General features: G+C 33.5%; 48 protein-coding genes, 3 tRNA genes, 1 other RNA gene and 1 other annotated feature (2 of these 53 cut by a window edge). Of the genes, 27 read left to right on the top strand and 25 right to left on the bottom strand.

Going from position 1 to position 57671, the window contains the following annotated elements; genetic code table 11:
• A protein-coding gene (locus tag J3U66_RS01640) for an AEC family transporter (RefSeq protein WP_267332859.1) crosses the window boundary here: on the top strand, positions 1 to 778 show its 3' portion. It extends 206 nt beyond the left edge of the window; 778 of the gene's 984 nt are visible here — the last part of the coding sequence; the start codon falls outside the window, past its left edge; its stop codon occupies positions 776 to 778.
• 374 nt (positions 779 to 1152) lie between these two features.
• On the opposite strand, the gene J3U66_RS01645 is transcribed toward J3U66_RS01640, so the two are convergent.
• A complete protein-coding gene (locus tag J3U66_RS01645) occupies positions 1153 to 2331 on the bottom strand; it encodes an MFS transporter (RefSeq protein ID WP_267347701.1) in 1179 nt (392 codons plus the stop codon).
• A 334-nt stretch (positions 2332 to 2665) separates the two neighbouring features.
• On the opposite strand from J3U66_RS01645, the gene J3U66_RS01650 reads away from it, so the two are divergent.
• The 4 genes from J3U66_RS01650 (at position 2666) to J3U66_RS01665 (ending at position 7578) form a co-directional block, all read left to right on the top strand.
• Positions 2666 to 3589: a LysR family transcriptional regulator gene (locus tag J3U66_RS01650; protein WP_267347703.1), complete on the top strand. Its 924-nt coding sequence runs from the start codon at positions 2666 to 2668 to the stop codon at positions 3587 to 3589.
• A 240-nt stretch (positions 3590 to 3829) separates the two neighbouring features.
• Positions 3830 to 4762, top strand: a complete 933-nt coding sequence (locus J3U66_RS01655; RefSeq protein WP_267347705.1) for a DMT family transporter — start codon at positions 3830 to 3832, stop codon at positions 4760 to 4762.
• A 497-nt stretch (positions 4763 to 5259) separates the two neighbouring features.
• Positions 5260 to 6183, top strand: a complete 924-nt coding sequence (locus J3U66_RS01660; protein WP_267347707.1) for a LysR family transcriptional regulator — start codon at positions 5260 to 5262, stop codon at positions 6181 to 6183.
• A 540-nt stretch (positions 6184 to 6723) separates the two neighbouring features.
• Entirely contained in the window at positions 6724 to 7578 is an 855-nt protein-coding gene (locus J3U66_RS01665) for an aldo/keto reductase (RefSeq protein ID WP_267344105.1), read from the top strand.
• Positions 7579 to 7595: 17 nt separating this feature from the next.
• On the opposite strand, the gene J3U66_RS01670 is transcribed toward J3U66_RS01665, so the two are convergent.
• Positions 7596 to 8555, bottom strand: coding sequence for a helix-turn-helix transcriptional regulator (locus tag J3U66_RS01670; RefSeq protein WP_267347708.1), 960 nt, complete (start codon positions 8553 to 8555; stop codon positions 7596 to 7598).
• A 126-nt stretch (positions 8556 to 8681) separates the two neighbouring features.
• Here J3U66_RS01670 and J3U66_RS01675 point away from each other — a divergent pair, with 126 nt between their 5' ends.
• Positions 8682 to 9062 carry a VOC family protein gene (locus J3U66_RS01675; protein WP_267347709.1) on the top strand — a complete coding sequence of 127 codons (381 nt, stop codon included), beginning with the start codon at positions 8682 to 8684 and terminating at the stop codon, positions 9060 to 9062.
• 291 nt (positions 9063 to 9353) lie between these two features.
• Here J3U66_RS01675 and J3U66_RS01680 read toward each other — a convergent pair.
• From J3U66_RS01680 to J3U66_RS01750, 15 genes are all read right to left on the bottom strand, one after another.
• Positions 9354 to 9429 (bottom strand) — tRNA-Gly (locus tag J3U66_RS01680).
• 17 nt (positions 9430 to 9446) lie between these two features.
• Positions 9447 to 9534 (bottom strand) — tRNA-Leu (locus tag J3U66_RS01685).
• Between the two features lie 224 nt (positions 9535 to 9758).
• Positions 9759 to 10313 (bottom strand): CDP-diacylglycerol--glycerol-3-phosphate 3-phosphatidyltransferase, encoded by a 555-nt coding sequence (pgsA, locus tag J3U66_RS01690; protein ID WP_267347711.1) that lies wholly within the window; start codon positions 10311 to 10313, stop codon positions 9759 to 9761.
• A gap of 108 nt (positions 10314 to 10421) precedes the next feature.
• On the bottom strand, positions 10422 to 12257 hold the full coding sequence (gene uvrC / locus J3U66_RS01695) for an excinuclease ABC subunit UvrC (RefSeq protein ID WP_267347712.1): 1836 nt from the start codon (positions 12255 to 12257) through the stop codon (positions 10422 to 10424).
• Positions 12258 to 12262: 5 nt separating this feature from the next.
• A complete protein-coding gene (gene artM, locus J3U66_RS01700) occupies positions 12263 to 12940 on the bottom strand; it encodes an arginine ABC transporter permease ArtM (RefSeq protein WP_267332849.1) in 678 nt (225 codons plus the stop codon).
• Between the two features lie 9 nt (positions 12941 to 12949).
• Positions 12950 to 13726 carry an arginine ABC transporter permease ArtQ gene (gene artQ, locus J3U66_RS01705; protein ID WP_267344109.1) on the bottom strand — a complete coding sequence of 259 codons (777 nt, stop codon included), beginning with the start codon at positions 13724 to 13726 and terminating at the stop codon, positions 12950 to 12952.
• 86 nt (positions 13727 to 13812) lie between these two features.
• Positions 13813 to 14547: a transporter substrate-binding domain-containing protein gene (locus J3U66_RS01710; RefSeq protein ID WP_267332847.1), complete on the bottom strand. Its 735-nt coding sequence runs from the start codon at positions 14545 to 14547 to the stop codon at positions 13813 to 13815.
• 23 nt (positions 14548 to 14570) lie between these two features.
• A complete protein-coding gene (artP, locus tag J3U66_RS01715) occupies positions 14571 to 15299 on the bottom strand; it encodes an arginine ABC transporter ATP-binding protein ArtP (RefSeq protein WP_267347713.1) in 729 nt (242 codons plus the stop codon).
• Positions 15300 to 15435: 136 nt separating this feature from the next.
• Positions 15436 to 16083, bottom strand: coding sequence for an ElyC/SanA/YdcF family protein (locus tag J3U66_RS01720; RefSeq protein WP_267344110.1), 648 nt, complete (start codon positions 16081 to 16083; stop codon positions 15436 to 15438).
• Between the two features lies 1 nt (position 16084).
• Positions 16085 to 16774 carry a CidB/LrgB family autolysis modulator gene (locus J3U66_RS01725; protein ID WP_267332845.1) on the bottom strand — a complete coding sequence of 230 codons (690 nt, stop codon included), beginning with the start codon at positions 16772 to 16774 and terminating at the stop codon, positions 16085 to 16087.
• Entirely contained in the window at positions 16771 to 17232 is a 462-nt protein-coding gene (locus J3U66_RS01730; RefSeq protein WP_267332844.1) for a CidA/LrgA family protein, read from the bottom strand. Before J3U66_RS01730 ends, J3U66_RS01725 begins: the two co-directional genes overlap by 4 nt.
• A gap of 99 nt (positions 17233 to 17331) precedes the next feature.
• Positions 17332 to 18765: an exodeoxyribonuclease I gene (gene sbcB, locus J3U66_RS01735; RefSeq protein WP_267347715.1), complete on the bottom strand. Its 1434-nt coding sequence runs from the start codon at positions 18763 to 18765 to the stop codon at positions 17332 to 17334.
• A gap of 283 nt (positions 18766 to 19048) precedes the next feature.
• Positions 19049 to 20107, bottom strand: a complete 1059-nt coding sequence (locus J3U66_RS01740; protein WP_267332842.1) for an alpha/beta fold hydrolase — start codon at positions 20105 to 20107, stop codon at positions 19049 to 19051.
• A gap of 356 nt (positions 20108 to 20463) precedes the next feature.
• Positions 20464 to 20967 carry a ubiquinone anaerobic biosynthesis accessory factor UbiT gene (gene ubiT / locus J3U66_RS01745; RefSeq protein WP_267332841.1) on the bottom strand — a complete coding sequence of 168 codons (504 nt, stop codon included), beginning with the start codon at positions 20965 to 20967 and terminating at the stop codon, positions 20464 to 20466.
• Positions 20968 to 22596, bottom strand: a complete 1629-nt coding sequence (locus tag J3U66_RS01750) for a Na+/H+ antiporter (RefSeq protein ID WP_267332840.1) — start codon at positions 22594 to 22596, stop codon at positions 20968 to 20970.
• 158 nt (positions 22597 to 22754) lie between these two features.
• On the opposite strand from J3U66_RS01750, the gene recO reads away from it, so the two are divergent.
• Positions 22755 to 23447 carry a DNA repair protein RecO gene (recO, locus tag J3U66_RS01755; protein WP_267332839.1) on the top strand — a complete coding sequence of 231 codons (693 nt, stop codon included), beginning with the start codon at positions 22755 to 22757 and terminating at the stop codon, positions 23445 to 23447.
• A gap of 68 nt (positions 23448 to 23515) precedes the next feature.
• Here recO and J3U66_RS01760 read toward each other — a convergent pair whose 3' ends face one another.
• Positions 23516 to 23965, bottom strand: coding sequence for a YaiI/YqxD family protein (locus tag J3U66_RS01760; protein ID WP_267332838.1), 450 nt, complete (start codon positions 23963 to 23965; stop codon positions 23516 to 23518).
• 263 nt (positions 23966 to 24228) lie between these two features.
• Here J3U66_RS01760 and thrS point away from each other — a divergent pair, with 263 nt between their 5' ends.
• From thrS to J3U66_RS01825, 13 genes are all read left to right on the top strand, one after another.
• Complete coding sequence (thrS, locus tag J3U66_RS01765) at positions 24229 to 26154, top strand: threonine--tRNA ligase (protein WP_267332837.1); 1926 nt, start codon at positions 24229 to 24231, stop codon at positions 26152 to 26154.
• A gap of 27 nt (positions 26155 to 26181) precedes the next feature.
• Positions 26182 to 26721 carry a translation initiation factor IF-3 gene (gene infC / locus J3U66_RS01770; RefSeq protein ID WP_065633609.1) on the top strand — a complete coding sequence of 180 codons (540 nt, stop codon included), beginning with the start codon at positions 26182 to 26184 and terminating at the stop codon, positions 26719 to 26721.
• A gap of 84 nt (positions 26722 to 26805) precedes the next feature.
• A complete protein-coding gene (rpmI, locus tag J3U66_RS01775) occupies positions 26806 to 27003 on the top strand; it encodes a 50S ribosomal protein L35 (protein ID WP_065557738.1) in 198 nt (65 codons plus the stop codon).
• A 30-nt stretch (positions 27004 to 27033) separates the two neighbouring features.
• On the top strand, positions 27034 to 27387 hold the full coding sequence (gene rplT / locus J3U66_RS01780) for a 50S ribosomal protein L20 (RefSeq protein ID WP_024496189.1): 354 nt from the start codon (positions 27034 to 27036) through the stop codon (positions 27385 to 27387).
• A 74-nt stretch (positions 27388 to 27461) separates the two neighbouring features.
• Positions 27462 to 27575: a sequence feature (Phe leader region), on the top strand.
• Positions 27576 to 27602: 27 nt separating this feature from the next.
• A complete protein-coding gene (gene pheS / locus J3U66_RS01785) occupies positions 27603 to 28586 on the top strand; it encodes a phenylalanine--tRNA ligase subunit alpha (RefSeq protein ID WP_065633608.1) in 984 nt (327 codons plus the stop codon).
• Positions 28587 to 28602: 16 nt separating this feature from the next.
• Entirely contained in the window at positions 28603 to 30990 is a 2388-nt protein-coding gene (gene pheT / locus J3U66_RS01790; RefSeq protein ID WP_267347717.1) for a phenylalanine--tRNA ligase subunit beta, read from the top strand.
• A 5-nt stretch (positions 30991 to 30995) separates the two neighbouring features.
• The gene (locus J3U66_RS01795; protein WP_267332835.1) at positions 30996 to 31295 is read left to right on the top strand and encodes an integration host factor subunit alpha; all 300 of its coding nucleotides are present in this window, start codon (positions 30996 to 30998) and stop codon (positions 31293 to 31295) included.
• Between the two features lie 132 nt (positions 31296 to 31427).
• Positions 31428 to 31523: signal recognition particle sRNA small type (ffs, locus tag J3U66_RS01800), an RNA gene on the top strand.
• Between the two features lie 223 nt (positions 31524 to 31746).
• A complete protein-coding gene (gene htpX / locus J3U66_RS01805) occupies positions 31747 to 32616 on the top strand; it encodes a protease HtpX (RefSeq protein ID WP_267347719.1) in 870 nt (289 codons plus the stop codon).
• 107 nt (positions 32617 to 32723) lie between these two features.
• Positions 32724 to 34667, top strand: a complete 1944-nt coding sequence (locus J3U66_RS01810) for a peptidase U32 family protein (RefSeq protein WP_267347721.1) — start codon at positions 32724 to 32726, stop codon at positions 34665 to 34667.
• Between the two features lie 1081 nt (positions 34668 to 35748).
• Positions 35749 to 35931, top strand: coding sequence for a hypothetical protein (locus tag J3U66_RS01815; RefSeq protein WP_267347722.1), 183 nt, complete (start codon positions 35749 to 35751; stop codon positions 35929 to 35931).
• A gap of 527 nt (positions 35932 to 36458) precedes the next feature.
• On the top strand, positions 36459 to 37172 hold the full coding sequence (locus J3U66_RS01820) for a helix-turn-helix domain-containing protein (RefSeq protein ID WP_267344126.1): 714 nt from the start codon (positions 36459 to 36461) through the stop codon (positions 37170 to 37172).
• Positions 37173 to 37223: 51 nt separating this feature from the next.
• Complete coding sequence (locus J3U66_RS01825) at positions 37224 to 38267, top strand: YdgH/BhsA/McbA-like domain containing protein (RefSeq protein WP_267332831.1); 1044 nt, start codon at positions 37224 to 37226, stop codon at positions 38265 to 38267.
• Between the two features lie 101 nt (positions 38268 to 38368).
• Here J3U66_RS01825 and hrpA read toward each other — a convergent pair whose 3' ends face one another.
• Positions 38369 to 42247: an ATP-dependent RNA helicase HrpA gene (hrpA, locus tag J3U66_RS01830; protein ID WP_267347723.1), complete on the bottom strand. Its 3879-nt coding sequence runs from the start codon at positions 42245 to 42247 to the stop codon at positions 38369 to 38371.
• Positions 42248 to 42321: 74 nt separating this feature from the next.
• Here hrpA and J3U66_RS01835 point away from each other — a divergent pair, with 74 nt between their 5' ends.
• From J3U66_RS01835 to J3U66_RS01850, 4 genes are all read left to right on the top strand, one after another.
• Positions 42322 to 42741, top strand: a complete 420-nt coding sequence (locus J3U66_RS01835; protein ID WP_267347725.1) for an META domain-containing protein — start codon at positions 42322 to 42324, stop codon at positions 42739 to 42741.
• 335 nt (positions 42742 to 43076) lie between these two features.
• The gene (gene pykF, locus J3U66_RS01840; RefSeq protein ID WP_267332828.1) at positions 43077 to 44489 is read left to right on the top strand and encodes a pyruvate kinase PykF; all 1413 of its coding nucleotides are present in this window, start codon (positions 43077 to 43079) and stop codon (positions 44487 to 44489) included.
• Positions 44490 to 44600: 111 nt separating this feature from the next.
• Positions 44601 to 46658: a polyphosphate kinase 1 gene (gene ppk1, locus J3U66_RS01845; protein WP_267344129.1), complete on the top strand. Its 2058-nt coding sequence runs from the start codon at positions 44601 to 44603 to the stop codon at positions 46656 to 46658.
• Between the two features lie 66 nt (positions 46659 to 46724).
• Positions 46725 to 48194 carry an exopolyphosphatase gene (locus J3U66_RS01850; RefSeq protein WP_416379550.1) on the top strand — a complete coding sequence of 490 codons (1470 nt, stop codon included), beginning with the start codon at positions 46725 to 46727 and terminating at the stop codon, positions 48192 to 48194.
• Between the two features lie 56 nt (positions 48195 to 48250).
• Here the strand turns inward: J3U66_RS01850 and J3U66_RS01855 are convergent, their stop codons facing one another.
• The 3 genes from J3U66_RS01855 to J3U66_RS01865 all read right to left on the bottom strand — a co-directional run bounded on the left by J3U66_RS01855 (position 48251) and on the right by J3U66_RS01865 (position 53569).
• On the bottom strand, positions 48251 to 49711 hold the full coding sequence (locus J3U66_RS01855; RefSeq protein ID WP_267347726.1) for a DASS family sodium-coupled anion symporter: 1461 nt from the start codon (positions 49709 to 49711) through the stop codon (positions 48251 to 48253).
• 90 nt (positions 49712 to 49801) lie between these two features.
• Entirely contained in the window at positions 49802 to 50770 is a 969-nt protein-coding gene (locus J3U66_RS01860; protein WP_267347727.1) for an FAD:protein FMN transferase, read from the bottom strand.
• Between the two features lie 27 nt (positions 50771 to 50797).
• Positions 50798 to 53569: a flavocytochrome c gene (locus tag J3U66_RS01865; RefSeq protein WP_267347728.1), complete on the bottom strand. Its 2772-nt coding sequence runs from the start codon at positions 53567 to 53569 to the stop codon at positions 50798 to 50800.
• Between the two features lie 522 nt (positions 53570 to 54091).
• Between J3U66_RS01865 and J3U66_RS01870 the strand changes: the two genes are divergently transcribed.
• Positions 54092 to 55147, top strand: a complete 1056-nt coding sequence (locus J3U66_RS01870) for a hypothetical protein (protein ID WP_267347730.1) — start codon at positions 54092 to 54094, stop codon at positions 55145 to 55147.
• A 75-nt stretch (positions 55148 to 55222) separates the two neighbouring features.
• Here J3U66_RS01870 and J3U66_RS01875 read toward each other — a convergent pair whose 3' ends face one another.
• The 3 genes from J3U66_RS01875 to dnaQ all read right to left on the bottom strand — a co-directional run bounded on the left by J3U66_RS01875 (position 55223) and on the right by dnaQ (position 56562).
• Entirely contained in the window at positions 55223 to 55585 is a 363-nt protein-coding gene (locus tag J3U66_RS01875) for a YbaN family protein (RefSeq protein ID WP_267332821.1), read from the bottom strand.
• A gap of 101 nt (positions 55586 to 55686) precedes the next feature.
• Positions 55687 to 55763, bottom strand: a tRNA-Asp gene (locus J3U66_RS01880).
• A 118-nt stretch (positions 55764 to 55881) separates the two neighbouring features.
• Positions 55882 to 56562, bottom strand: a complete 681-nt coding sequence (dnaQ, locus tag J3U66_RS01885) for a DNA polymerase III subunit epsilon (RefSeq protein WP_416379709.1) — start codon at positions 56560 to 56562, stop codon at positions 55882 to 55884.
• Positions 56563 to 56800: 238 nt separating this feature from the next.
• Here dnaQ and rnhA point away from each other — a divergent pair, with 238 nt between their 5' ends.
• Both rnhA and gloB read left to right on the top strand, forming a co-directional pair.
• On the top strand, positions 56801 to 57274 hold the full coding sequence (rnhA, locus tag J3U66_RS01890; RefSeq protein ID WP_267332819.1) for a ribonuclease HI: 474 nt from the start codon (positions 56801 to 56803) through the stop codon (positions 57272 to 57274).
• A gap of 64 nt (positions 57275 to 57338) precedes the next feature.
• Positions 57339 to 57671 carry the start of a hydroxyacylglutathione hydrolase gene (gene gloB, locus J3U66_RS01895; protein WP_267347733.1) on the top strand. Its footprint extends 396 nt past the window's final position, so only the first 333 of its 729 coding nucleotides appear in the window; its start codon is at positions 57339 to 57341; the stop codon falls past the right edge of the window.

The raw sequence follows: 57671 nt of genomic DNA on the forward strand, positions 1-57671 counted from the left end.
CGGCATTTGGATGATTGCTTTTTTCTGCACAATGTCATTTTTGTGGATAATCTGTTTTTTAACTAATAAATACTTATTGGGTAAAGATTTAAAATCAACCACCATGAATTCAATGTTATGCTGTTTCCCTAATATGGGCGGGATGGGCGTACCATTTTTGACATTAATGTTAGGTGCATCGTCAACCATTTCTGTCGCCATTGCGAATTTTGTTGTGGCTTTATCATTAATTCCAATGACAATTTTCTTATTAGAATTATGTCATACTAAAGTATCTGGCGGTAAAGTAACAGGCAATATGATTTTTAGCGCAGTGAAAAACTCGCTTATGAAACCAATGTTTTTGGCTGTTATTTTAGGGTTAATTGTTAGTGTCACTAATGGTTTAACTTGGATGCCGCATTTTGTGTTTAATACTTTTGATATTATGTCCAATGCATGTAACTTTATTTCACTTATTGCTGTTGGCGTAGGGATATATGGTGTTCAATTAAATTTATCTAAACTATTAGTGGTTAATGTGCTTTTAAAGAGTTTTGTAACTCCCGTTGTTGCATTAATTGCTGTGCATCTTTTTGGACTTAAAGGTATCGAAGCCGAAGAGTTAGTCTTTTTATTAGCGATGCCAACTGCATCAACCGCAGTTATTTTGGCTTACGATTGGGAAGTCGAACAAGAGCACGCATCGAGTATTTTCTTTGCTTCAACAATCTTATCTATCTTTATTTTACCAACGTTATTACTTATTATGGAATTCACTATTCCTGGCGTTCATTAATCATTTAAATAATCTCATCCTCATTTAGCCAAGTGCTAGATGAGGATAGTTTGATTTTTTAACAAAAAAATTCAGATAATTAAAGTTATGCAATACTTTGCTAACAATAAAATTATCAATAATAACAACTGACATCATCGATACTCTTCCTGGCAACAATATGATTGTGAACTAAGGTAATAGGGTATAACAAGTTATAATTCCCGCCAATTATTTGTAATCTATAAGCATCCTCCCAAGTTGAATGCTTTTTACTTGTGAACAGAGTTTATCTTATACTCGTAGCTTCAAACGGATTAAAATTATTAATGAACCTAATAAATTAAAGTGGCACTTATAGCTATTGGCGTACCAACTTGGTTTAGTTATTTAGCTTAGTTTTGATTTTTTTCAATTTGTTTATATGAAAGTATTGAAGGAAATATAGCGAATAAACTACATATAAATGCAAATATAAACGTTGCATTATAACCAAAACTCGACACAATAATTCCGCCTGTAAAGCCAGATAAAAGAATTCCAATATCAAAACACGATTCATAGGTACTTAGAGCAAGACCAATATCTTTATGTGACATACTTTTAATTGCAGGTAAGGCAAGAAGTGGATAAACCATTGATAAGCCAAATCCAGTAAGAAACGATCCTATCATTGCTTGATATGGAGATGATGGAATAGCTATCAGTATTAATCCGAACGATTCAAGAATTAATGAAAAAATCACCATTTTTAGTCCAGAACAATCAGCTTTCCATCCTAAAGTTAGTCTAGAAAAGACATAGCCTATACCAAATAAAGATAATGCAAGAGGGCTTTGTTTTTCCCATCCATTATCAATAAAATATAATACTAGAAATGTTGTAATACTTGCATAACCTATATTTGCTAATGCAAAACCAGTTCCCGCTTTCCAAATACGCTTTATTGCAAATAAAAGTGTTACATGACTAGAATTTTCAGTAATTTGTACAGGCTTAACAATTAAAATAATTATAAACCCTAATGCAGGTATCATTGTCATTATTAAGGTTGATAAGGCTACCCCAGAGTAATAATAAGATAAAGTGCCAAAATAATTACCTATTGCCAGTCCTATAAACATAGCAATTCCAACCCATGACATAATTTTTCCTGCGTGTTCGGGACCAACTAAACCAATTGGCCATGTTCCACTACAAGTAAATATTAGGCTTTCACCTACGCCCATAAATATTCTTGATAAAAGAATAATTAGATAGCCGTAAAGATTGTTACTAATAAACAAAATGACAAATAGAAATAGCACTCCGGAACAAATAGTTAAGCTTAATCCTAAAGTCATTCCTTTACGGGGTCCATATTTATCTGAATATCTTCCGGCATAAACTCTTGAAAAGAGTGTTGAAAGTGATTCAGCAACTACAACTAAACCCACATAAAAAGCAGAATAACCAATAATTTTATTTATATATAATGGTAGTATTGATAAAGATAATCCAAGACTGATAATAGAAAGAAATAGAATACTAGCAATAAGACTAGCACTGATCACAGGGTTCTTTATTTTAATCATTTTTGTAACCCTCATAGATAACTTTATCTTCAAAAAGTTTTAGTCTGTTCTCTAAAAATGCGATTATTGCTTTATATATCATTTTTTTCTCTGCAGAAATTATTGATTCGCGTAAATTATCCAAAGTCATATTATTAATTCTAACTGGCTCCTGATCTATAATAGGACCAGCGTCAACTTCTCCCTTATTTTTAATTAAAATCGATATTCAATACTCAATAAAAAACAACATGTAATAATAAATTTTTTTTACTTTATTTTAATTAATCAAAGTTGTAAATGTGGGAGCAGGTCTTTATAATAATGAAAAAAATTCCTTAATAATGAGTTTAATATGTACAGTCTTAAAGGAATGAGAATATTTATTCATGTAGCTGAGGTGGGTAGTTATGCTGAAGTCGGTCGAATTTTAGGTTTATCTGCATCTGCAGTTGCGAAATGTATAAATAAACTTGAAACAGATCTTGGTACTAGACTTTTTCATCGAACAACTAGAAGTATCGGGTTAACTCAAGAGGGACTTTTTTTTTATAGTCGCGGTAAACACATCTTAAGTTTAATTAATGACACTAATTCCATGATGATGGCTAAATTAGGCGATCCAAAAGGTACTTTACATTTAAATATTCCTCACATTTTTGGGCATGTAATTTTATTACCACTCTTACCAAAATTTAGAAATAATTTTCCTGACATAGATCTCATTATCGACTTTGATGACAATGTTGTAGATATTATTAAAGAAGGGGTCGATGTTGCCATCAGAATAGGAGAACTTAACGATTCTCGCTTAATATGTCATAGCATTGGCGATCAAAATTATGTTGTGTGTGGAAGTACACATTATTTTAAATGCCATGGTACACCTTTATTACCTTCAGATTTGGTTCGACATACATGCATTCATTTTAAACATCCTTCTAATGGACGTTTAGCTAATTGGTCTTTTAAGTCACCCTATGATGCTTTGGATTTACCCAATAATATTGTGTTTAATAATTCATTTGCCTGTTTAAGTGCAACAATCGATAGTTTAGGAATAGCGCATTTACCTGTTTACATAGCTAAAGAGGCTATTCAGTTAGGAAAACTCAAGCCTATTTTAACAGAATTTATGAAGCCACAAGGTAAGTTATCATTAATATGGCCTACAAATCGATATTTATCACCTAAAATTCGGGTCTTTATTGATTTTATAATTGAAGAGTTACAAGCCAATAAACAATTATTAACATTGGACTCACATAGTTTGAATTGAGATATCGAAAAGATTATTTATTAGGGATAAAAAGATTCACATTACAATTCAAAAAAGAATAATATCTTAAACAAAATCTAATCAGAGATTCTCAATCTTATAATAATGCTAACTCAATAACGTAGAATTTTTTATTACAAAAAGTAACAAATGATATTACCTCGACGATAATGATCTTTTCTAAAAAAAATATTATAAAAGTCAATAAAATAAATAATACGAAAAGTAGGTTATTTTTTTATGAAGGATATTCGAATAGAACATTATAAATACACATTATATTTATTGGTGACTGTCTTTGGCTGGGGGATTATGTATCCCGCTTCAAAACATGCGGTATCATCGGGTATAGATGGTTATTATCTTACTGTTATTCGCTACGTTCTTGGTGCTTTTCTTGTAAGCATTGTTCTGCTTGTTATCGAAGGTAAAAAAAGTTATCAAACGGAAGGAAAAGCTTTTCAATTGTGGCTTTTTGGCACAATCGGTTTTGCTGGATTAAACTTCCTAACGTTTATCGGCATTGGTTTTTCATCTGCTGAGCATGCAACAATTATATTAGCGTTAATGCCGATGCTCTCAATGATTTTATCATCTATCCTCAATCACAATATACCTAACATTAAAACAAGTTTATGCACGCTATTAGCTTTTGTAGGAATAGTTTTGGTTATAACGAATGGAGATTTTAATCATCTGATAGCTTCATCAAGCTTTTTAGGTGATGTACTATTGTTGGCCGCTACAATTTGTTGGGTTATTTATACCTATTTTGCAAATATGGTGATGACAAAACACAAATGGAGCGCGTTAAGAGTTACAGCGTTAAGTTCTTCTCTTAGCGTAATAAGTATTATGACGATTACTTTAATTGCATCTTTTTTAGGCTTAGCAAAACTTCCTAGTCTGAGTGTATTTATCACAAGTGGATTTGATATTTTTATACTTGTCATAACCACATTAGTGATCATTACTTGGAATGCAGGTATCAATGGTCTTGGTGCGATTAATGGTATTCTTTTTGTTAATTTAGTCCCTGTCATTTCTTTTATTATTGGTATCTATCAAGGTCATTCTATTTCATATATCGAAATTATAGGTGCGATAATCACTATAATTGCACTGATTTTTAATAATATTTTTATGAGAAAAAATGACAGTAAACAAAAATAAATAAATTCATAATATTAAAAATAAGAAAAACTGCGATGAGAAACAGATTATTTGTTATTATTTTTATTCATCATATTGCTAAACTCGGTTATAAAACTGGTTTTGTGATGATAAGTTCTCATTCTTTTTTAAAACGGTTGTAGATAATGGTTGGAATATAAATATTGGATCAATAAAAAGGGAGTGGATTCTAAAAAAAATAGAACGTCGCTTGCTAAATGTATTCGCACAAAAGTGTAAGCAGGTTTTTTAAGTGATTATTTCTATTTTAATAAATTGAAAAATAGTATTGCCATTGAAGATATTCCTAATAAGAATTAGGAGACGATACTTATCCATAATGGGCATGAAAAACAGATGTAATTTGTGGCAAAATTGATGTATTAATATTTCTTGTAATTCATTACATTGCTTATAAATAAGTTTTTTTGTCAGCAATTAGGCCAAAATATAAAATATTTTGATAGCAGTTAGTATTCATAAATAAAGACAATCCGATGAAAAAACAGTTTAAAACTATGCATATCGCTAGCCTTGAGTTATTTTTAGTGGCAGCAGAAAATGAGAATTTTTCAGTTACGGCTCAATACTTAAATATTACTCCTGCTGCTGTTAGTCGTTCTATTAAAAGACTTGAAGAAAGAATCGGATTTGACTTGTTTTCACGTAGTACACGCCAAGTCAAACTGACTCAGGAAGGGCGTATCTATTATAAGAAATGTTCTGAAATATTCGATATGCTAATTAATGCTGGCCATTCTATTAAAAATGAAAAAAATGCAATTGGTGGTAGATTAAAAATAAGCGTACCAGAGACCTTTTTTAACTATAAAATATCACCTTATCTGGCTAATTTTTCCGAAGAATATCCTAATTTAAAACTTGATTTTCATGTAACTAATAGAAATATTGATTTTATAGCAGAAGAGTATGATCTATCAGTTAGACTGGTACAAGAAAACACCAAGCTAGAGGCTTTTCTCATCAAAAAAAGATTGTTTATTGCTACTACTGGATTATATGCTAGTCCCAATTATCTTGCCAAAAATGGCATGATTGTTTGTCCTGATGAACTAATTAATCATAAATGTATCAATTTTAGCTCAAGCCAGAATAATAAACGATTTCAATGGACATCTTTAAATAAAAATATAGATAAAGACAATATTGAAAATAGCCAAATACAAATCTTTGATAGTATTCAAGCGACTAAATTTTTAGCCTTAAATGATGGCGGTATAGTTCAACTTTTTAGTTTCTCTGTACAAGATGAGTTAGAAAGAAAAGAATTAGTTGAAATTTTGTCTGAGTATAATAAAGAACATACTTGGGAATTTTGCTTTCTTTATCCTTCTACATATAAAAATTCAACTAAACTTAAGATTTTCATCGAGTATTTTACTGATAAAATTAGTAGATAATACTGGTTTTCTATAGCCGCATTTATTCTTTTATTAGTGGAAAAAGGTGAATTAAACTATTAACGTTTTTATTACCTGTTATGCTTATTACATTTGTATGCATGGTTTACTGGAATTTTTTATAAAAACTTTAGCGTTTTAATAAACGATGATGCCCTACAGTTATTAATAAAAAGTTTATTTAGACATGAGGTTAAAAATAGATGCACAACTATAAAGTTTGATGTTACAAAATGAATAATCACTTCCAACTTACTTATTGATATTGGTCTTTCAATTAATTCTGCTAATTTTGTGTCAGTAAATACCTCAATGGATCTCAATTTTAATGATTTTTTTAAAATTAATCTAACAATTAATGATATAACCTTTTGGTTATATTGAGTTTTTACGTTAAAAAAATTCCATCAATAGCAATCATTGACATATTAAAAAGTAGGATAAATGAAAAATTTTCATTAGTGCATGTTGTATTACCTACTTTATCATTGTAGTAAGCTGTTTAATAATAAGCTAACTATAATAACTGAGGTATGAGCTATGAAAAGAACAATAACATTAAATAATGGTATCGAGATGCCTATCTTAGGGTTTGGTGTTTTTCAAATGACCGATAAGAAAGAGTGTGAAACAGCCGTACATGATGCGATTGATTCTGGCTATCGGTTGATTGATACAGCTGCAAGTTACCAAAATGAAACTGAAGTTGGTAATGCTATTCGTGCACATGGGATTGATCGAGCAGAATTATTTATTACCACTAAATTATGGTTGCAAGATGCCAATTACAATGGTGCTAAGGCTCAATTTGAACGTTCATTAAATCGTTTGCAATTAGACTATGTTGACTTATATTTAATTCATCAACCTTATGGTGATGTTCATGGTGCCTGGCAAGCAATGCAAGAGCTTTATTCAGCAGGTAAAGCTCGTGCTATTGGCGTCAGTAATTTTCAACCTGATAGATTAGCTGATTTAACTGCATTTCATTCTATTATTCCTGCCGTAAATCAGATTGAAGTTAACCCATTCCAACAACAGCTTGAAGCCGTGCCTTATATGCAAAAAGAGAGCATAACGCCTCAAGCCTGGGCGCCTTTTGCTGAAGGGAAAAATGGTTTATTTTCGCATCCTGTGTTAGGTCAAATTGCCGTTAAATATGGTAAGACAATAGGGCAAGTGGTATTACGTTGGTTAGCACAACGAGGCATTGCAAGCTTGGCTAAATCTGTGCGTAAAGAGCGTATAGTTGAAAATCAAGATATCTGGGATTTTGAGCTTTCAGATAAAGATATGCAACAAATAGCAGCGCTTGATACAAATACAAGTCAATTTTTTGATCATCGAGACCCGGAAAAAGTAAAATGGTTAACCAGCCGGAGATTAGATGTTTAAATTTTTAGTTATTGAGGCTAATTTGACATAAATGGATTGACAGTTTCTTTGTAAGATTTAACTAATTTTTCCGCTCGTTCAACGAGTTTTTGACGTATATGCTCAGGCTCTAAACAAATACATTTATGACCTAAGCTTAGTAAAATGCCATAACTGTAGTCATCATCAATAAAGTTAAAATCTACAAGATACTGTTGTCCATTTAATTTCTTAATATCTTTTTCATCACAAAAATCTAAAATACGTTCCAAAAGCGATTCATCTATTAGCAATTTTATTTTAAAACTCTTTTTTTTCATATCCGCTTGGAATAAAGAGAATGCTTCAGGCGTTGTCTGCTTAATAAATTTTGTGTTTGTTTTTCTAATGTTTGACATTTTTGACAATTTAAATACACGAAAGTCATTTTTAGTTAGACAAAAAGCTTGTAAATACCATTCTTTTTCCTTAAAAATAAGTTTATATGGCTCAATTAAACGTGAGGCTTGTTTATTCCTAACACTTAAATAATCAAACGATAAAAGCATTTGCTCTTTCAGTGCCAGTCTTATAATAGATATTTTGTTATCAATATTTTGTTTAGAAAACCAAGGCGATAAATCAACAATAAGTTGATTTAAGTTATTTGTCACTTCATCAAGTTCTTGTTCTGATAAAAAACTCTTTATTTTCTCGAGTGTTTTTAAATTTTCACTTTCTTTTAAAACCGGTGAAGATAATAAGTTGAGGCCTTTTAATAAAACAATGACATCTTCTTTAGTGAATAGACCTTTACTAATTTTATAATTTTTTAAAATACTTATTCCACCGGCACTTCCTTGATAGGTAATAATGGGTATACCCGCTCCCTCGATAACTTGTATATCTCGGTAAATAGTACGCAATGATACATTTAATTTTTCTGCTAATTCTTTACCAGTTATTTTTTCTCTTTGTAGCAATACCATGATGGTAGTAATTATACGATTAATTTTCATGCTTTATGTTTGCAAAATAATTTAGATTGAATTTTAAATATGACATACAGTTGTCAGCAATGCTACATCAAAATAGAGATAACTAAAATTGATTGAACTAATTTTTATCACTAAAAGGAAAGAAAAATGTTTAAACCTAATAGCGTTATTGTTTATGTCAAAGATGTCGATGCTAGCACAGAGTTTTACACAAAAATACTAGGGAGTCCACCAGCTAAAACTTATCCTGGCTTTGCTGTATTTTTATTGAATGATGGTTTTATTTTGGGACTTCAAGAGGCCGATAAAATAACACCAAAGGCACCTAATCATTATGGGGGATTTGAGCTGTCATTTAGTGATGTAACAAAAAATGAAGTAGATGAGATTTATGCGACATGGAAAGAACTAAACGTCAAAATTGAACTCGAACCTCAAATGCTCGATTTCGGATACACATTTGTAGGAAATGATCCTGATGGTCATCGACTCCGTGTTTGTGCTACCGACACTTCAAAGTTTGAGTGAAATAATATCTTTAGAAATTAAAACCATGGGGACTTCATTTTGTAGCCATAGTTTATGAGGATTTCATTTCATAAAAAAATAGGGTTGAGCACGGGAGCATCTCGTGAATTGGATTTTGCTTAGGAAAAATATGTTTGGGATTGAGGTGATAATTTGAATTGCAAGATACATTAATAATGTCGATGTATTTAAATAAGCTATCGCTTAAACTTCATTTCAGTTCAGAATCAGTAGGCATCAATCAATATCTGAACTTTGCGGACTTTAATAGATTATACAGGATTGTGATATTGGAGCGGGAAACGAGGTTCGAACTCGCGACCTCAACCTTGGCAAGGTTGCGCTCTACCAACTGAGCTATTCCCGCATTAGACGTGTTTTAAATGGTGCCCGGGGCGAGACTTGAACTCGCACGGCCAAAAAGGCCGAGGGATTTTAAATCCCTTGTGTCTACCGATTTCACCACCCGGGCTCAAAACTGCTTACTAAAATGTAATTCGTTTTGAATGCTGTGCATTTTACCTATCTTATGATTTCAGTCAACAGATATTTTTGATTAATTGTTTAATTGTTCAATGTTTAACTTATTGTTGTTTTAATATTGTGTTTTTTGGGGAAAAGGGCGTGTAATTTTGTGAATATAATGGACTATCACAAAATTACACTAAAGCTGGTTTTTAGTGATTTTTAGATAAATTACTCTTCATCCAACAGATCGCTATGTGCTATCCATAAATATTGTAACATGGATATTAAAGTTAAAATTGTTGCTAGAAAAAGAGCTGCAAGACCTGCATAAATAACAATATCACAAGGCCGCCAGAGTAACCAAGTCAAGGCTGTCATTTGTGCGATAGTTTTTATTTTGCCGATTGAAGATACCGCAACATTACCGCGTTTGCCTATTTCAGCCATCCATTCACGTAATGCTGATATGATGATTTCCCTTGAAACAATAATGATTGCAGGAATAGAGATCCACCACGATTGGTAGTATTGAGTAATCAAAACTAAAGCAATAGTGACCATAATTTTATCGGCAACAGGATCTAAAAAAGCACCAAATTTTGTTGTTTGACCTAAACGACGCGCAAGGTAACCATCTAACACATCAGTGACTGCTGCGATTAAAAAAATTAAGGCAGAAAAAAAACCTGACCACTCATGCGGAAATAGATAAAAAGCCATCACAAAAAAAGGAATTAATATAACTCGGAATAAGGTTAAAACTGTAGGGAAATTAATTTTCATGTGACATAAGCTCTTTTTTGTTTGATTAATCAAATAATTAGTAACAATTAAAAAAACAGTGTTTTTATTATGATTATGTTGCCTGAAAAATTTTAATTTTTCAATGTGTTATTGTTGCAAATTGAGATAAATTTTTTCAGCTAAAGATTTAGATATCCCTTGCACTTGTGCAATTTCATCTATACTGGCGTTTTTTAATTCTCGTAAACCACCAAAATGTTTAAGTAATGCTTGTCGGCGCTTTCCGCCCACGCCCTCAATATGCTCTAAAGCACTGTCAGTGAGCTGTTTTACCCCTTTTTTGCGTTGACCAACAATGGCATGATCATGTGACGCATTACGTATTTGTTGAATTAATAATAGTGCAGGGGAATGGTCATCTAAATAGTGTCCTATTCCATGCGCTTCAAAAAAGAGTGTTTCTAATCCTTCTTTACGTTCAGCCCCTTTGGCTACACCAATCAAAATAGGGTGATGTTTATCCCAATTTACATCGAGTTGTTCAAAAACTTGTAGAGCTTGGTTAAGTTGACCTTTACCACCATCGATAAAAATAATATCGGGTATCTTTTCTTCAGGTAGATCTTTTTTGCTGTAACGACGTGTTAACACTTGTTGCATTGCTGCATAATCATCGCCCGGTGTGATGCCGGTGATATTATAACGGCGAAATTCTGATTTAACTGGACCTTTGTCATCAAAAACTACACAAGATGCAATAGTGTTTTTTCCCATAAAGTGACTGATATCAAAACATTCCATGCGATTAATTTTTTTAATCCCTAAAAACGTTTGTAAGGCATCATAACGTTGTTTAATTGTGGAATTTTCTAGCAGTTTATTTTTAACTTCTGTTTGTGCATTGATTGTTGCAATATTCAAAAGTTTTAAATTGTCTCCTTTGGGCTCATCGATCAGTTTAACTTGATGTTCAGCAATAAGTGACAGTGTCTCTTCCATTGGCTGTTTATCGGATAATGAAAAATTGAGTAAAATCTTTTTAGGTATATTACGATTTTGGTTTCCTTGTAAATAAAATTGACCTAAAAATGTTTCAATAACTTCTTCTAATTCCGTATTTGATGGAACTTTAGGGAAGTAGGAGCGATGTCCAAAGGTTTGTCCATTACGTATAAATAATACATAGATACATGCTAAACCGAGTTCATAATGGAATCCAATTACATCAAGATTATCATTATTATTGTAAATGGCCTGTTTTTCATTAATGTGTTTGATAGCTTGTAATTGGTCACGTAATACCGCTGCTTTTTCAAAATTTAATTCGCGGCTTGCTGTTTGCATATCTTCAGTTATTTTTTGTAAAATTTGTTCAGATTGTCCCGATAAAAATAATCTTACATAATTAACCTGTTCGTTATAATCTTCATCACTGACTAACCCTGGTACACAAGGCCCTAAGCATCTTTTTATTTGGTACTGTAAGCAAGGGCGAGTACGGTTACGATAAGTCGAGTTTAAACATTGTCTTATCGGAAACGTTTTTTGCAATAGTGCAAGAATTTGTTTAACTGCATAGCCACTTGGGTAAGGACCAAAAAATTCATCTTTTTTGCGATTAACTGTCCCTCGATAAAGTGATAATTGGGGATGACGTTCTTTACTTAATTTGATGAAGGGATAACTTTTATCATCTTTTAATAGTACATTATAACGAGGTTGATGCTTTTTAATATAAGTCTGTTCGAGTAATAAAGCTTCTGTTTCGGTATTAGTAATAGTAAATTCAACTCGATGAATGTGACTTACCAGTCTATCGGTCTTTAACGTTTTTTTACTATTATTAAAATAGCTTTTTAATCGATTATTGAGATCTTTGGCCTTTCCCACATAAATAATCGTGTCTTTATCATTGAACATCTGATAAATACCCGGTTTATGGGGAACAGTTTTTAAAAAAGATGTCGAATCAAATTGGCTCATATTTATTAGTTTTCGAATGTGAGGGCTTTTTTCTCTATAACTCTCATAATGGTGCTTAATAAACCATTTATCAAGAGATAAATTAAGCCTGCAACAATAAAAATTGAAAAGTCGTAGTAATCACCATTTAATTCATTACTGTATCCCATAATGTCCATTACCGGTATCATAGACGCTAGAGCAGTGCCTTTAACTACAAAAACCACTTCGTTGGAATAGGTTGATAATGATCGTTTTAATGCATAAGGCATAACAACTTTCAACGTCTGCCATTTGTTCATACCTAAAGCTTTACAAGCCTGCCACTGCCCTTGTGGCACTGCTTTTAGAGCCCCATAAAAAATCTGAGTAGTATAAGCTGCACTATTAAGTGTCAGAGCTAAGTAAGCACAAAACCAAGGCGAGGAGATAAGATCATAAAATGCTGGTACATGACTTAACGTTTGACCAAATTGTGATGGTCCATAATAAATTAAAAATAATTGGACTAGCAGTGGTGAACCCGTAAATATAATAATATAGGTTCGAATTGCCTTAGTTAATACTTTCGAATTCAATGATAATAAGCAAGAAAAGATTATTGCTAATAAACCAGCAGATAAGATCCCTAAAATACCCAAACTTAGTGTATTAGGTAACCCCTGTAAAATGATTTTAAGATAGTAAATAAAATTATCAAACATAAATTGACCTTACTGGTTATTAGCAGAATTAGATTGTTCAAAATAGGTTGAGCGTTTTTCGATTCGCCCGATAACTTTTTGGCTTAAAATCGAAATAACCAAGTAAATAATCATAGCAATAAAATACCAGAGAAAGGGTTGATTTGTTCGAGCTATAATTGTTTTCGTTTGCATCATTAAATCATCAATAGCAATGGCTGACACTAGTGCTGTATCTTTTAGTAAAATTAACCATTGATTACTTAATCCAGGTAGAGCATGGCGCCACATTTGAGGCAAAATAATACGGAAAAAAGTACGTGATTTACTTAATCCCAGCACCTGTGCTGCCTGTTTTTGTCCACTTGAAATCGCTTTGAATGCCCCTCGTAATGTTTGTGATGCATAAACAGCATAAAGTAATGATAAGGCAATCACACCACATAAAAAAGGATCGGGTTTTGTATTTTCGATATTCATTTGTAGTGTGAATGATGTAAAACCTAATGATATAGAAAAACCATCATCTAATGCCATTAATAGCAAAGGTAATCCTGTATAAATTGCTACCACTATCAAAAGTTCTGGTAGGGCACGTATGGTTAAGTTAAACAGTGACATTAACCATGCAACTGGTTTAAAAGGAACGGATTCTAAAATTGTAAAAATAAACGCAAAAAACATGCCTACAATTAGCGATATAAACGCTAATGACAAGGTAATAGATGTCGCTTTAGTAAGCGGCAAAATATAACCATCCATTGATGATAAGATCCAGTTCATCCCGTTTGCAAGAAAGTCTGACATAAAAAAACCGTTGTTAAATTAAAAAAATAAACTCGCCGCAAAATATGCGGCGAGGTCATCATAAAGTCTAAATTAAAGTTTAATGATTATTTATTAAACCATTTTTTGTAAATTTCGTCTAATTGACCATTTGCTTTCAGTTTATCAATAGCTTGGTTAAATTGATCACGTAATTTATCGTTACCTTTACGTAATGCTATACCTAAACCTTCACCAAAAAATTCATGATCAGTAATTTTATCACCTAATGCGACAATTTCACTATCTTTACCTAGCCAGTCACCAGCAACAAATGAACTTGCAACAATCGCATCAATGCGTTTGGCTTTTAAATCTAAAAAAGCAAATTGATAACTGTCATAACTTACGGCTTTAACATCAGGATATTTTTCATTCAAATATTTTGAATAAGTTGTCCCTTTTTGTATACCAATTCGTTTGCCTTTTAGTTGATCTAAACTGGTTAATGAATCTTTTAGCGTAATAAATTGAATAGAACTATCATCATAATATATTTTAGTAAAATCCACTTGTTTTTGGCGTTCTGGTGTCACATCAATACCTGCAATTGCAGCATCAATACGGCGAGTTTTTAAACTAGGAATTAATCCATCGAATGATTGATTAACAATATTACATGATGCTTTAATTTCATCACAAATTTTATTAATCACATCAATATCAAATCCAACAATTTCATTTTTTTCGTTGGTAAACTCAAAAGGCGCATAAGTCGCTTCTGTACCAATGGTTAAGGTTTCTGCAGCTTGAGCAGCAAAAGCTGATCCTGCAAGCAAAATGGCTAGTAACGTTTTTTTCATATATCCACCCAATTTTATATTAATTAATGTGATAAATAAGATTTAAATTCTTCGGTTTTTGGATGAGCAAAACATTCTAGTTGTCCTTGCTCAATAATTTTACCGTGTTCCATATAAATCACTTGTGAAGCCACTTTTCGAGCAAAATCAACTTCATGCGTGACAATAATTTGTGTGATCCCTGTTTGGGATAATTCATTAATAATCTCGGCTATTTGCGATGTAATTGCCGGATCTAAAGCCGCAGTTGGTTCATCAAATAATAAAATTTTTGGTTCCATCATCAATGCTCTAGCGATAGCAACACGTTGTTGTTGACCGCCAGATAGATGAAGTGGGTAGCGATGTGCCATTTCATCGATTTGTAACCGAGCTAAAATCGACATAGCTTTGTCACTGGCTTCTTGTTTAGAAAGCTTTAAAACTTGACAAGGCGCCTCAATTAAATTTTCTAGTACTGTTAAATGTGGCCACAAATTGTAGTTTTGAAAAACCATACCAACATTTTTACGTAATTGTCGTATTGTTGATTCACTAATTTTAGTTGAGAAATCAAAATGAGAATCAGCAATTGTCATTTTACCTGATGTTGGAATTTCAAGTAAATTAAATACTTTTAATAAAGAGCTTTTTCCTGCACCACTTTGTCCTAACAAAACAATGGTTTCGCCAAGGGGATAACATAAAGAAACATCATTTAAAGCTTGGTGGGTACCATAAAAACAGTTTATATGGTCTAATTCAATATTCATTATTCGTTTTCTTAAATTCAAATTGACTAAATATTACTTTTTTTTGCATAAAAATGCAATCACAAAAATGAGACAAAAAATTAATTATTGGTTTTGTTCGACATTTTTCATTTTTTTAAGATGCTGATCATCAAAGTTAACGATCAGGGGCAATAATAGGAATGACTGGCCCTAAATATTTTGGTTTTTGATTAAGAATATAAAGATCGACAAAAGCACTGACACGAGCAAACATTTCACGAATTCTTACTAATTTCATATTGTCAGGAGAGGGGACTGCAAAACATTGTGCTTGAATGCCTTGTGCTAATGCAATAAAGATTGCTCGCTCACAATGAAACTCTTGAGTAATAATCGTAAAATCATTGGCATCAAAGACTTTATTTGCTCGAACAACCGAATCAAATGTCCTAAAGCCTGCATAATCAAGAACAATAGATTCTTTTGGAATACCAGCTTTAATCAGATCTTTTTGCATTGTAATTGGTTCATTATAACTGAGTAATGCATTGTCACCACTAAGCAGAAGGTAATCCACTTTACCTTGCCAATAAAGGTTTATGGCACCATCTATGCGATTTCGATAAAATCCATTTATGCCGCCGCCTCGTACATATTTAGATGTACCTAGAACGACACCAATAGCTCGATGCGGTAGTTGATTTTCGTCTTGATAAATATAAGGCGCAGTTTTATAACTGATCCAGTAATCAAGACCAAGAATCAACGTTATTATAATAAAGCAAAATCCGATAAAATAAGCCAATAGCTTTTTTAAGTTCATGCTATAACCAATCAAAAATAAAAACCATTATTGGGAATAAAAAAGGTGCTGTCAATGATGTCATAATACCACATAGTACCAAAGATAAAGAACTGTATGCACCTTCGTTATAATCAACTTCGATACAACGAGCAGTACCAACAGCATGTGAAACCGCACCAATTGCAAGACCTCTTGCTGAAGCAGATTTAATTTTTACCATATTTAATAATTGATGACCAAAGATTCCGCCTAAGGTGCCAACTAGAATAACACAAAGTGCAGCAATTGAAGGGACGCCGCCTTGATTGGATGCGATAGTTACAGCAATAGCTGTGGTTACTGATTTCGGTAAAACTGATGCCGCAATTTCATGACTTCCCCCCAACCAAAATACGATGCATACCCCCGTTATCATTGAGGCGATTGATGCAGTGAAGGTGATTAGCATTATTGATTTCCAGCGTGCTTTGATTTGTGGTATCAATTCGTATAAAGGATAAGCCAATGCGACCACTGAATAAGGTAGTAAGTCATTAATTATTTGTACGTTATTTACATATTGAATATAGCTAGTTTTTGTAATGAGTAAAATAGGAATTAAAACAATGACAGAAACCACCAATGGATTAAATAATGGCGATTTAATTTTTATTGAAATTCTGCGAATAATAAGAAATACACAAAGCGTTAAAGGTAACATCCATATCATGATTGCTTATCCCCATTATTTTCTGATACTGTTTTGGCGGCTTTTATTGTTGATTTATTATGTAAATGTTCTGTCAAAAAGGCCGTTAATAATAAGACAATAATTGAGCCACCCACACTACCAAAAATGATTGGGAGCCAGTTGTCTAATAATAACGAGTAATTATCCATAATCCCCATTGCAGCAGGGATGAATAGCAGGGTCATGTAACGCATGAATAAATTACAACTGTTTTTAATCCAACAAGTTGGAATTAATTGAAAAGCTAATAAGAAAAACAGAATTAGTAGTCCAATAATACTGCCTGGAATCATAATTGGTAATATCAGTGAGATGATATTACCTACCCATAAACAAGCGGTTAATACGAGTAATCCTCGACCATAACTAAATAACGTGTAGTATAAAGAGTATATACGGTGTTTGATTGTGGCATGCTTTGCTAAAAAATGTTTCATAACGTTAATACTAATTAATTTTTCTTTGATAATGATGATCACTTCAAAGTTTAGAAATGATATGAATATTTCTTTATATGATACGCCGCTCAAATTTAATTATCCAACTAAATAATGGCAATAATGATAAAGTTGTTTAATTAAATTCAGTTTTTCAGGTTGTTGTATATAGGTTTGAGCAAGTTGTTCTAATGTTAACAGATAATCTTGGACTTTGGTTATATTCAGTTTATGTTGACAATAATCCTGCCAGATTATACGCTCTTGTTCGGTTAGTATTTGAGGATAATTTCTTGCTTTGTAACGAAAGAATAATGTCTTTAATCGTTCATCATCAAAATTCATTGATAAATTTTCAAGTGATTGAATTGGTGTCGTACGAATAGTTTCACACCGTAATTTATCTTGGTTGTTTAAAAATCCTGCATAAATTTGAGCATCAACATCGCTATTAGCGGAGTAATCATCAGTTGAGTTAAATAGCTCTCTCATCTTGTTTTGTAAAGCGTGTTGATGTTTAAATAACTGTTGCTGTTTGATTAAACATTGCGCTACATTAATATTTAACCTTTGTGCATTTTCAGGTAATAAGGTTTTTAATGGTGCAACGATAGGGCATTTGTTTATATGAATCAGTTTTAATGGGATCCGCGATTCATTTAATGCTAAATCTTCGTTTTTGGTGTACAGTTTTTGCCTTATTTGTTCAATTGGTAAATTAATGATTGAATCGATATCACCAGTAAGATCACAGACAATAACCGCATTATTTTGTGTTGGATGCCAAGCTATTGGACTCACGATGGTTATATTGCCTCGATAACTACCTAACATGCCCGATACATGTATTATTGGTGTCATGTTAATGATGTCTATAAGTTGCGCAACGTTATTTTTATGGCGAAGTTTAAAAAAATAATCAAATAATTTAGGCTGCTTTTGTTTAATTAATTTACCGATAGCGATAGTCGCATAAACATCTGACATCGCATCATGCGCGTGTTCATGTTCAATATTGTTGGCTTTTGTTAAGTGCTCTAAACGAAAACTTGGGAAACCCGCATCATTAATAGGCCAATTGATACCATCAGGTCTTAAGGCGTAACAAGCACGCACAACATCAAGAAGATCCCACCTAGAATTGCCATTTTGCCAACTATAGGCATAAGGGTCATAAAAATTTCGATATAAAATATTGCGAGTCACTTCATCATCAAAACGAAGATTGTTATAACCTAAGATGCAGGTATTGGCTTGGCTGAATGCTTGATGAATTAATTTGGTAAACTCTGCTTCACACAGACCTTTCGAATTTGCTTTTTGTGGTGTAATTCCTGTGATTAATACCGCTTCTGGATTTGGTAAATAGTCTTGAGCAATTTGACAATAGATGACTAAAGGTTCCTCAATGATATTAAAATCACTATCTGTTCTAATTCCAGCAAATTGCGCTGGCCTATCCAAAGCAGGATTGATACCAAAAGTTTCATAATCATGAAAGTAAAAAGTAGGGAATTCGGTGTTGTTTTTCATTTTTATCGTTTTTGCTGCCTTATAGCCGTCAACCAAGTTGCATGATTTTATAATTGATTATTGATATTCAAAATGACAGCTTAATGGCTAAAAAGTAATGTTACTAGTTAATTAGCTGATTATAACAGAATCTAAGTATTTTCTTGGGGATTATTTCATTGAGAATTATATTTTTTGTGACATTGTAACAAATGGTAAGTGTTTCGGGCTTAAATAAACCAATTATGACATAGCGAAAAAAGTAGGTAAAAATGCATTACCCACTTTTATTAAACTACGATTATTAATTGATTTTGTTTTCTTCAAGAAATGTGGATAATTGGTCTTTCCATAAATCCGCTTTCATGGTTGTACTATGTCCACTAGTTTTATCACTGGCAGGGATTAAAAAATATTTAACATTAGGAATTTTTTTTAATGCGTTTTCCATCACGCCAGTTTTTGCAGGGTTTCTTTCATCATCAGCTGAATTGATCACTAATAGATGGGCTTTAATTTTTGTTAAATCGTTCGATGGATCGAAATTTCTTGCTGCATCCCATTGGTATAGAAAATCATTAGTATCCATTGTCACATGTTCATTAAGTTTTTTTGTCAAAATCTGTTCAGTTATTTCGGTATTATATGCTTGGTTTTGCCAGGCGATATCCCCCCCATCGGTTGCAATATTGTAGTAATTATAAACAGTTTGGAACTTTGTCGGCTGTTTATCATAAAAGCCATTATGCCAATCAGGATCGTTTTTAATTGCATTAATGACCATTTTTCGCATTATCCAATTTCGACTAGACATTGCTGCTGGTGTGGATGCTAATGGTACTGCTGCAGTCATAAAATCAGGGTACAGGGTAACCCATTTCCAAGTTTCCATGCCACCCATTGAATTACCAATTATTAGTGTAAGATGTTTTATTCCTAAACCGTTTTTTACAAGTTGATACTGCGCATTTACCATATCGGTATAATCATAATGTGGAAAATCACTTTTTAGACCATCTGAAGGTTTCGATGATTTACCCGTACCAATAGCATCAGGAAGAATAATATAATATTTTTCAGCATCTAAGGGCATACCTTTGTCAAAAAGGGCATGACCAAAACTTTTATTTAACATTGCATTTCCACTTCCCGTTGTACCATGTAAGACTAGCACTGGTTTACCATTTGGGTTACCAAGAGTTGTATAATGTATTCGTAAATTTTCGACCGTGTTTCCATCATTAAATTTGAAATTAGGTATGTTGTAGTCAGCTTCAAGCTGATTATTAAATTCGAGACAAAAGCTAGAAAATGACGTTGTAACAATCGCAATACTTATCATTAATTTTTTCATCAAAGACATAAAGGTTCCTCCTGTAATATTTTTCCGTTTTGCTGATAAATTGTTTAACAAAGATTAAGGTTCATGGGGAGTGAACACTCGTCATATCTCTGATAATTATTTCATCACCCTTTAAATATAACGCTATATAGGAGATAATGCTATGTCTAATTTAAGCTTCTAACAGTCTAATAAATAGAGGAAAAATAAACAGAACCCCATTTTTAAGAAATTTATTATGGCTCAAAACATATAATTAGTTGTTTATTTAATGATAGCTAAATAACAGTAAATAATTTATTGTTAGTTTTTGAAAATAGAATGTCGTATTTGAAACGTTTATTTGCTCAATTTTGTTTAAAATTGAGCAAATTGACTTAATTCTGAGGTGCGGTTTGGATAATATCTGCAAGTTTTTCGAGTGTTATCCTTAAAAATTTAGGCATGGCTTCTATTTCAATCGAGTCCATAAGATTTTTGACATATAAACCTAGTTCAGTATCGCCTTCAACAATTAATCGACGTTGAAAGAATAATGTATCAGGATCTTGTCGTCGAGTTGCTATCATAATTAGATCGTTTGCATTACCTATAAAACTAACATCAGCAATCTCTTCACGACTAACAACTAATTTATTCTCAATCAGACTTACAAACCAGACTAGTTGTAAATCGGTCACTTCGATTTTGAGCCAACGATTTTCTAAAAAATCAAGATCTCCATCCTCAAGTGAATGCTTAAATTGTAATTGTAACAATTGTTCGATAACTTGTTTTTTTAAATTGAAAGGAATACAACGCAACGTTACCCCCAACATTTGAGGCGCTTTGTCGACAAATGTTGAGTGTATTTTTCCTAATAAGTGATGATTGCTAATCATTTATACATCCCCAGAAATCATTTTTTCATAAATATCTAAATCTGTATTTAAATGCTCGAAAACTTCTTCACTCACTTCATTACGAATTTTCATTTGTAATAACGACGTACGCTCTGCACCAATAGCAACTAAACGCATGCGCCTTTCAAGATTTTCGGCTTCAAGTGCTTTTTGTTCTAAGTCCTTCAGTCCCGTTCTACGTCTTAAAGAACCGATAACACGAGAACCGACTTCATTAACAATTTCTTGATCCATGCTGTTTTCAGTTGTTTCTTGTAATAAGTTATTTTGCATTTTTTCTAAACTGACAATGGCTTCTTCGGCCATATGACCTTTTACAGTAAGAATTTCATTATCTTGTTCGGAATTATCTAAAATGACGCTACCTCTTAATAATATCGGTAATATAATCACAGCGGCAATTAATGAAATAAGGATAATGCCTGTTGCTATAAAGACAAGTTGATATCGGCCGCCGATTGTCATTGGAATAGAGAGAACACCGGCAAGGGTTATTGCGCCGCGTACACCTGCAAAAGTTGAAATTAACAAATCTCGGGTTGAATAAGATCGAAATGCAAGAGGGCGTTTGGTACCAAATGGCATTGTTGGCATATGTTTCATTGCCCAAAGCCAAGCGAATCTTGTTCCCATTAAAGCAATGAAGACAAACAGCACAATTAAACATAATTGCCAGACTTCAATGGATGCATCGGTTTGATTCTCAGCAAAAGTATTCGTTAAAATACTTGGTAATTGAATTCCTAATAAAATAAATACAAAACCATTGAACACAAAAGTTAACATTGACCAAGTACTATCTGATTGTAAACGCGCTGTTAAAGGTGCATTTCTCATCATGCCAGATTGATTAACTGTCATGCCGGCGCTAACTGCAGCTAAAATACCTGAACAATGGCATTCTTCGGCAATAATATAAGCAGCAAAAGGAAGTAAGAATAACAGCACAATTTGGATTGCCGGATCATTATGGGTAAGTTTATTTATTTTTCTTAAAATGCGTGCATATAACCAGGTAAATAAAACACCAATAGCTAATCCACCAATGGCAACAACAAAGAATGTCACGCTAATTTGTAATAAATCGAACTGTATCGCGCCTGCGGCGATGGCTATTGCAAAGTTTAATGATACTAAGCCAGATGCATCGTTCATTAAAGCTTCACCTTCAATTATTTCCATTTTTTCTTTTTCGATTCGACCCTTACCGACAATGCCACTTAACGCAACCGCATCGGTTGGTGATAATACGGCAGCCAAAGCCAAACCAGCGGCTAATTGCACATTTGGTAAAATCCAATGTAACAAATAACCCAATGCAATGATGGATATCACCACTAATACTAAGGCCAATCCAACAATTTCTCTGAAATTATAGACGAAATCTTTAACTGATGTTTTTCGACCATCAGCAAAAAGTAAAGGAGGTATAAATAAAACAAGAAATAGTTCTGGATCGAACTTCACATAAACACCAAACGCTGCCAATATACATCCCAACAATATTTGCATAAGTGGTAGTGGAATTTGTATTGGTAACATTTTAACAACGACACCAGAAAGTGATACAATTAATACTATAAGTAAAATTATTGAAAAAAGTTCCATAGCTTGTCTTTTATTTATCCTATAATCCTGTAGTTTTTAGCAATTGATTATATCGGATTTTCAGCTAGATTTCAGGTGAAAATTTCATAAAATTACTTAAATTTTGGTCAGATACCCTTGTGGATAAAAAATTGCGACGCAATTAAAAGGCTTTTTTAATGGAAAATTGGCAAAGAGCATTTATACTTCATACCAGAACTTACAGTGAAAGTAGTCTATTAGCTGATTTATTTGTTGAAAATAAAGGTAAAATAACTATTTTAGCTAAAGGTGCCAGACGTAAAAAATCCGCGTTAAAGGGCATTTTACAACCCTTTACTCCATTAATTGTTCAATATTCTGGTCAAGGTGAAATAAAAACATTACGCCAGGTTGAAGCGGTATCTTTGACACTACCTTTGGTTTCAATTCATTTATATAGCGCTTTTTATTTAAACGAGTTACTCCATCGAGTGTTAGTTGCCGAAACAGAAATGCCTACACTTTTTGATGACTATTTACAAAGCTTACAGCAACTCGCACAGCAAGTTTCTGCTGAAAATGTGTTACGTAGTTTTGAGCTATCTTTATTAGAAAACTTAGGTTATCACGTTGATTTTTTTCATTGCAGTGCAACCGGTGATGATATTGTTGAAACAATGCATTATCAATATCAATCAGAAAAAGGGTTTATTAGTAGTTTACTGCAAAATAGTACTAGTTTTAGTGGTGAACACGTTTTAGCTTTTGGCAAACGTCAGTTTAATAATGAAGATACACTTAAAGCGGCCAAACGTTTTACCAGAATTGCATTGAAACCTTATATAGGTGCAAAACCATTTAAAAGTAGAGAATTATTTTTAAAAATATAACGTCGTAACGTTATTAAAGATAAATATTTTAAATTATAGGTATAATTTTCTTATCAAAATGATTAACTTTATTTAGTTAGCCTATTAACTAAAATATCAAGTTGATTGGCGAATTTTTCGCGGTCCTTACTTGAAAAGGGAGCGGGTCCTTTAGTTTGTATTCCACTTGCTCGCATTGTTTCCATAAAATCTCTCATCACTAGCCGCTCTTTAATTGTTTCTAACGTATAAACTTCACCTCTAGGTGTAAGAACAAAAGCGCCTTTATTTAATACATCTGATGCTAAAGGTATATCAGATGTAATGACCAAATCATTTAATTCAACAAGTTCGACAATTTTGTTATCTGCTTTATCAAAACCATGTTCAACAAGTAATCGAGAAATAAAAGGTGAAGGCGGAATATTTAACCATTGATTAGCAACTAAATTAATTTTGATTGATTTACGAATAGCGATTCGATATAAAATTTCTTTAATTGGGTTAGGGCAAGCATCAGCATCAATCCAAATGTTCATAATAGCATTAACAAACCATTCAACTTAAACAACTATCAATCATAAATCGTTTAACCGTTTTAAGATGCAAATTTCGTTAAAAATTTCATGTTAATTATACGATTCAGTATAGTAAAAAATATTCATTATTAATATTCATAAGACCACTATTTCTATTTGAAATCCTTATGATAAGTGGTAGTATACGCGATCTATTATTTTAGATGCAATATTTACACACATGTGCGCTTTCGTGTGGCGCACCACTGTTATAAGGATTTATTATGCCAATTATTACTCTTCCTGACGGAAGTCAACGTCAGTTTGATAAACCGGTTACTGTTTTAGAAGTCGCTCAAAGTATTGGTGCAGGTCTTGCCAAAGCATGTATTGCAGGGCGTGTTAATGGACAGCGTAAAGATGCTTGTGACCTCATTGATCAAGATGCAACATTAGCAATCATTACCGCTAAAGATGAAGATGGACTTGAAATTATTCGCCATTCTTGTGCACATTTATTGGGTCACGCCATTAAACAATTATGGCCGGATACGAAAATGGCTATTGGGCCGACAATTGACAATGGTTTTTATTATGATGTTGATTTAGAACACTCTTTAACACAAGAAGATCTTGATGCGCTTGAAAAACGTATGCATGAATTGGCTAAAAAAGATTATGAAGTTATAAAGGAAGTCGTTAGTTGGGAAAGAGCTAGAGAAGTCTTTTGGGAACGTCATGAACCTTATAAAATCGCTATTTTAGATGAAAACATACCGAAAGATTCAACGCCAGCACTTTATCATCATGAAGAGTATATCGACATGTGTCGTGGTCCGCATGTACCAAATATGCGTTTTTGTCATCATTTTAAATTACAAAAAGTTGCGGGTGCTTATTGGCGCGGCAATAGTGATAATAAAATGTTACAACGTATTTATGGGACAGCTTGGGCTGACAAAAAGCAATTAGATAGTTATCTACAATTTTTAGAAGAAGCGGCCAAACGCGATCATCGTAAAATCGGTAAACAACTTGACCTTTATCATATGCAAGAAGAAGCCCCTGGCATGGTGTTTTGGCATAATGATGGCTGGATTATTTTCCGTGAGCTTGAAGTGTTTGTTCGTACCAAACTTAAAGAATATGACTACCAAGAAGTAAAAGGTCCATTTATGATGGATCGAGTGTTGTGGGAAAAAACGGGTCACTGGGGTAACTATAAAGAGTTAATGTTTGTGACTTCATCTGAAAATCGTGAATATTGTATTAAACCAATGAACTGTCCTGGGCATGTGCAAATTTTTAACCAAGGTTTGAAATCTTATCGTGATTTACCTTTGCGCATGGCAGAGTTTGGTAGTTGTCATCGTAATGAGCCTTCTGGTTCTTTGCATGGGTTGATGCGTGTACGTGGTTTTACCCAAGATGATGCGCATATTTTCTGTACTGAAAACCAAATTCGAGGTGAAGTAAACAGCTGTATTAAAATGGTTTATGACACTTACAGCACTTTTGGCTTTACTGATATTACGGTCAAATTATCAACACGTCCTGAAAAACGTATTGGTAAAGATGAAACTTGGGATTTAGCTGAAAAAGATTTAGCTGACTGCTTAACCGAAAATGGTATTGAATTTGAATATTTACCAGGTGAAGGGGCATTTTATGGTCCTAAAATCGAATTTACGTTACATGACTGTTTAGGTCGAGCATGGCAGTGTGGTACAGTTCAACTTGACTTTATGTTACCTGAACGTTTAGATGCAACTTATGTTGGCGAAGATAATGAACGCCACACACCGGTTATGATTCATAGGGCTATTTTAGGCTCTATGGAGCGTTTTATGGGTATCTTGACCGAAAACTGTGCAGGATTTTTCCCAACATGGCTTGCACCACTACAAGTTGCTGTCATCAATATTACCGATAATCAAGCTGAATATGCAAAACAATTAACCGAGCAACTACAAAAAGTTGGCATTAGAGCAAAAGCAGACTTGAGAAATGAGAAAATAGGGTTTAAAATCCGCGAGCATACTCTAAAACGTGTTCCTTATATGTTTGTCTGTGGAGACAAAGAAATGGAATCAGGAACAATTTCAGTTCGAACTCGTCAAGGTAAAGATCTTGGTAGCTTTGAAGTGAAACATGTTATAGAATTGTTGCTTAACGAAATTCATAGTCGTTCATTAGAACAGATGAATTAATGATAAATTAATTTGGAGGAATGAGATATTAAAGTCAGTAAACGAATTCAGTCAACACGCGCGCATAAAATCAATGATGAAATTACTGCTCGCGAGGTGAGGTTAACCGGCGTCGATGGTGAACAGCTCGGTATAGTTAGCTTAGATGAAGCTTTAAAGCAAGCCGAAGAAGCAACTCTAGATTTAGTTGAAATAAGCCCTAATGCAGAGCCACCTGTTTGTCGAATTATGGATTATGGCAAGTTCCTCTATGAAAAGAGTAAAGCAACAAAAGAACAGAAGAAGAAGCAAAAGGTTGTTCAGGTTAAGGAAATTAAATTCCGACCTGGTACAGACGAAGGCGACTATCAGGTAAAACTCCGCAGCCTGATGCGCTTTCTAGAAGATGGCGATAAAGCTAAAGTAACGCTACGTTTTCGTGGTCGAGAAATGGCTCACCAACAGTTAGGCACTGAAATGCTTGATCGCATTAAAGAAGACTTAGCTGATTTGGCAATCATCGAATCTTATCCAACTAAGATCGAAGGTCGTCAAATGATTATGGTGCTTGCGCCGAAGAAGAAATAATGGTTCATCAAGTTAATTTTTAATTTTGTTAAACGTTACACCATTATTTTGTGTTATTAACAATGCGAAGTAGGAATTAATAAAATGCCTAAAATTAAAACTGTAAAAGGCGCAGCAAAGCGCTTTAAAAAAACAGCTTCTGGTGGCTTTAAGCATAAGCAAGCTAACAAAAGTCATATCTTAACTAAAAAATCAACTAAACGTAAACGTCATTTACGTGGTTTGACAACAGTGTCAAAAGGTGATTTAGGTTTAGTTGTAGCGTGTGTTCCATACGCTTAATTTTGGTTAACTATTTAGAGGATATGATTTATGGCTCGTGTTAAACGTGGTGTTATTGCTCGTGCACGTCACAAGAAAATTTTAAAACAAGCAAAAGGTTATTATGGAGCTCGTTCACGTGTTTATCGTGTTGCTTTCCAAGCAGTAATCAAAGCTGGACAATATGCTTATCGTGACCGTCGTCAACGTAAACGTCAATTCCGTCAATTATGGATTGTGCGTATCAATGCGGCAGCTCGTCAATGTGGTCTTTCTTATAGCCGTTTCATTAATGGTTTAAAGAAAGCATCAATTGAAATCGATCGTAAGATCCTTGCAGATATTGCTGTATTTGATAAAAATGCATTCGCTGCATTAGTTGAAAAAGCAAAAGCTGCATTATAATAACTTTATAAGAGCCGAGTTATCTCGGCTTTTATTATTTTAAATATAAATGATTTATTTTAAAAAAGTGGATTAATGATGAATTTAGTTATTTTTCGTTTGTTTTTTAGCTTCAATAGTAATATTGGTTCGTGAGGCAAGGAAAAAACGAAAAATAATTATAAAGCCTCAAAAGAGGCTTTTTTTATATAATGAACAATAAGCAGGAGAACTGTATGTCTCAATTAGTTGAACTGGTGAATAATGCCAAATCCGCTATTGAAGGTGCTAATGACATTAATGCGATCGAACAGATACGTGTAGAATATTTTGGTAAAAAAGGTTACTTTACCATGCAAATGGCTTCTTTACGTGATGTTCCTGCCGATGAACGTCCCGCGGTCGGTCAAAAAATCAATGATGCTAAGCAAATAGTCGTTGAATTATTAAATCAAAAACGTCAACTTTTAGAGCGCCAGGCTCTTGATGCAAAATTAGCCAACGAAACCATCGATATCTCATTACCGGGTAAAACACTTGAATTAGGGGGATTACATCCCGTCACCAAAACAATAAATCGTTTAGTTGAATTTTTTGGTGAACTGGGCTTTGTTGTTGAAACAGGACCCGAAATTGAAGATGATTATCATAACTTTGATGCACTTAATATCCCTTCTCATCATCCTGCTCGAGCAGATCATGATACCTTTTGGTTTGATGCAAATCGTTTATTAAGAACACAAACATCCACTGTTCAAATTAGAACAATGGAAACACAAAAACCACCTATTCGAATCATTGCTCCAGGTCGAACTTATCGCAATGACTATGATCAAACTCACACGCCAATGTTCCATCAAATGGAAGGTTTATTGATTGATAAAGATATTAGCTTTACTCATTTGAAAGGGCTATTGCATGATTTTCTTCACTGCTTTTTTGAAGATGATATGGAAATTCGTTTTCGACCTGGCTACTTTCCATTTACTGAACCTTCAGCCGAAGTTGATATCAAAGCGAAAAACGGTAAATGGCTTGAAGTTCTAGGTTGTGGTATGGTCCACCCAAATGTGTTGCGTAATGTCGGTATCGATCCTGATGTCTATAATGGGTTTGCTTTTGGTATGGGAATCGAAAGATTAACCATGTTACGTTACGGTGTCACCGATTTACGCTCATTTTTTGAAAATGATTTACGTTTCTTAAAGCAATTTAATTAATTCTGGAGATCAAAACATGAAATTTAGTGAAAGTTGGCTACGTGAATGGATCAATCCAGAAATAAGTAGCGATACACTAGCCGATCAATTAACTATGGCTGGATTAGAAGTTGATGATATCGAAAAAGTTGCTGGTGATTTTACAGGTGTCGTTGTTGGAAAAGTGGTAGAATGCAAACAGCATCCTAATGCCGATAAACTACGCGTGACAAAAGTCGATATTGGTAAATCTGAATTATTAGACATTGTCTGCGGCGCACCTAATTGCCGTCAAGGTTTAATGGTTGCTTGTGCAACTGTTGGGGCTGTTTTACCAGGAGATTTCAAAATCAAATCAGCAAAACTCCGAGGTGAACCTTCAGAAGGAATGCTGTGCTCTTATTCTGAATTAGGTATTGCTGATGATCATAATGGTATTATTGAGTTACCTGAAGATGCTCCTTTAGGACAAGATATTCGAGAATATTTAAATCTTAACGATGTTATGATTGATATTAGTGTTACACCTAATCGAGCTGATTGTTTTGGTATTGTTGGCGTTGCTCGTGATATTTCAGCGGTTAACAATATACCAATGAAGGAGCTTAAAGTAGCAAACGTACCAGCGTCAATTTCCGATACCGTCTCAATTCAAATAGATGTTCCAAAGGCAGCCCCTCGCTACCTAGGAAGAGTAATCAAAAACATCAATATCGAAGCAGCTACGCCATTATGGATGAAAGAAAAGTTGCGTCGTGGTGGAATTCGTTCAGTTGATGCCATTGTAGATATTACTAATTATGTATTACTCGAACTTGGTCATCCAATGCATGCGTTTGATTTAGCTCAAATCGAAAAAGGGATTGTTGTTCGTTATGCACATCAAGATGAAAAACTCACATTATTAAATGGTAATGAAGTCAAATTAAATGATGATACGCTTGTCATTGCTGATCAGCAAAAAGTACTCGCGATGGCCGGTATTATGGGCGGTGAAAAATCAAGTGTTACAACGTCAACCAAAGATATTTTTCTAGAATCAGCATTTTTTGCTCCATTAGCTATTACCGGTAAAGCACGTGAATATGGTTTGCATACTGAGGCTTCTCATCGTTATGAACGCGGAGTCGATCCTGCTTTACAAAATGTTGCAATCGAAAGAGCAACTCAATTAATTATTGAAATTTGTGGTGGTGAGGTAGGTCCGGTTGTTAATATTACCAACGAAGAACACTTGCCAAAACAAGCGACCATTCAATTACATCGTTCAAAAATAGATCGCATTATCGGTTATAAAATTGAAACGCAAAAAATAATTGATATTCTTGAAAGATTAGGATGTAACGTCTCATTCAAAAATGAGATTTGGACCGTTGAAGCACCGAGTTGGCGATTTGACTTACAAATAGAAGAAGATTTAGTTGAAGAAGTAGCCCGTATTTATGGCTATAACAATATTCCTAATGCGAATATGAAAATTGAATTAGTTATGAAGCCGAAGCCAGAAAGCCACATAGCGTTAAAACGAATTAAAGATTTATTGGTTGATCGTGGTTATCAAGAAGCCGTTACATATAGCTTTGTTGATCCAAAAATTCAAAGTCTTCTTCATTCTGAGCAAACTGCAATAACGCTGCCAAACCCAATTTCAAGTGAAATGTCTGTAATGCGCTTATCGCTTTGGTCTGGATTATTAGATGCAGTGTTGTACAATCAAAACCGTCAACAATCACGTATTCGTCTTTTTGAAACTGGTTTACGTTTTGTTCCAGATCAAAGTTGTGAATTTGGCGTTCGTCAAGAACTCATGTTATCAGGCGTTGTCACCGGTAACTTATATGAAGAACATTGGGCATTGCCTAAACGAAATATCGATTTTTATGACTTAAAAGGGGATATAGAATCTATTTTGGCACTATTAGGCTGTAGCGAAACTGTTGAATTTAAAAAAGCAGACATCAATGCATTACACCCAGGGCAAAGTGCGGCCATATATTTGAACAATGAAATTATTGGCTATTTTGGCGTATTGCATCCAGAAATCGAAAAAAAATTATCTTTAAATAGTAAATCGCTTGTTTTTGAAATAAATTTAGCTAAAATTAGCGATAAGAAGGTACCTGTTGCTCAAGACCTATCGAAGTATCCGTCAAATAAACGAGATATAGCTATTGTCGTCTCAAATACAATTCCAGCAGCAGATATTATAGCTGAGTGTAAACGTGCTGGCGGAGAGCAACTTATTAAAGTCAATTTGTTTGATGTTTATCAAGGTGATAACATTAAACAAGATCAAAAAAGCCTTGCTATCAGTTTGATTTTACAAGACAAATCACGTACACTTGAAGAAGAAGATATAACAAACATTGTAAGCAAATGTATTACAGCCTTACAAATTCGTTTTAAAGCCCTATTAAGAGAATAATAACTATGACATTAACTAAAGCTGATATTGCAGATCGTCTTGCCGAAAAATTTAATATAGATCGCCAAGAAGCTAAAGTCCTTGTTGAACTTTTTTTTGAAGAGATTCGAGTGGCTTTAGAAAAAGGGGAACCAGTTAAATTATCCGGTTTTGGTAATTTTGCTATACGAGATAAAAATTCACGCCCAGGTCGTAATCCAAAAACAGGGGAAAGTGTAGACATTTCAGCTCGTCGAGTTGTCACATTTAGACCAGGGATAAAATTTAGAGAACGAATTGAAAAAAATTTAGTTATCAATCGCTAAATTAATTTCTTATATCCATTGATCACATAGCCTTTCTTCAGTTGAAAAGCGGAAAGGCTATTTTCTTTTTTAATAAAGTAGTTGTTTTATTTTTCCAAATAAAGCATAATAACGCCTCTTCTATGGAGGCTCTATGGGTCCTCTTGCAACGTTTTTTTGCTCATCAGGTCAGATCCGGAAGGAAGCAGCCAAAGTAAAAAGTATGTGTGTGGGATGCGGCTGATAGGGTCTCCTCCATAAAATTTCAATTTACAGTAATCATAAATAAATCCTCAATTACCTCACTCAATAACTGATTAATCTATCATCAAATAATCTTTATTTTTTAATTTGAACATATACATGGTTGTGACGAGAATAGTTTTTTGAGATCATATGATTAATCTAATTATCCAATAATTGGAAATGCCGATAAAAGATTTTAATTTTATAAAACAAGAGAGAAATATTTATGATGCGAGTTGGACTATTTATTTTAACTAACTTAGCTGTGATGTTTGTATTTGGTATTATTTTAAGCATACTGGGTGTTGATTCTCATAGCACATTAGGCTTACTTATTTTTGCTGCTATTTTTGGTTTTGGCGGCGCTTTCATTTCGCTATTTATGTCTAAAAGAATGGCGTTACGATCTGTAAATGGTCAGATTATTACACAACCACGCAATCAACAAGAACAATGGTTACTTGATGTTGTCGGTAGACAAGCAAGAGCTCTTAACCTTAAAATGCCAGAAGTCGCTATTTATCAGGCTACAGATATGAATGCTTTTGCTACAGGAGCAACAAAAAATAGTTCACTCATTGCAGTTAGCTCTGGTTTATTAAATAACATGACTCAAGATGAAGCTGAAGCTGTACTGGGGCATGAAATGAGTCACATAGCTAATGGTGATATGGTTACCATGACTTTACTTCAAGGTGTACTAAATACCTTTGTCATTTTTATTGCTAGAATCTTAGCTTCTGTTGCATCTCAAGCCATGTCCGATAGAGAAAGGGATAGCTCACCACTTGTCTATTATATTGTTGTTATGGTTTTTGAAACCATTTTTGGTATTCTTGCAAGTTTAATTGCAATGTGGTTTTCTCGCTATCGAGAATTTCATGCTGATGCAGGCTCAGCCAAATTGGTCGGAGCAACAAAAATGATTGCAGCATTAGAAAAATTAAAAATAAGTTATGAACCCCAAGAAGAAGCTTCCATCATGGCTTTTTGCATAAATGGTGAAAAAAAGGTGAAATTTTCAGAATTATTTATGTCGCATCCACCATTAGAAAAACGGATCGATGCCTTACGAAATGGTTCATATAACCGTTAATTTTAAATCCATTATTTAATCTTATAATGTCTTGACAAGTGTTGTGATAATCACTATAACACTTGTCAATTCCATACCTGCTTAACCTGAGTTTGTGAGATAGTTAAATGTTGCATCATAAAGCGACCTACAATAAATTAGAATTACTTAGTCCAGCTAAAAATATTGAAATTGCCAAACAAGCTATTTTGCATGGTGCTGATGCAGTATATATAGGTGGACCGAGTTTTGGTGCTAGACATAATGCGGGTAATTCTGTTAGTGATATTGCTCAATTAGTTGAATTTGCTCATCACTATTATGCAAAAGTTTTTGTGACTCTCAATACCATATTACATGATAATGAACTTGAAGCTGCAAGACAGCTTATTTGGCAATTTTATGATGCAGGTGTCGATGCATTGATTGTACAAGATATGGGCATATTAAATATGGATATCCCACCGATTGATTTACATGCCAGCACTCAAATGGATATAAGAACACCTGAAAAAGCTAAATTTTTGTCTGAAGTTGGTTTTTCGCAAATTGTGCTTGCTCGAGAGCTTAATTTAATTGAAATTGCTAAAATTCATGAACAAATAGATGCAAAAATAGAATTTTTTATCCATGGTGCACTTTGTGTTGCATTTTCCGGTCAGTGTTATATTTCTCATGCTCAAACAGGGCGTAGTGCCAATCGTGGTGATTGTTCTCAAGCATGCCGATTACCTTTCACCTTAAAAGATGATAAAGGTCGAATTGTTGCTTACGAAAAACATCTTTTATCTATGAAAGATAATAATCAATCAAATAATTTGCGGGAATTAATCAGCGCAGGCGTGCGATCATTCAAAATAGAAGGGCGTTATAAAGATCTAAGTTATGTAAAAAATATTACTGCATTTTATCGCCAAAAATTAGATCAAATCTTATGTGAGTATCCTGATTTATCTCCAGAATCAAGCGGTAAAACGGAGTTCTTTTTTGCGCCCGATCCGAATCGAACTTTCCATCGAGGTAGTACCGATTATTTTGTTCATGGCCGAAAACCGGATATAGGGGCTTTTGACTCACCAAAATTTATTGGCTTATCCATAGGTGAAATTACAAAAGTTACATCCAAAACGATAGAGGTTAAAACAGATAAATTGTTAACTAACGGTGATGGTTTAAATGTTTTAGTTAAACGTGAAATTTATGGTTTTAGAGCCGATAAAGTAGAAAAAATTGCAGTTGGTCATTATCGAATTTTCCCGAATGAAATTCCTAAAGCGCTGTTTTCGGTGAAATTACCTTATTTAGTTAATCGAAACTTAGACCATATTTGGCAGCAAAATTTACTTAAAAACTCAAGTGATCGACGAATTGGTGTTATATTTGAATTAAGTAATCAAGATGGTGGAATTATTCTTTCAGCTAAAAGCGAAGAGGGCATTTGCGTTACATTAGAGCTAAATAGCGTATTTGCTATTGCAGATCAACCTGATAAAGCAATTAACAATATTCGTGATAATCTTTCAAAACTTGGTCAAACTATATATTATCTAATTGATTTTAAAATTAATTTATCAAAAGTCTATTTTATTCCCAGCAGTCAACTTAACCAATTTAGACGAGATATTATCGCAAAATTAACCACAGAACGACTAAAAAGTTACTGTCGACAAAAGCGCAAACCTGAATTAATACCAAAGCCAATATATCCTGAAAATCAGTTATCGTTTTTGGCCAATGTTTATAATCATAAAGCGAGAGAATTTTACACTCAGCATGGGGTTGAATTAATTGAAAGTGCTTATGAAGCTCACCAAGTTAAAGATGATGCACCATTAATGATAACTAAACATTGTTTACGTTTTGCATTTAACTTATGCCCTAAACAAGCTAAAGGTATACAAGGTGTTAAAACTAAAGTTACACCAATGAAGCTTATTCAAAACAATGAGGAGCTACTGCTAAAATTTAATTGTAAAGCGTGTGAAATGCAAGTTTGGGGGAAAATAAAAAATCATATTCTAAAAATGCCATTACCCGGTAGTGAGGTCATTTTACTGACTAAAAATAGTTAAATTGTAAATTGGTTAATAATTTTTGACGTTTTTAGTTTAGTATTTAATTATGAAAAATTTTTTAATTATGTTTAATAAGGTAACAACAAAACAGAAGTTCGTAATAATTACGTTAATTTAACATAATATACATTATGCAAACTTTATATTATTGATTATTAATAATATTTTTATTTTGCTTGGTGTTTTGACTAAAAAATAATTAGTGATAATTCAATAGGATTACATTATTACCATTCTTAAAATCAAAGGGAAGTGACGACAATAAGACTAATATTGTTGTTATTTTATATGTTGAGAAGATATAGAAAGATTAGTAGCTCTTATACTGTTTATTTTTTATGCATCTAATTAACGTATTGATTTAGATCATGAATTAAATTTTATACACAGTGTTATTTACATTTTATGTTAATAATTGCGCGGTGTTGCTATAGCCAATCGGCCGCAGTCACGCAGTGAACTATTGAGAAGTCACCAAGTTTTATCCTTTAATGCGGGTGGAAGGAACGCACCGCGAGGCTTTCCGCTTAGGCGTCTTTTTTTAAAAATTTTTCATAATTAAAATGTTAATATCACCAAAACTAGCTAAGGAGTACAGTATTTGAGACCAAAAAGAGCGAGTGGAAACAATTGAAGGCATGATGAAACATGAATTCAGACACGCATTTGTGGTAAATTTAATTACACTAGAACAACATGAAAACTATCTGCAGGAGCTCAATAAATTAACGTCTTACTTTTATAAAAATAAAAGATACTTTAACTTTTTATGATAAGGATTGGATTAAAATCAATAACTATTATGAAAAAATTGTAGCCTTAGATTTTGTGCGTAATCGAATTAAAGAAACTTTAGACTATTCTTGGCTAATTGAGGTGTAATAAAGATGTTTGATAATTTTGAGCTGATAGCGCAGGCAGCAAAAAAACAATGAATTTCAAATTTTGACTCCACCAATGTCAATCACCCTAAAAATCCCTATGCTCAAGAAGTGTATCAAGCCAATGATTTATTAAGTTTAATTTAGCTAAATGTGGTGACGATAAAGCTGTTCAAAAGGCAGAATTAGGCACAGCATTGACTGAGTCGGATAAAGTATTAGCATTAACCAAAAGTAAATATTTAACGGCTAAAAAACAGTACACAACGATATCAAGTCAAATGTTAGACCGGACATTGGATATTCCAAGAAAAAAGTTAGCCGAAAAATTTATTAGTCATGGAAAAATAACATCGCAAGATCTGGAGCTGGAGGATTAAACGATAAATTATCAATATAGTGTGCCGAGATTATATAGTGTTACAGATTGACCGATTCCAGATTGGTATTAGATGCCACAAATTTTTAAATTAGCGTCATGAATCTGTCAGTTAAATTACTAAAATTCATCTACGTTTATATTGGTACGCATAATGTATATTATGTTAAATTGATTAAATTATTATTTTATTATTAATATTTCATTTGAATGTTTAAGTTGTTGTTGATTTAAATTATAGACCTTGAGTTTTGATTATGAAATGTTACGTATATCATCTTATTTATTCAAGCTTTTGAGTCTATGCTTCTCACCTACCTAGGCTTTTAATTTAAGTTACTTTGAAGCTCATAAAAATTTATGATTTGATCTTATCGAATTTAATCAGGCACTTTTAATCGAATTTATCATTTATTTTGTTCTTTTTTAACATATAAAAAAATAATGGCTAACTGTTATATATTGTTTTATTGTAAAATATGCGATTATTATCAATTATCGAATTGGAATTAATCCTTTTAATAAAATATGCAAAGTAACTATAAGCCATTACGTTCCAAAAGTTATTCAGTCCCTTGTGAATTATGTAGTGTAGGTTCATTATGTATTCCTATGTTAGTCAATAACAAATTGCATACAGTTTTAGATCGTAAATGTTCTTATACCAAAGATCAGATCTTGATAGAAGAAAATACACCTTTCACTAAATTTTATATTATTCATTCAGGTGCTTTAAAAACTTATATCACCACCGCCGATGGTAATGAACATATTAATGGGTTTTACTTGCCAGGTGACATTGTTGGTTTAGATTCTATTTCAACAAAAGTATATAACTATACTATTAAAGCCTTAAATAATGTTGCCGTTTGTGAACTTAATTATGAAGAATTAATGTCACTTATTGAAGTCAATAAAACCGTTAGAGATATGATATTCAAGTTGTTAAGTACGGATATCTATAACTATCAGAAATTACTATTATGCTATTCCCAGAAAAAAGCGGATGAACGATTAGCATTTTTTATCTATTCACTATATAAACGCTATGAAAAACGAGGTCACACCTCTTTGAATATAAAATTATCAATGAGTAGGACTGATATTGCCAATTATTTAGGATTAACAATTGAGACAGTTAGTAGAATTTTGTCTAAGTTTCAAGAGCAAGATATATTATCAGTAAAAGGAAAATATATTTTTATCAAAAATTTAAATGCTTTAATTGTTTTGGGAAAGTAATTTATTTCATGATAAAATATTTTAAAAAGTTCATATTAAGGTTTAACAACTATGATAAGTTTAAAGAAAACTCTTATAGCAGCAACTGTGGCCATTATGCCAATGAGTTCATTTGCTGCACAACAGCTCACTGAAGAGCAAGCTAAAAATTTGCAATCATTCAAACAGATTACTGTTCGTGGTGCATTTTACACTGATAGTGATTATGTAATGGCAATGTCTAAAGCAGCAGATAAAGAAGGAGCAGCTGCTTTTTTTATTACAACAACAAATATTAGTCCTTCAAATGATACTTTGCGTATTGTTTATGCTAAATTATATAAATCAGATGCACCAAAATTAGAAGAGCCCGCTGAAAATCTTCGCAAATTTGAAGGTGTTTATGAATATCCTAAGTCTAAAGCTATTCGATTAGAACCTTTTAATATTGTTAGAATTCGTGGTTATTTTCCTAATGATTACGATGTAAATCAAGCGATTGCAAAAGAAGCCTCAGCTCAAGGTGCATATGCATTTTATATTGATTCGCGATCAGAACTTGGTAGTAATTTGCAAGTTGCTGCATATTTATTTAAAAAAGATGCGCCAGAACGAAAATTACAACCTGAAAATGCTATTCCTTATGATTCAGAAGCTGGGCAACTTGCCTTAGCTCAAGGTGGTGAAGCTGCAATGCAAGTTGAAAAACCAGGCTATTATTCACCATCAGCATTTAACGAAAAATTCTATGCCGAAAAATTCCACAATAAAGTTATTGATAAAACCGCTAAACCAAGCAATGTTAGCACAGTGAGTGGTACATCAACAACAGAAGCTGCAACCGCAGATGCAGCAAATGCACCACAACGAGCAAGCCGTTACACTGTCACTTTGCCAGATGGCCGCAAAATTCAAGAACTCAATGATGCAACTGCGGCGAAAATGGTTGCATATGATACCGTGAAGTTTAGAGGATATTATCCAACCGATCAGGAAATCTCGTATCAAGCGGGTAAACGTGCTATTGATGCTGGCGCTAAATATTATCATATTGCTCGCATCGCTCAAGATGCTAACGGACCAAATATCACAGTATTTGTTGATCTTTATCGATAATAACAGTATTGGGCGCTTTGGCGCCCTACTTTTTCAACTCTTCCTACCTTAATTTAAATCGGATTAATCAGCGTTCATATTTAAATTCAACACTATAAAAATTATAATTCCGATTTAACTAATTCAATTTGTTGTTTTATTCGTTTTGATGAAATTGGATATGGTGTACCTAGCTGCTGAGCAAATAGATTAACTCGCAACTCTTCAATCATCCAACGTATATCTTTCACATTATCTTGCAATCTTTGATTTTCAGGCAAAGTAGTTAGCCAACTTTCATATTGATTTTTAACTTCTTCAACAATGTTCATGGCTTGTCTATCTTTATTTGGATTAACTGTTAATTTTTCGATACGTTTTTCGATTGCTGATAAATAGCGATAGAGATCAGATAATTTTTTATAACCTGTTTTAGATACAAACCCTTTATAAATCAGTCCATCGATTTGTTGTTTTATATCTGATAATGCAAAAGCTAAAGACAAGTCAACTCGCCCTTTAAGCTTTTTATTAATACTGAAATGTAAAGTTAAAATTGATTCAACTTGCTTGGCGATATGATAGACATATTCATTCACATTAGCTTTGGTATAATTCAATAATTGCTGGTACTGTTCTTGGTTTTGGACAAATTGATTATTTTTGTCTATCAACTCATCAATTGCACAAGCAATACAATCATCGATTAAACTTAATACAGTACCAAACGAATTAAAATAAAGACCTAATTTAGATTTATTGGGTAATTTTTCGTGTAAATACTTTATCGGTGAAGGAATATTTAACAACAACAAACGCCTTAATCCCAATTTACTTAATCGTTGTTGTTCTTCGTAACTATCCACTAGATTTATACTTACCGATGTCTGATTATCAACAATTGCGGGATAAGCTTTAATCGTGTAATTTTTTTGTTGTCCCTCATAAATAGTGGGTAGTGTTCCAAAATTCCAATCGATAATATTCTTTTTTTCTATTAAATCAGTTTTTTTAGTATTTATATTCGACAAAGCATGCTGTATTTGTGCTTTAAGTTGTTCTTTAAGCTGAACCAAATCTTTACCTGCGGCTAATTCTTTATTATTGATATCAATAATAGCAAAGGTCATTTTTAAATAATCAGGAATTTGATTTAACTGCCAGTCTTCATTGAGTATTTTTACACCTGTCATTTTTTTAAATTCACTTTGTAAACTTTCAAGTAAAGGAATGTCAGTTGAACTCACCCTACTTAAGAATGCATCAGCATAATTTGGTGTAGGAACCAGACTTTTACGTAGTGATTTGGGTAATGACTTGATTAATGCTATAACTAATTCTTTCCTAAAACCTGGTACTTGCCATTCAAATCCTCTATTTTTAATTTGATTAAGTGCATCGATAGGAATTTCAACTGTGACGCCGTCACGTTTATTGCCAATGTCAAAATGATAACTTAATGGTAATTTGAAGTTGCCTTGTTGCCAAAAGTCAGGAAACTCATTAAGGTTAACTTGTTGAGCACAATGATTAATCAACATATTTTTTTCAAAATTCAGCAAATCCGGATCTGACTTTTGTTTTTGTTTCCACCATGAATCAAAATGCTTGGCCGAAATAACAGACTGATCAATTCTATGATTATAAAAATCAAATAATTCTTGATCATCAATTAAAATATCTTGTCGACGAGACTTATGTTCTAAATCTTCGACTTCTTTAATCAGCTTTTGATTTTGTATAAAAAAACGATAATTTGTCTGCCAATCGCCTTCTACCAGTGCATGCCTAATAAATAAAGTTCGGCTTAAATCAGGATCGATTTTGCTATAGTTTATGACTCTATTAATGACAATTGGCAAACCAAATAATGTTGCCTTTTCATTGGCGATGGCAACCCCTTGTTTTTTTGACCATCTAGGCTCACTATAGCTATACTTAAGCAAATGTTTAGCCAAAGGCTCGATCCATTCAACGTCGATTTTTGCCACTATCCTACCCCACAAACGACTGGTTTCTACAAGTTCGCTTGCAATACACCACTTAGGCTGATTTTTAAATAATGTTGAATTCGGAAATAAAGCAAATTTAATATTGCGAGCACCTATATATTCGTGCTTTTCAAGTTCTTTCATCCCAATATGTGATAGTAAGCCGCTTATTAACGCTAGATGCACGGAACGATAATCAGCAGGTTGACTATTTATTGGAAAAGTTAATTGCTTGATTGTTTGTCTAATTTGAGTATAAACATCTTGCCACTCTCGAATACGAAGATAATTTAAATACTCTTTTTGACATAATCGTCGAAATTGATTTCCTGAAAGTTGGTTTTGTTGTTCTTCAATATAATGCCAGAGATTAATGAAAGAAATAAAATCTGATTGCTTATCAGTAAACCGTCTATGCTTCTCATCGGACGCTTGCTGTTTATCAAAAGGACGTTCTCTCGGATCTTGAATAGATAAAGCTGCAGTTATGATCATAATCTCTTTAGTGCAGCCCGATCGCCTTGCTTCAACCAACATCCTCGCTAATCTTGGATCAATTGGCAGTTGTGCTAATATTTTTCCTATTTCGGTCAAACGATATTGATGATGATGAGCGTTAATTGCACCAAGTTCCTCTAATAATCGAATCCCATCACGAATATATTTAGAGTCCGGTGCTTGAACAAATGGAAAGGCAGCGATATCACCCAATCCTAAGGCGGTCATTTGCAAAATAACAGAGGCCAGGTTGGTACGCAAAATTTCTGGTTCGGTAAATTCCGGACGAGATAAAAAATCTTGTTCATCATATAAACGAATACATATCCCATCAGAGGTACGACCACAACGCCCTTTTCGTTGATTAGCCGATGCTTGCGAAATCGGCTCGATCGGTAATCGTTGAACTTTAGTTCTGTAACTATAACGGCTTATTCTCGCCAAACCAGGATCGATGACATATTTAATTCCGGGTAAAGTTAATGATGTTTCTGCCACATTGGTTGAAAGAATAATGCGTCGCTGAGTATGCGATTGGAAAATACGATTTTGTTCAGAAGCAGATAACCTAGCATACAAAGGTAAAATCTCAGTATGGCGTAAATCTAGTTTATTTAATGTATCGGCCAGATCACGAATCTCACGTTCACCAGTTAAAAACACTAAAATATCGCCATGACTTTCAGCAGACAGCTCATCAATTGCATCAACAATAGGTTGAAAATCATTACTACTTTCATTGTCATTATCTGAATCACGACTCACAACTTGTGGGCGATATCTCACCTCAACAGGATAAGTTCTACCTGATACTTCAATAATTGGCGCACAATTAAAATGCTGAGAAAATCGCTCAACATCTATTGTTGCTGATGTAATAATCACTTTTAAATCAGGGCGTTTAGGTAATAATTGTTTCAAATAGCCAAGAATAAAATCGATATTTAAACTGCGTTCATGTGCTTCATCAATAATAATGGTGTCATAATTTAATAGTAATTTATCTTGCTGTATTTCGGCCAGTAAAATACCATCAGTCATTAATTTGATTAAAGTGTTATCACTAACATGATCAGAGAATCTCACTTTATAACCGACTAATTGCCCTATTTCAGTGCTTAACTCTTCCGCAATACGATTAGCAACCGAACGAGCAGCTAATCGTCTAGGTTGAGTGTGTCCAATAAAACCTTTTACACCTAAACCAAGTTCTAAACAAATTTTTGGAATTTGTGTGGTTTTACCTGATCCTGTTTCGCCTGCAATAATCACAACTTGATGATTTTTTATAGCTTGATAAATTGCTTGTTTTTTGTCAACAACAGGTAAATGTTGAGGATAACTAATTTGCTTCGGCAAAGATTGCAATTTAGTTTGGTAATGATCAACAGCTTGCAAAATAGCAGCATTAATTTTTAATGAATCAGCTTTGGTACGTGACAGTTTTATTATTTTTTGTTTATCACTTAAAGTCGTTGATTCGAGGAGTTTGAATTGTTGTTGAGATAACATAAAGTGTCAAGTATATTAGTAAACAATTATAATTATGTCATTATAGCAAAATTTACTTATTATTAGGAGTTGGTATGAAAAAAACGATTGGCTATATCTCTTTGCTCACAGCTTTTTTCACTTTATTTGGATGTGGGGAGTCAGGCAAAATTAAAGATACAGATTTAATGCATCATCATTTTGTGTTGATTAAAGCCAATGGTCAAGACGTTGCTTTAGATAAACAAGCCGACTTAGAATTTGGTGAAAAGATGACAATAACAGGAAAAATGTGCAACCAATTTTCTGGTCAGGTTACGTTAAAAAATGATGAAATTAAAGGTGTTGGCGTTGCTATGACAAAAATGCTTTGTAACGATGACCAACTTGATAAGTTGGATATTGTGATAGATCAACTGATTAGTAATGGCGCTAAAGTTGAATTGACAAATAATCAACTTATTTTAAAAAATAAAGATAACGAACTTATCTATCAAGTCAAAGAATGGATGTGACACAAACCCCATAGTTTACCTTAAAACACTTGAGGTATTTAATTTTACATAAGGTTTTAAGGTAACTAAGTTGTAAAAAGAGAAGACACATATCACGATAAAAAGCTTTATTTTAACAATAGTTAAGAATATAATGACCACAGTTTTTTAAGGGTCACACTTTGATGAAAATAATCAATTCTTCAAATAATTTATTTAAATTGAGTAACCATATTGCAGTTACTCATTTCCCTTTACCTATCATTCCCATCAATGTACTGACATTGATTTTTTTTTATTTAAAAACAGTTTATTTAAAATTTTAACTTCAACCTTAACAACTAGTAGATAATATTATGAAAAAGACAAAAATCGTTTGCACCATTGGTCCTAAATCTGAATCAAAAGAGATGTTAGCAAAATTATTAAAAGCAGGCATGAATGTTATGCGTTTAAACTTCTCTCATGGTGATTATGAAGAGCATGGTAATCGAATCAAAAATTTACGAGAAGTAATGCAAGAAACAGGTTTAAAAGCCGCTATCATGCTAGATACCAAAGGTCCAGAAATTCGTACCATTAAATTAGAAGGTGGCAATGATGTTTCACTTGTGGCAGGTCAAACTTTTACCTTCACAACTGATGAAACCGTCATTGGTAATGCTGAGCGTGTAGCCGTAACTTATAAAGGCTTTGCACATGACTTAAAACCAGGTAATCGCGTTTTAGTCGATGATGGCTTAATTGCTATGGATGTAAAAGAAATTAAAGGCAACGAAGTTATTTGTACTGTTTTGAACAATGGTGATTTAGGTGAAAACAAAGGTATTAATTTACCAGGCGTTTCTATTAAATTACCTGCTCTAGCAGAAAAAGACAAAAATGACCTTATTTTTGGTTGTGAACAAGGTGTTGATTTTATCGCAGCTTCTTTTATTCGTAAGCGTTCTGATGTAGAAGATATTAGAGCTCACTTAAAAACTCATGGTGGAGAAGATATTAAGATTATTTCTAAAATTGAAAACCAAGAAGGTTTAGACAATTTTGATGAAATTCTGGAAGCTTCTGACGGTATCATGGTTGCACGTGGTGACTTAGGCGTTGAAATCGCGGTTGAAGAAGTTATTTTTGCCCAAAAAATGATGATTAAAAAATGTAATAGAGCATCGAAACCTGTAATTACTGCGACACAAATGCTTGATTCAATGATCAAAAATCCTCGCCCTACTCGTGCTGAAGCGGGTGACGTGGCAAATGCAATCATTGATGGAACTGATGCGGTAATGCTATCTGGTGAAAGTGCTAAAGGTAAATATCCATTAGAAACCGTCAATGTCATGGCAACTATTTGTAAACGTACCGATGGCACGATTCCTGCTTCGTTAGAATTAACTGCTAAAGAAGAAAAATTACGTATTACAGCAGCCGTTTGTTGTGGTGCGGTTGAAATTGCAGAACGTTTAAATGTACCATTGATCGTTGTAGCAACACGTAGTGGTAAATCAGCACGTGAAGTTCGTCATTATTTCCCTAGAGCACGTATTTTAGCACTGTCTTCTAGCCAAAAAACAGTGAACCAATTAGCACTATCAAAAGGTGTTGAGCCAATTTTAATTGATGCAATTAATTCTACTGATGATTTCTACCGATTAGGTAAAGAAATGGCGGTAAAAGTTTGCGGTTTACAACAAGGTGATACGATTGTAATGGTATCAGGTGCATTGGTACCAAGTGGGACAACTAATACAACTTCTGTACATCGTATTTAATCCACTTAAGGGTTATTAACTTAATTATAAAAAGCTAGCTAGATGCTAGCTTTTTTTTTATCTTAAGTTATCCTGTTATCATTAAAATTAATAAATTGTAAGAGATAAAAAATGCCTGAAGAGAAAGTATATACACCTAAAGAACTGAGTTGGTTATCCTTTAATCAACGAGTCTTACAAGAAGCAGCGGATAAAAATAATCCTCTGATTGAAAGAATTCGATTTTTAGGCATATATTCGAGTAATCTTGATGAATTTTATAAAGTACAGTTTGCTAATTTAAAAAAATATGTGTTAATTGAACAAGAACAAGCCCAAACCTCATCCAATGCAAAACAACTGTTACGACAAGTTAATCAAAAAGTTATTCAATTAGAACAACAATTCGATCAGCTCTATAATGAATTATTACTTGAAATGGCAAGAAATCAGATCTTTTTGATCAATGAAAGGCAATTAACCTCGTATCAAGAAAATTGGATAAAAAATTATTATAAACAGAATTTACGCCAGTACATTACGCCAATTTTGTTAGATAGTCATACTGAATTAATTCAGTTTTTAAAGGACGATCATGCTTACTTAGCTGTTGAGATAATTTGTGAAAATAGCATAAGCTATGCATTACTCGAATTACCGACAGACAATGTGTCACGTTTTGTCTTACTTCCGTCTGAAGTTTCAACCAAAAATAAATCAATCATATTTTTAGATAATATTCTGCGTTATTGCTTATCCGAAATTTTTAAAGTATTTTTTGATGCCAAGGAACTTAATGCTTATTCAATCAATATTAATCGTGATGCCGAGTATGAATTGAATACTGAATTAGATAGCTTACTCGAGCTCATGTCACAAGGATTAAAGCAACGTTTAACTGCCCAACCAGTAAGATTTACTTATCAAAAAGACATGCCTAAAGCACTATTTGAATTATTGATAAATAAATTACGATTAACTGAACAAGATGCAATGCCTGGTGGACGTTACCCTAATTTTAAGGATTTAGTCAAATTTCCAGATCTTGGCGTAAAAAATTTGTTGAATAAACGATTGCCAAGTCTTGCCTATAATCGATTTAAAAAGTTCAGAAATGCTTTTGCAGCTATCAAAGACCGCGATGTTTTACTCTACTACCCTTATTATTCATTTGGCCATGTACTTGAAATTATGCGTCAAGCTTCTTTTGATCCCGCTGTAACACATATTCGAATGAATATTTATCGCGTAGCGAAAGATTCTCGTTTTATTCATGCAGCAATTAATGCAGCTAATAACGGTAAGAAAGTCACTGTAGTCGTTGAGTTACAAGCGCGTTTTGATGAAGAAGCAAACATTAAATGGGCTAAAAGATTAATTAGTAGTGGAATTAAAGTTATTTATTCACAACCAAAATTAAAAATTCATGCGAAATTATTTTTAATTGATCGTAAAGAAAATGACGACATTGTTCGATATGCCCATATTGGCTCTGGTAATTTTAATGAAAGAACGGCTAGAATTTATACTGATTTTTCACTGCTCACCGCCGATCCTGCCATAACAGATGAAGTGAGAAAAGTTTTCAATTTTATTGAAAATCCATTTAAACCCGTCTCTTTCAATTATTTGCTTGTTTCGCCTCAAAACACACGTTTGCGGTTCCATGAATTTATTGAACGAGAAATCAATCATGCAAAATCAGGAAAAAATGCCGCTATTTATTTAAAACTTAATGCAATAACCGATAAAGAAATGATAGATGCACTTTATCGTGCTTCATGTGCAGGAGTCAAAATTAGGATGATCGTACGTGGAACTTGCGTTTTAGTTCCTCAAATTGCAAATCTCAGCGAAAATATCTATGTAACGAGTATTGTGGATCAGTTTTTAGAACATGCTCGGGTTTATATCTTTGAAAATGAGGGTAAAAAAGATACATTTATCTCTTCTGCTGACTGGATGCCAAGAAATCTGGATAATCGCATAGAAGTCGGCGTTAAAATTTTCGATCCTATTTTAAGATCAACTATCCATGATATTTTTAATATTCAATGTAATGATAATGTTAAAGCCCGTGTAATTGATAAAGATAATATGAATAATTATGTACAACGAGGCAATAAGAAAAAAATTAGAGCTCAACATGCAATTTATGATTATTTAAAACAATTAGAAACACATGAATAAGGAATTCAAACAGTGAATAAATTCAATGAATATGCGGTTCTTGACCTAGGATCAAATAGTTTTCATATGGTTATTGCGCGCTGTATTGATGGTGCAACTCAAATTATTTATAAAAATAAAAAAAATATCCATTTAGCGACAGGCTTAAATGATAAAAATGAGCTAAGTGAATCAAGTATCAGTCGTGGTGTGGAATGCCTTGCTTTATTTGCAGAGCGGTTAAATGGTTTTCCTGTTGAAAACGTGAGAATTGTTGCCACACATACGTTACGTATTGCTAAAAATAGACAAAAGTTTTTAACTGCAGCCGCTAAAGTTTTACCCTATCCTGTTGAAATTATCTCAGGCCAAGAAGAAGCGCGTTTGATTTATTTAGGCGCCATGAGTTCTGAATCCACCTCTGAATTTGATACTAAATTTGTTATTGATATTGGCGGAGGATCGACAGAGATCGCTATAGGTAAAGGCAATGATCTTAAACCTTCGATAGTCGCCAGTCGTCCTATGGGATGTGTTACTTACACTAAACAATTTTTTCCAAATAAGATAATTGATAAAGCTTCATTTCAACGAGCAAAACTCGCAGCAACGCAGCAAATTGAAAACATTATAAATACGATAAAAAAACAAAATATTAGTGTCGCTTTTGGTACCTCCGGTACAATTAAAAGTATATATAAAATATTACTCGATATTGGTGTTAGCGACGGAATTATCACACCAAAACGTTTGGACGACTTAGTTAGCTATGTCCTAGAATTTAAATCTTTTCAGGATATCGATTTTCCTTCTCTTTCAGATGAACGAAAAAAAGTGTTTGTTAGTGGTTTAGCAATATTTAGCGGTATTTTTGATGCATTAGAATTGCAAGCATTGCACTATTGTCCTTTTGCACTACGTGAAGGTGTTTTATATGAGCTAATTGATGGACCCAATTACCGTGATATTAGAGAAACGACAGCAGAATCATTATCGCAACACTATAATATTGATGAGCGCCATGCAAAACAAATTGTAAAAACGTCCAAACATCTATTTTCGCAATGGAAAAAGCAAGCCTTGATGATTATACCAACCAATGTTGAAGCAATTTTATATTGGGCCGCGCAGTTACACGAAGTGGGATTAAAAATTAATTTCTCTTCAATTCATAAACATTCAAGCTATATACTGCAAAATAGCAATCTGCCAGGATTTAATGAAGAACAACAACTACTTTTATCAACGCTGGTACGTTACCACAGAAAGTCAATTAATATTGATGATTTACCCTATTTTAGCCTTTTTGAATATAAACATATTGTTTCATTGTTACAAATTTTAAGACTTTCAATTTTAATTAATAATCAACGTAATAATGATCTTAATGTAGAGGCTTTTCGTTTAAAGCTTACAAAAGATAAGCTAACCCATATCATCTTAGAAGTTGATCAACAATTTATTGAAAATAATAAGCTTATATTGCTTGATTTAGAACAAGAGCAAAAATATTGGAAATCAGTCAATGATTGGGATTTATCCATTGAAACGTTTTAAAAGATAAACCCTATAACTTACCGCCAGATATGACTGGCGGTCATAATATAACGTGATTAACCTAATCCAATGATCTTCCACCATAAAATACCGATGGTAAAGACAATAATTAAATTCACAACACTACATATAAAGCCCACTTTCCACCATGTTTTTACTGGCACAAAACCTTCAGCAAAGAGTAAAGGATTTCTCGCATTAGCAAATTGTGTAATTGATCCAAAGTAATTAGTACAAATCACAAGAGCAAAAATGGCAATCATTTGTGGTACGCCCAGTGCAATAGCAACTGACAGAAAAACAGGGAATAAGGCTGCAATATGTGCATTTCCACTTGCAAAAAAGTAGTGTAGATAAACATAAGCCACACATAAAATGATTATCACAAATACCCAGCTACTATCACCTAAATGACCTTTTACTGCATTACCAATGGTGTCACCTAACCATTTAGTTACACCAAGTTTATTAACTTGGCTGGCCATCATCAATAATGCAGCAAACCAAATTAAAGTATCCCATGCTGCTTTCTCTCCTTTTATATCATCCCAACTGAGAACACCGGATAAAATCAAAATAGACAAGCCGATAAATGCAGTGGTTGTTGAGTCAATACCAAAATTACTGCCAAAAATCCAAAGGCATAACAATAATATAACAGTGCAGCCCATGATAATTTCTTTTCTTGAAACCGTCCCCATTTTTTTTAGTTCTTCAACAGCCAAAGTCGGCGCTTCTGGCGTTTTTTTCAGTTCAGGGTTAGTTAAAAAATAGATAACTAATGGAATAACAACAAACGAAACTAAACAAGGTACAATCGCTGCTACAAACCATTGCCCCCAGCCTAAAGTAATACCTAGTGACGTTGTCACTAATTTAGCAGCCAACAAATTTCCTGTAAAAGCTGTTAAAAACATAGCAGAAGTGATGTCGTTAACATGGCTAATAGTTAACATCAAAAAAGTACCAATGCGGTTTCTTGATTCATCTTTTGGGTTTGAATTAAAATTAATCGCCAGCGCTTCAGCTATTGGATATATAACGCCTCCAGCTCTAGCTGTGGTACTTGGAATAGCCGGCGCTAAAGCCATATCTGTTACTGATAAACCATAAGCTAAACCAAGCGTATTTTTACCTAAAATTTTAACAAGATAGTAAGCAATGCGTCTACTCAGTCCTGTTTTAATAAATCCACGGGCAATCATAAAGGCAATAACAATAAGCCAAATTAGGCTACTATTTAATTCACTTAACGATATTTTTATCGATTCTGCCGCAGACATAGCCCCTGAAGGTCTTAATACTGCAAAAACCGTAATGGCCAATAAACCAATGGCACCAATAGGCATAATTTCAGCAACAATGCAGGCAATGGTTGCGACAAAAATAATACTTGTTCGCCACCCTTCTATACTGATACCCTGCGGGGGGGATACCAATAACCATAATATTGCTGATAGCGCAGCAATAATTATTAAAGGTAACCATTTTACTGGTGGCTTATTTATTGTATTCATGGGATTTTTCCTTTTTTAATTTTAAAATTTCATGATCTAATTCTTAACAAACATTAAATTCAACATTCAATAATCATTTCAATTAAGGCATTAAGGCATTACATATTGATGATTCGTTAGTTCGAAAGCAAAATTATGGGGATTAGCTAACTTTATCGTTTTATTTTTTAATAAAAAAATTGCTGATAAATTGCGGTGTTTTTGTAAATATTCATTAGCACGCTCATAGCCTAATCCATATAAAAGCGTTGAAAATAAATCCCCTTCAAGAGACGTATCAGAAATAATTGTGATACTTTCTAATTCGTTATTCAAAGGATACCCCGTTGAAGAATCCAAAATATGATGATAGAGAGTATCTTTGTGTACAAAATAGCGTTCATATATACCTGATGTCACAACAGATTTGTTTATTACCTTCAAAAAACCGACTAATTCATCATTGTTAGAGAAAGGTTTTCTTAATCCTATATGCCAAAAACCTTCGGCATTTGCCGGTGATTGATTTAAAGCCACAACATTGCCGCCTAAATTGATAATAGCTTGATTGATTCCATTTTGTAGCAAAATGGCTTTTACAATATCGGCAATATAGCCTTTTGCGATAGCGCCCATATCGATTTCCATGCCTTTTTTTTTCAAAAAAACTGTTTGATCTTCAACATTGAGTTCAATATCTTGTGGATCGATTAATAAGCGCTTTTCATCAATTTGTTGTTGGCTGGGTGGAAATCTGCCATTAAATCCTATTTTCCATAACTTAACTAATGGCCCAATAGCGATATTAAAACAGCTACCGGGCATTAAACTGACATCTTTAGCTTGTGCAATTAAGGAAAAAATACTATGACTCACTTTAACAGGTTGTTGACCCGCAGCCAAATTAACAGACATCACCTCAGATACAGGGCGATTAACGGTTAACTTACTTTCAAGCACTTTTATTAACTCAAATATTTTATGAGCAACGTTTTCATTAGGTTCACAAAGTATTAATGAAACCGTTGTGCCTAATAAATTTTGCACATATTCATAGCTTTCATAGCTTGAATTAACCATGCTAAATATACCCTAAGTATAAAACAATCACTGATGAATATAATCTGTTGCTATTTTTCCAGCTTGCATACCAAATATGATAATATCAGCAACAGCATTACCACCTATTCGATTAGCTCCGTGTACGCCACCAACAACCTCACCAGCAGCAAATACACCTTTTATAACGTGATGTTCGACATCTAATACTTGCGTTTGGGTATTTATCGTTACGCCCCCCATAGTATGATGCACACCGGGTGCGATTTTTATTGCATAAAATGGCGCAGTATTAATAGGATGACGCATACCTGTTGTTCGTCCAAAATCTTCATCGTGTTGATTTGAAACAAATTGATTATACCGTTCTATGGTTTTAGTTAATGAATCAACATTAATTGATAATTTTTGCGCTAATTCATTAATGCTGCTAGCTTGAATAACCAAATCATGCGATACATATTCTTCAACAGACTTGTTTTCATCACGCACTTTTTGATCAAATAAAATATAAGCATAGTGTTGAGGCAAATTGATGATCTCGGCAGACACTTTATCTCGCGTATCCAATTCATTAACAAAACGCTCACCATTTTGTGATACTAAAATTGCACCGCCACCTCGAATAGATTCCGAAATGAGATACGATGTTGTTTGTTCAACAGTTGGATGAATTTGAATTTCTTTCATATCCACTGTCCCTGCACCAAGTTTTTCTAAAATCATAATACCTGAACCGGTAGCACCTTTATGGTTCGTTGTCACAAATCCTTTAAGATCTGGACGATATTTTTCGACCATTTCACGATTTGCACTAAACCCACCCGTTGCAATTATCACCGCTTTAGCTTTTATGGTTTGAATAGTTCCATCGTCATCAACCGCTTTAATACCCATCACTTTATTATTTTCGGTAATAATTTCAGTTACATTCGTGTCTAATAAAACTTCAATGCCTCGTTTGTTAATGTTCTTAACTAAACCACTAATCAAAAATCCCCCTACAGCAGCCCCACTTTCAGGTCGATGGGTACGATCAACACTCATGCCACCAGTTGTTGTAATACCACTAAGTTCAATACCATTATCATCCAACCAATCAATAGCCTCAGGTGCATTTTCAACAAAATAACGCAATAATTCTGGATTATTTTTGTTTTTACCGCCAATCAACGTCTCTTTATAAAAAAGTTCTTTACTATCGACAATACCTTTTAGTTTTTGGAACTTAGTTTCTGCTGCATTCATTCCGGCGGAGGCTTTATTGGTATTACCACCAATAACAGACATTTTTTCAACAATCACAACATTTGCGCCTAAATCATGAGCTCGAATAGCTGCTGCAAGTCCCGCTCCACCACTACCAACGACAACAATATCATAAGCTTTATCATTTGGATCACCGCCTTCAGCCACTATCGCAGCTTTATTTGATTTAGCCATAGCTTTGGTTACCGCTTTTTTAAATGCTTCACATTGCGATGTTGCGCCAGAAATAGCATCGACAAAAGGACTATTGGCTTCAATGATGCGATGTTTAATTTCGGAAAAATGAGTTATAACTTCATTATCAAATTCATTAGCATTAACTAATTGCATGTCTTTGATAAAATCTTTGGCCAATTCTACATTAATGACAAATTCATATGATTCATCGTTCACTTTCTCTTGGTAATCACCTGGTTTAAATTTTTTTACACTTAAATTAACATCTCGAATTAAACTTTCAACCAAAGAGAAATGCCATAAAGGTTCTGGAATTTTAAGGGCTTCTCGCTTATCACTGTTGATAACTAGCTCAAGTTTTTCACCTTTTTCAATTCTGCTTACCCAATCAGGATATGCAATACAAGCTCGTCCAACTGCAACTAAATCATAACCGTTTTCTAACGCGGCATCGATATCGGTTTGATTGACTACGTTTCCCACACCTACAACAGGAATTTTTGCTAATGTTTCAGAACGCATTGCAACATATTTTCGAATTAATGGCGTAGGATCTTGGGTATCGACAATAGACGGTCTAAGAATTGCTCCCATTGAAAAATGAATGTAATCCAATCCTTTTTCAGCCAATTTCTCAAGTAGATACATCGTGTCATCAAAACGAATGCCAGGAACTTCTAATTCTTCAGGTGAAAAACGATAACCAATAATGAAATTAGAATTTGCGTATTGTTTAACCATGCTATGAGTAATATCTAAAATGGCTAAAGGAAATCTAGTTCGGTTATCACGGCTTCCACCCCATTTATCATTTCGTTGATTTGAATTAGGTGAATAAAACTGTTGTATCAAATAAGTATTGGCACCATGGATTTCGACACCATCAAATCCAGCCTGAATAGCACGCCGCACGGCTTGACCAAACTTATCAATCATATGCTCAACTTCATCACTCGTTAATTCAATTGGAGTTGCGGCACCGGGTCTTGGCGCTGCAATAGCACTCGGACCGACAGGTAGCTGGCCACCGATTAATTTAGGTTCAACCATTCGACCGCCATGATAAACCTGTATAATAGCTTTCGATCCTTTAGATTTGATCGCCTCAGCTATTTTAGCTAATCCTTCAATTTTATCGTCACTATCTAAACCAATTGCACCTGGGAAAGCCAAACCTTTATCATCAACAAAACCACATTCAACAATAATAGTGCCAATATCACCCGCTCTAACTTGATAATATTGAATTAAATCATGCGTTACCGATCCTTCATGAAAACCTGAACAAGTAGTCATTGGTGCCATCATTATGCGATTTTTTAATTCAACCCCATTGGGCAAAATAAAAGGTTTAAAAGTATTTTCGTTTCTCATCGTTAGTTACCTAATAATTACTTAAATTGATTTGTTACTGGTAATAATATCATTACTGATAACTGTTCTCCAATTACAATGGTCTGATCAGTTATGTCAGTATCATTTTTTCGACAAAAATTATTCAATTTTATTAATAGCTTATAAGATCTTATTATTCAGAATAATTAGAAATTGCTTTTTTTGACAGTTAAATAGTTATAGTAGTGTATATAATTTAATTACTTGTCTCAAAAAAAACACTATAACTATTTCATTTACTTAGATATTTTTTCTTGTTTTTGGCTTGTGCTTTATTTTAATTCAGCTACAATGCCAAGCAACTCATATAAAAAGGAATGTATAAATGTTAGTGGTCCAGATACCCAAACAGAACGAAAAACTAAATCTTCATTCTTTTTTAATTACAATTATTAATCCTCCTTTATGGAGGATTTTTTATTTTAAGCATCTCTTAAATTTATTTTCCTCAACCATTATAAACCAAATTGATTTTAAGAACACACATAAATAGGAGCTGATATGACCGCCTTAATCCCTTTTTATAATCCGAACATCAGTTATGAAGATAATTATGCTCAAGGACCTTTTGGACTTTTTGCCGAATTGGACAAAGCAGAACACGTGCCGACTAAACAAACTAAATTCTTAAATGTTAATGTTAACCTACCTTTCGGTCAGCCTGCTGGACCTTTATTAAATGCCAATTATATTAAAGCTGCTTTTGCTTATGGATTCGATTTATGTGTATATAAAACAGTTAGAACAAAATTCCATAAATGCCATCCTTTACCAAATGTTTTATCAGTTCATCCTACAGGAAAATTATCAAGTAATCTTGATACTGTTTTAGCTGATACTAATTATCAACAACCTTTATCGATTACTAACTCCTTTGGCGTGCCCTCTTTTGCGCCAGATATTTGGCAGCCTGACATGGCTGATGCGGTAAATTCAGCGGGACAGGGTCAATGCGTTATTGGTAGTTTTCAAGGTACACAAGGTCAAGGTGAAATTGAAAAAGATTATGCTTTAGCTGCAAAATTAGTAAGAGAAACCAATGCACCAATACTCGAAGCAAACTTGAGTTGCCCAAATGAAGGGGCAAGTAAATTACTGTGCTTTGATGTTGATAAAGTTGAACGTATCGTTAATGAAATTAAAACAGCAGTACCAGATCGCCCACTTATCTTAAAACTAGCTTATTTTCCTGATGATGAAAGAATTGTTTCTTTATTAACGCGTGTTGGTTCTATTATCGACGGTTTAAGTACAATTAACACGTTATCCGCTAAACCAGTTGATGCCAAAGGTCATCCGGCTTTAGGTGATAATCGAAAAGAAGGTGGAATATGTGGTGATGCTATTCGTTGGGCTGGTTTAGATATGGTGAGTCGTTTAGCTAAATATCGTAAACAGATGGATTTAAAATTTAGCATCATTGGCGTTGGTGGGGTTAGCAATAGTGAACATTATAATGAATTGTTAAACGTTGGAGCGGATGCAGTAATGAGTGCTACAGGTGCTATGTGGAATCCTTTATTAGCAATCGAAATTAAAAAGAGCCTGAAAAAATAACCATTAACTTGTATATTGTTACAGGGTAACTTGCCCTGTAATTTATTTGCTTGTTATAAACACTCCGCTTAGCTATTACTGCTTATTAAAATAATAATAACCAAAAACAAGGTGAGCTAAAAAGACTACCGCTAAGATAATTCTAACATGTAATGAATTAAAAATAATAAATGGAATTAGCAAAACAATAAACACCATTATTAACATTTTTAGCAGGCTTGATTTAGTAACTTGTTTTTCAATTAGCATCTTCTGGATATAAATCTGATAATAACGACTTTTGGTAAAATAGTGATAAAGACGATCAGAGCTATTAAGCCATAAATAGGCAGTTAATAAATAAAAAGGTACTGTTGGTAGAAGAGGAACAAAAATTCCAACTGTCCCTAATGTAAAAGCCATGCCACCACCGATGATAAATAACCATTTTTTTAACATGAGAATATAGCTCTATTTCGACTAAATATTGATTAATAGAATGGATACTAAGTAGATATAGTATAATTAGGTAACAAATAAGGACCAAAACAAGATTGAATTGGCGGAACGGACGGGGCTCGAACCCGCGACCCCCTGCGTGACAGGCAGGTATTCTAACCAACTGAACTACCGCTCCGCTTTTTAGCTTTCTTTAATGCAACAACATTAAAGTAGGCGTGATGTTAAAGATAAATTTTATTTTCGTCAATAATAATTTGCAAATTAATGTTTAATTGCATATAAAACCATCATTATTATGAGTTCCATAACGCCCCACCACTTTTTTTGTCAATTTTTTCTAAAATAGCTTTATGTTGGCCAAGTTCATCATCAGACGCTTTGATTACTTTTAAACGATTACCATTACGATCTATTTTCTTAACAGCATTAGCATCAGTGGAAGATGAAAGATGATCATCGTTACTAAATGACAAGGTGGTTTGCCCCCCTGTCATTGCAAGATAGACTTCTGCTAAAATCTCGGCATCAAGTAAAGCGCCGTGCAGCGTTCGGTGAGAATTATCAATCTGATAACGTTCACAAAGCACATCTAAATTATTACGTTTTCCCGGAAACAAGCGTCTTGCCATTGCTAAGGTATCGGTAATAATACAGTGATCTGCTGTTTTGAAATTTAAGCCACAAAGGCGAAATTCGTAATCCATAAAGCCGACATCAAACGAAGCATTATGAATAACTAACTCAGCACCATCTATAAACTTGATAAAATCATGAGCAATATTTTTAAAAATAGGTTTGTCTTTTACAAATTCATCACTAATACCATGAACTTTAAAGGCTTCTTCATCGATTAAACGTTCGGGATTAATATAGACATGAAAATGATTTCCTGTTAATCGTCGATTAACAATTTCAACAGCACCAATTTCAATAATCTTATGTCCTTCATAATGATTATTGCCTTCTTGATTCATACCAGTGGTTTCTGTATCTAATACAATTTGGCGATTACAATTGGTTATCACGTTATTCTCTTTTTGTTTATCAATAATTGGGGAATGATCAAAATAATGGTATAGTTTAGCACTAAACGCTTCTAATGTTGAGACCCAATAGTATAGAGGGTTAACTCATTTATAGTAACAAACACTCGTTTTGGTTTTATCTTTAGCAGATAGCTAACAATTAATATCATTTTAAAAGATTATTAACATGCTCAAACAAATAGAAATTTATACTGATGGTTCTTGCTTAGGCAATCCCGGTCCTGGTGGTTATGCCGCGATATTAAAATATAAACAAACAGAAAAAATCTTATCAAAAGGTTTTTATAAAACAACAAATAACCGTATGGAATTACTTGCAGCAATTGTTGCTTTAGAAGAGCTAAAACAACCTTGTTTAATTGAATTATTTTCCGATAGTCAATATTTGCGTAATGGCATTTTAAACTGGATCCATGCTTGGAAAAAAAACGGTTGGAAAACAGCTAATAAAAAACCAGTAAAAAATGCCGATCTTTGGACTCGACTAGATTCACTAGTACAAACGCATAAAATTGAATGGATTTGGGTAAAAGGACATGCTGGACATATTGAAAATGAACGTTGTGATGTCATTGCAAAAAGTATGGCTGAAAATCCAACTATGCATGACACGCTATTTGAACAATCTGCAGTTGACTAAGTGTTAATTCAATAAAAATAGCGTGATAATATTTAATAAATTTTGTTGAAAGGAGTTAGGTCATATGTTTCAATTACATATTATTCCGGCATTAGCAGATAACTATATTTGGTTGCTCGAAAATGCCCATAGGCAAGTGATTATCGTTGATCCTGGTGATGGCAAACCTGTTATTAACTATCTAAACCAGCACCAACTCTCCCCCCTTGCAATTTTACTTACTCATCACCATATTGATCACCTTGGTGGTGTTAAATTACTGCAAGATTACTATACTGATATAGCCATTTATGGGCCAAGTGAAATTAATCTACATTTAATATCACTATCTAATCAGCACACAATTACCATTGCTGATTTTAAATTTGATATATTAAAAGTACCAGGCCATACTTTA

This window comes from Gilliamella sp. B2969 (assembly GCF_026536195.1).
GTDB lineage: Bacteria > Pseudomonadota > Gammaproteobacteria > Enterobacterales > Orbaceae > Gilliamella.

Bases quoted from the DNA above. Each gene is read 5' to 3' on its own strand.
- htpX (WP_267347719.1), top strand. From the start codon at position 31,747: ATGATGCGAGTTGGACTATTTATTTTAACTAACTTAGCTGTGATGTTT.
- pheT (WP_267347717.1), top strand. From the start codon at position 28,603: ATGAAATTTAGTGAAAGTTGGCTACGTGAATGGATCAATCCAGAAATA.
- J3U66_RS01730 (WP_267332844.1), bottom strand. From the start codon at position 17,232: ATGAAACATTTTTTAGCAAAGCATGCCACAATCAAACACCGTATATAC.
- recO (WP_267332839.1), top strand. From the start codon at position 22,755: ATGGAAAATTGGCAAAGAGCATTTATACTTCATACCAGAACTTACAGT.
- pykF (WP_267332828.1), top strand. From the start codon at position 43,077: ATGAAAAAGACAAAAATCGTTTGCACCATTGGTCCTAAATCTGAATCA.
- dnaQ (WP_416379709.1), bottom strand. From the start codon at position 56,562: ATGAATCAAGAAGGCAATAATCATTATGAAGGACATAAGATTATTGAA.
- J3U66_RS01865 (WP_267347728.1), bottom strand. From the start codon at position 53,569: ATGAGAAACGAAAATACTTTTAAACCTTTTATTTTGCCCAATGGGGTT.
- J3U66_RS01750 (WP_267332840.1), bottom strand. From the start codon at position 22,596: ATGGAACTTTTTTCAATAATTTTACTTATAGTATTAATTGTATCACTT.
- rpmI (WP_065557738.1), top strand. From the start codon at position 26,806: ATGCCTAAAATTAAAACTGTAAAAGGCGCAGCAAAGCGCTTTAAAAAA.
- hrpA (WP_267347723.1), bottom strand. From the start codon at position 42,247: ATGTTATCTCAACAACAATTCAAACTCCTCGAATCAACGACTTTAAGT.
- J3U66_RS01870 (WP_267347730.1), top strand. From the start codon at position 54,092: ATGACCGCCTTAATCCCTTTTTATAATCCGAACATCAGTTATGAAGAT.
- J3U66_RS01860 (WP_267347727.1), bottom strand. From the start codon at position 50,770: ATGGTTAATTCAAGCTATGAAAGCTATGAATATGTGCAAAATTTATTA.
- pheS (WP_065633608.1), top strand. From the start codon at position 27,603: ATGTCTCAATTAGTTGAACTGGTGAATAATGCCAAATCCGCTATTGAA.
- J3U66_RS01825 (WP_267332831.1), top strand. From the start codon at position 37,224: ATGATAAGTTTAAAGAAAACTCTTATAGCAGCAACTGTGGCCATTATG.
- J3U66_RS01855 (WP_267347726.1), bottom strand. From the start codon at position 49,711: ATGAATACAATAAATAAGCCACCAGTAAAATGGTTACCTTTAATAATT.
- sbcB (WP_267347715.1), bottom strand. From the start codon at position 18,765: ATGAAAAACAACACCGAATTCCCTACTTTTTACTTTCATGATTATGAA.
- J3U66_RS01725 (WP_267332845.1), bottom strand. From the start codon at position 16,774: ATGATATGGATGTTACCTTTAACGCTTTGTGTATTTCTTATTATTCGC.
- artP (WP_267347713.1), bottom strand. From the start codon at position 15,299: ATGAATATTGAATTAGACCATATAAACTGTTTTTATGGTACCCACCAA.
- J3U66_RS01850 (WP_416379550.1), top strand. From the start codon at position 46,725: ATGGTTATTGCGCGCTGTATTGATGGTGCAACTCAAATTATTTATAAA.
- rnhA (WP_267332819.1), top strand. From the start codon at position 56,801: ATGCTCAAACAAATAGAAATTTATACTGATGGTTCTTGCTTAGGCAAT.
- J3U66_RS01660 (WP_267347707.1), top strand. From the start codon at position 5,260: ATGAAAAAACAGTTTAAAACTATGCATATCGCTAGCCTTGAGTTATTT.
- artM (WP_267332849.1), bottom strand. From the start codon at position 12,940: ATGTTTGATAATTTTATTTACTATCTTAAAATCATTTTACAGGGGTTA.
- J3U66_RS01670 (WP_267347708.1), bottom strand. From the start codon at position 8,555: ATGAAAATTAATCGTATAATTACTACCATCATGGTATTGCTACAAAGA.
- J3U66_RS01795 (WP_267332835.1), top strand. From the start codon at position 30,996: ATGACATTAACTAAAGCTGATATTGCAGATCGTCTTGCCGAAAAATTT.
- J3U66_RS01760 (WP_267332838.1), bottom strand. From the start codon at position 23,965: ATGAACATTTGGATTGATGCTGATGCTTGCCCTAACCCAATTAAAGAA.
- ppk1 (WP_267344129.1), top strand. From the start codon at position 44,601: ATGCCTGAAGAGAAAGTATATACACCTAAAGAACTGAGTTGGTTATCC.
- J3U66_RS01875 (WP_267332821.1), bottom strand. From the start codon at position 55,585: ATGTTAAAAAAATGGTTATTTATCATCGGTGGTGGCATGGCTTTTACA.
- rplT (WP_024496189.1), top strand. From the start codon at position 27,034: ATGGCTCGTGTTAAACGTGGTGTTATTGCTCGTGCACGTCACAAGAAA.
- J3U66_RS01655 (WP_267347705.1), top strand. From the start codon at position 3,830: ATGAAGGATATTCGAATAGAACATTATAAATACACATTATATTTATTG.
- J3U66_RS01810 (WP_267347721.1), top strand. From the start codon at position 32,724: ATGTTGCATCATAAAGCGACCTACAATAAATTAGAATTACTTAGTCCA.
- pgsA (WP_267347711.1), bottom strand. From the start codon at position 10,313: ATGAAAATTAATTTCCCTACAGTTTTAACCTTATTCCGAGTTATATTA.
- uvrC (WP_267347712.1), bottom strand. From the start codon at position 12,257: ATGAGCCAATTTGATTCGACATCTTTTTTAAAAACTGTTCCCCATAAA.
- thrS (WP_267332837.1), top strand. From the start codon at position 24,229: ATGCCAATTATTACTCTTCCTGACGGAAGTCAACGTCAGTTTGATAAA.
- J3U66_RS01720 (WP_267344110.1), bottom strand. From the start codon at position 16,083: ATGAACTTAAAAAAGCTATTGGCTTATTTTATCGGATTTTGCTTTATT.
- J3U66_RS01665 (WP_267344105.1), top strand. From the start codon at position 6,724: ATGAAAAGAACAATAACATTAAATAATGGTATCGAGATGCCTATCTTA.
- artQ (WP_267344109.1), bottom strand. From the start codon at position 13,726: ATGTCAGACTTTCTTGCAAACGGGATGAACTGGATCTTATCATCAATG.
- J3U66_RS01820 (WP_267344126.1), top strand. From the start codon at position 36,459: ATGCAAAGTAACTATAAGCCATTACGTTCCAAAAGTTATTCAGTCCCT.
- J3U66_RS01710 (WP_267332847.1), bottom strand. From the start codon at position 14,547: ATGAAAAAAACGTTACTAGCCATTTTGCTTGCAGGATCAGCTTTTGCT.
- J3U66_RS01650 (WP_267347703.1), top strand. From the start codon at position 2,666: ATGTACAGTCTTAAAGGAATGAGAATATTTATTCATGTAGCTGAGGTG.
- J3U66_RS01740 (WP_267332842.1), bottom strand. From the start codon at position 20,107: ATGTCTTTGATGAAAAAATTAATGATAAGTATTGCGATTGTTACAACG.
- J3U66_RS01675 (WP_267347709.1), top strand. From the start codon at position 8,682: ATGTTTAAACCTAATAGCGTTATTGTTTATGTCAAAGATGTCGATGCT.
- J3U66_RS01645 (WP_267347701.1), bottom strand. From the start codon at position 2,331: ATGATTAAAATAAAGAACCCTGTGATCAGTGCTAGTCTTATTGCTAGT.
- J3U66_RS01835 (WP_267347725.1), top strand. From the start codon at position 42,322: ATGAAAAAAACGATTGGCTATATCTCTTTGCTCACAGCTTTTTTCACT.
- ubiT (WP_267332841.1), bottom strand. From the start codon at position 20,967: ATGATTAGCAATCATCACTTATTAGGAAAAATACACTCAACATTTGTC.